A 56,538-nucleotide genomic window follows, 5' to 3' on the forward strand; every position below is an offset into this window, starting at 1 on the left:
ACCCCCTCATCCGCCAAGCCCGCCAGCCCATTCGGGCGGGCCACCATGGCCCGATAGGCCGCCACCGCCCCCGCCAAGGCCGCTGGCTTGCCCAGATCGTGATAAGAAACCGCCCCATCCGAACCAAGAGTTAGCGCCAGAATCCGCCCCCCGTTCTCCAGATAGCTGACATACACCGCATCCTCCGGCAAATGGCGGGCCGCCTCGGTGGAGGGCAGAATCGTCGGGGTGGTCAACTGGGCGTACTTCGGGTACTGCGTCAGCAACTTGCCATGCAAGGTACTCAACTCGCGCTCGACCTGATCGCGCAAACCGGACAGATTCAATCGTTCGACATCATTCCCCGCCTTGGCCACCTTGTCGTTCAGCACTGCCAACTGGCGCTGCAGGTTCTCCAGCGCAGCGGCCTCCTCGGCAGGCAGCGCCTGTTGACCAGCGCGGGCGGCGGTTTCTTCCAGCAGGGTGCGGGCTTTACTCAACTCAAACAGATGGAAGGCCTTCTCCGGCTGCTTCTGCTCGCCCAACAACTGGGCGTAATCCTTGTATCCCCCGACGTACTGGGCAAACAGGTTCTGTTTGGCTTCGACTCCCAAGCCGGATTGGGAGCGCAGTTTCTCGATGATGGTGATGTAGCGTTCGTATAGCGGCAGAGCCTGGGTAGGGTTGCCCATCTCCCTGTGGAGAAGGGCGAGGTTCTTGACTATGGTGGCAGTCACTGGATGCTTGAAGCCTTGGGCTTTTTCTGTAATCGCCAATGCGCGCTGGTAGAGCGGCAACGCTTTTTCGTAGTTGCCCATGGCTTGATAGAGCCTAGCGAGGTTGTTGAGGCGGGTGCCGGTGTCGGGATGCTCAGGGCCTTGGGTTTTTTCGGCGATGGCCAACGCACGCTGGTAGCGCGGCAGGGCTTTTCCGTATTCGCCCATGGCTTGATAGAGCTTGGCGAGATTATTGAGGCGGATTCCGGTATTGGGGTGTTCGGGGCCCTGAGCTTTTTCAGCAATCGCCAAGGCGCGCTGGTAAAGTGGCAGGGCTTCGGCGTAATTACCCATGGCTTCGTAGAGCGTGGCGAGGTTGTTGAGGCTGATGCCGGTACTGGGATGTTCGGGGCCTTGGGCTTTTTCAGAAATCGCCAGTGCGCGCTGGTAAAGCGGCAGGGCTTGGGCATAGTTGCCCATGGTTTGATAGAGTCCGGCGAGGTTGTTGAGGCTGATGCCGGTCTCGGGATGTTCGGGGCCTTGGGCCTTCTCGGCAATTGCCAAGGCGCGTTGGTAGAGCGGCAGGGCTTGGCTATAGTCGCCCATGGCGTAGTAGAGATTGGCGAGGTTGTTGAGACTGGTGCCGGTACTGGGATGTTCGGCGCCTTGGGCCTTCTCGGCAATCGCCAATGCGCGCTGGTAAAGCGGCAGGGCTTGGCCGTAGTTGCCCATGGCTTTGTAGAGCAAAGCGAGGTTATTGAGGCCGATTCCGGTATTGGGGTGTTCGGGGCCCTGAGCTTTTTCAGAAATCGCCAGTGTGCGCTGGAAGAACGGCAGGGCTTTGCCGTAATTGCCCATGTCTTGGTAGAGGCTGGCAAGGTTGTTCAGCGCAATGCCGGTTTGAATGTGATCGGCCCCGAGCCACGTTTCACGGATGACCAGAATTTCCCTGGCAAAGGGTAATGCCTTGGCATACTCGCCGGTTTTATCCAGTCTGTCACGTTCGCTGTTCAGGCCACTTATTCGTGCAAGCTGTTTATGGCCCTCAATCATCCAGCGCTGCGCTTTTTGGTTTTCTTCAATTTTCCAGCCTTTCTGGATAAAAAGATCAAAATCCGCCAGCGGGCCTTCCTTGAGTTCTTTCTCCGACTCAATCAATTCCAGTGTTTCCCGATACCACCGATAGGCAGTTTCGGTATCGCCACTGAGCAAGTAGGTGTGGCCGAGATTGACGGTGTTTTCATAGGTTTTTTCCAGGCTGACCGAGTGTTTGCAAGCTGGCCGGGCTTCAAGTGGTTGTTGGGACTGGATTTGCCGCCAGCACAGTCCGTTCCATGCCAAGTGATTATTCGGCTCAAGCTCGATGCTGCGGCGATAGGCTGTTATCGCTTCTTCCAAACGGCCTGATTCTCCGAGGAAAACACCTTTCCAGCGGATCAGCTTGGCATCTTCAGGATGAACCTTGAGCAATTGCTCGACATGCCGCAGTGCCTGCGGCCAGTCCTTGGAGTTTGCGGCCTTGGAGATGGCTTCGCGAAGCGTTTTTTCATCGGCAGGCAGGGGGGCCGTTTCGGCGCGAAGCAGCGGGGCGGCAAAGCACAGCGCAGCAGCCAGAGCCAGGCGGGCGAAACGGGGTTGCGGGGTCATGTTCGGGGTGTCCTTATGTGTGGCATGCCGGTTGGACGTTCAAGGCCAGGTTTGATCAGGAATTCAAGATGTCTTTTGCGTTGAAGTTATGGTCAATCCCGCTTCACACCCCATACAACACAAACGGAGCCCAGTAGGCGGGGTTATCGAGGCCATCCTGGCTGTTGATGAACTCCCGCTTCACCGCATTCAAGGCTTTGATCTGGTCTTCGCCGTTCTTCAGACGGGCAAAGAACCGGCGCATGAATTCGGAAGTAGCCTCATCATCCACCTGCCACAGCGTCAACACCGTATTCACATTGCCCGCCACATACAGCGCAAACGGCAAGCCCATCACGCCTTCTCCCTGAATGCTCTTGCCCACCCCGGTCTCGCAAGCCGAGAGCACCACCAGATCGGACTTCAGTGAATACCCCGGCCATTCGGCAGCGGTAACATAGCCATCGGCCTGCGGTGTTACCGCCTTCTGCCCGAGTACCACCGAACTCAAAGCCGGCACCTCGGTAGACAGATAACCATGGGTCGAGAACAGCAGATACCGGTAATCCGCCAGCTTGCCGGCACGGTTCAGGCTCTGTAGATTGAGTTCGGTGGCCTGATCCGCCAGATACAGATCGGTCTGGTTAGCACCAAAGGTTTTACGCACACCTTCCAACTCTGCCACCGTACCGGGCAAGGGAATCCAGCGGGTGCTTCGCAATGCCGCATACCCCTGACGAACCGCCTCGCTGTTACCTGAGCGCAATCCGCGGTGGATCTGCTCGGCCATTTTGCCCGCATCGGTGTTTGCTTGAAGGGCGGGGGTCGCCTGATTGACGGGGGCGGCCCCGAAATCTGGATTCCCCATCCCGAATACAGTCTTGGCGCGTGCCAGATGGCGGTATTCATCCGCCCGTTGTCGCAAGAGTGCATAGATCGACAAAGACTGCGCCAGGCTCACATCATGCTGTTTCAAGACCGGCTCACCGGCAAAGCGCAGCGTATCGAACGGCAACAAAGCCAAAGCCCCATCGGGCGAGATGATCCACTGCCGTTTACCGGCCAGCTTGTCTTGAATCGGCACCAGCAGTTGCTGGCCGAGCCAGTCTTGCAGCTCGGAGACATCCGAGATTTTCTTTGCCCCTTCCGGCAGGGCTTCAGCGGTTGAGACTAACGCATATTGGCCATTGGCCAACTTCACGGCACGCTGCCCCAATTTGGCCAAGCCAGCCAACCCCTCCGGTTGGGCAATGATGGCGCGATAGGTTGCTACGGCCTGATTCAAACCGGCTGGATTACCCAGATCGTGATATGTGACCACACCATCCGAGCTCATGGTCAACGCCAGAATCTTGCCGCCGTTCTCCAAAAAGCTCACAAACAGCGCATCGGATGGCAACAGCTTGGCTGCTTCCGTGGCTTCCAGAATCGTTGGGGTGGTGAGTTGGGCGTATTTGGGGAATTGTTGCAGTAGCTTGCTATGCAATATCCCCAGATCGCGTTCGACTTGATCGCGTTCACCCAACAACGCCATGCGTTGGCTATCGTTATCTGCCTTGGCGACTTTGTCGTTCAATATGGCTAACTGGCGTTGCAGGTTCTCTAACTGAACGGCATCGGCTTCGGGTAGTGCCAAGCGGCCAGCGCGGGCGGCGGTTTCTTCCAGCAGTGTGCGGGCCTTGCTCAACTCAAAGAGGTGAAATGCCTTCTCCGGTTGTTTCTGCTCACCTAGAATCTGGGCGTATTTCTTGTAACCGCTTACATACTGGGCAAACAGGTTCTGTTTGTTCTCCACGCCCAAGCCGGATTGGCTGCGGAGCTTTTCGATGATGGCGACGTAGCGTTCATAAAGTGGCAAGGCTAAATCCGGGTGGGCCATTTCCCAGTGCAGGAGGGCAAGGTTTTTGGTCAAGGTTGCTGTGGAGGGGTGGTCTGGGCCTTGGGCTTTCTCGGCGATGGTTAGAGCGCGCTGATACAGCGGCAGGGCTTTGTCATTATTGCCCATGTCTGAGTACAACCCAGCTAGGTTGTTGAGGCTGGTGCCGGTATCGGGGTGGTCTGGGCCGAGAGATTTTTCAGCGATGGCGAGGGCGCGCTGATACAGCGGCAGGGCTTGGGCGTACTGGCCCATGTGGGAGTACAGCTGGGCGAGGTTATTGAGGCTAGTGCCGGTTCTGGGGTGGTCGGGGCCGAGGGTTTTTTTAGCGATGGCGTGGGCGCGTTGGTAGAGCGGCAGGGCTTGGGCGTACTGGCCCATGTTGTCATACAGCAAGGCGAGGTCGTTGAGGCTGGTGGCGGTTCTGGGGTGGTCCAGGCCTTGGGACTTTTCAGCGATGACGAGGGCGCGTTGGTAGAGCGGCAGGGCTTGGGCGTATTGGCCCATGGCTCGGTACAGCGCGGCGAGGTTGTTGAGGTGGGTGCCAGTATTTGGGTGGTCCGGGCCTTGGGACTTTTCAGCGATGACGAGGGCGCGTTGGTAGAGCGGCAGGGCTTGGGCGTACTGGCCCATAGCTCGGTACAGCTCGGCGAGGTTGTTGAGGTAGGTGCCGGTATTGGAGTGGTCGGGGCCGAGGGTTTTTTCAGCGATGGCGAGTGCGCGTTGGTAGAGCGGCAGGGCTTGGGCGTACTGGCCCATGTTGTCATACAGCAAGGCGAGGTTGTTGAGGCTGGTGGCGGTTCTGGGGTGGTCCGGGCCTTGGGACTTTTCAGCGATGACGAGGGCGCGTTGGTAGAGCGGCAGGGCTTGGGCATATTGGCCCATGGCTCGGTACAGCGCGGCGAGGTTGTTGATGCTGGTGGCGGTGCTGGGGTGCTCGGGAGCAAGGAAACGCTCCCGGATTGCGAGCTGTTCCCGGAGTACTTCCGCCGCAGCGGCATATTTCCCAGCTTGTTCCAACTTTATGTATTGATCATACAGCTGTTGGGCCTTATCCCGAGCAGGATCGTAACTTTGCGCCATCCACAGCCTTGCCTTCCGGCTTTCTTCCACCTGCCAGCTCTTCTGGATAAATAAATCAAAATCTGCCAGCGGGCCTTCCTTGAGTTCTTTCTCCGACTCAATCAATCCCAGTGTTTCCCGATACCAGCGATAGGCATTTTCCGTATCGCCACTGAGCAGGTAGGTGTGGCCGAGATTGACGGTATTTGCATAGTCTTTTTTCAGGCTGACCGAGCGCTCGCAAGCCGGCCGGGCTTCCAGTGGTTGTTGGGACTGGATTTGCCGCCAGCACAGTCCGTTCCATGCCGCGTGATCATCTGGCGCAAGCTCGATGCTGCGGCGATAGGCCGAGATCGCTTCTTTCAGACGGCCCGATTCCCCCAGAAAATTCCCTTTCCAACGGATCAGCTTGGCATCTTCAGGATGAATCTTGAGCAATAGCTCGACATGCCGCAGCGCCTGCGGCCAGTCCTTGGCATCCCACGCCTTGGAGACCGCGTCGCGAAGCGTTTTTTCGTCAGCAGGCAGGGGCGCCGTTTCGGCTCGAAGCACTGGGGCGGCAAAGCACAGCGCAACAGTCAGCGCCAGGCGGGCGAGACGGGTTTGCGGAGTCATGTTCGGTGTGTCCTCTCGTGTGGCATACCCTTTGGACGGCCAAAGCCGGGGTTTGTCAGGGTGGTGTTGCGGGCGATGGTATTGCTGCCGTTCAAGCCGTTGATACAATGAGCTTCTTTCAGGTGCTGATGATAGCTGAAATGATGAAGAAATCGGATTGTCCGGATGGTTCGGGTTTGTTTTTGCCGGGATATTGCATCTCGCTGCTTTGTAGCGGCGCGGAATATTTCCCGGCGCTGATCGGGGCGATCAAGGCGGCGAAGCAGGAAATTTACTTGCAGACCTATATCTTTGCCGATGATGCCACCGGGCAGGCGGTTAGTGCGGCGCTTTGCGATGCTGCGCGCCGTGGGGTGAGTGTACGGGTGATGGTGGATGGTTTCGGGGGGGAGGACTTCCCGGAAAAAATCCGGCCGGCGCTGGTCGCTGAGGGTGTGGAGGTGCTGATCTTTCGGCCACGGCGGCGCTGGAGCTTGCCCGGCCGGTTCCATTTGCGACGCTTGCATCGCAAGCTGTGCGTGGTGGATCGGTCCGTTGCATTCGCAGGCGGTATCAATGTGATTGATGACCGAAATACGCCTCAGCCCATGGGCCCCCGGTTTGATTTTGCCGTTGAGGTCAAAGGGCCGGTTGTGGCGGGGATTCATGCTTCCATGATCAGGCTGTGGCGGGTGGTTTCTTTGACCCAGTTGCGGCGGCGAGGCGTATTCCCCTGCGGGGAGTTCCCCTCTGGCGGGATGGCGGGTTCGCAGCGCGTGGGTTTTCTGTTGCGAGACAATCTGCGGTATCGCCATGCCATTGAGCAGGCGTATCTGGCGGTCATTGCGAATGCGCGCGAGGAGATCATCCTCTCCAATGCGTATTTCCTTCCGGGCCGGCGGCTGATGAGGGCGATTCTGGATGCGGCACGGCGCGGGGTGCGCGTTTCGCTGTTGCTGCAAGGGCGTATCGAATACGGATTTCAGCATTATGCAACTCAGAGTTATTACGCGACGTTGCTTGAGGCAGGGGTGCGGATTTTTGAGTATCAGGAAAGTTTCTTGCATGCCAAAGTTGCGGTGATCGATGGCCAGTGGGCGACAGTGGGCTCCAGCAATGTCGACCCTTTCAGCCTGCTGTTGGCTAGAGAGGCCAATGTGGTTGTGGATGATGCGGCGTTTGCGGCCAGTTTGCGTGCGGAGCTGATGGAGGCCATTGAGCAGCGGTCCAGAGAAATCGCCCGTGAACACTGGCGCCACAGCAGTGCCGGGGCCGGTTTCTTGCAACGCATCAGCTATGCGTTGTTGCGCGCGTGTGTTGTGTTCGTTTGCCCGGCAGAGCCTTATTGAGTTCGGGCGACCTTATTCGAAAGAACCAGATGAAAATGGATGTTCCCCGTCTAAGTCATGAGGCGCCGGATCGGGAGGCGTTGCGGGCTTTGTCCGGTGCTCCCAAAGACCGGAATGCCGCCATGCGGCTGCTGTTTGACCGGCATGCCGTACGTTTGATGCGCCATCTGCGTTTCAGGTTTTCCTTGCCGGAGAGCATCGCCGAGGAGATTACGGCGCAAGCTTTTTTGCGAGCGTATGAGAAGGCTGACGATTTTCGCGGGGATTGCGAGGTGGCTTCGTGGCTGGTGCAGATTGCCCGGAATCTGGCTGTGGACCATTTGCGGCGGGAGGGGCGCATGGAATCGCTGGAGGATGAGGATTTCGCTGGCAATGCCGATATTTTTTGCGAGCTGGTTCCAGCCAGTCATGAGCCTCATGCCCTTCTGGAAAACAAGCAGGTGGCCCATTGTGTTCGCGAGCGGTTTACCGCTTTCCGTCTGCGCCATCCGGAGGCCGCGACGGCGCTTTGGGAACGTCACGTCAATGAGGTTTCGCCTCAGGAAATTGCGCCCATGCTGGGGCGTACCTACAGAGCCACTTGCCAGTTTCTGAGCGAGTGGGGCAAAAAACTGCGGCAGTTCGTTGCGCCGTGCTACGAGTTGCTGAAAGGGGAGTAGGCCATGACTTTGCCTTCGCGGGATGATGTGCCGCACAAAGACGAACCGCTTGATCCCTTGCTTTTGCAGACCCTGAAAGAGCATGGCGAATCCTTGACGCCGGATGGCATGTCTCGTGGCCGTATCTGGCAGCGCATCGATGCCAGGCTGAATACCCCTGCGCAAGGGTTTGACTGGCGCAACGGGTGGCATGCATTGATGGCGACCCCCAAGCGCTGGGGAACCGCCCTGGCTTTTATTCTGGTGGCGGCCATTGGCATGCCGCTTCTGATTTCGCGGCAACCGTCGCCGGATTGGGGTGCGGTGGAATTCAAGGGCGTCAGGGTTGTCGCCATGACGCAAAACATGCGTACGGATTTTGAGGAGGCGCTGCGCCAAATGAACGTTCCGTTCGAGATGATCCAGCAGGATGGGCGTTCTGCGCTTCTGATTCGTGCTGTCGATGTCCAGAGGCTGGATATGCCATTCAGGCAGAAGTGGGGGTTGCCCGAGGCCGAAACGGGTACGCTTCAGGTGGTTTTTGAATGAAGCGAAAAATTCTTGGTTTGCTGGGTGGGTGGCTCGTTTCGGCCTTTTGTCTGGCGGAAAACCATGCCTTGCTGATCGGGGTTCGGCAGGTTGCTTCTGCTTATCCTTCCCCGATACTGGAAAGTATTTCCAATGATCTTGTTTTGGCCAAACAGATGGCAAGCCGGCTGGGGGTTCCTGAGACCCATATCCGGGTCTTGTCCGATGCCGGTCAAGGGCGGTTGCCGACACGTTCAAACGTAACCGAATCAATGCGAACTTTGGCCGCGCAGGTAAGCCCCGGCGATTTTGTGTTGCTTTATCTGAGCGGGCATGGCGTGCAACAGCCCAGCTTGATCCCGCAGGGGGGGGATCCGCTTGATGAGATTTTTTTACTGGCCGATAGCCAGCGCTGGGCCGCCGGCAAAGGTATTGCCAATGCCCTGAGCGACAAGGAAATCCGCAACTGGCTGGCTGCGCTGGATAGCAAACAGGTCAAGGTTTGGTTGGTGGCCGATACTTGCCACGCCAGCGGCTTGATGCGGGGGGCGCAAGATTGGCTGGACGATGAAATTGCCATCAGCGGTTTCAAGGGCTTGCGCTCTAGCTGGCTGGGCATGAAAACCTGGCTGCAAAAAGGGAAACCCGGCACAGGGTCACAGAATGCATCCCGCCTGAAAACAGGTGCATTGCCGAATGTGGCTGCGTTTATGGCGGCCGATGAAAATAGTAGCGCGCTTGAGATCGAGTTAAAGCGGGATGGTCGCAAAGTGGGTCTGTTTACCTGGGCGCTGGCTCAGGCGCTCAAGCAGATGCATGGGCCAATTCCCCCCGAAAAATTGGCACAAGCCACATTGGCGCTGTATCGCCGCTACCCTCAGTGGGTGGCTCGGCCGGTATTCGAGGCGGGTGAACTCAGTGGTGCGCCCTGACAAAATGGGCGCTGGGTCGTCGAATGGGTAGATTTGTCCAAAAAGAGGGTGCCCATGAAAACAAAGTTACAAGTATTGAGTTTGGTTCTTGGCCTGCATCCGCTCGCCCCAGCTTTCGCAGCCCCCAACAACGCCCCGCATTACTTTGAGGGCGAGCTGCGGATTGAGCAATCGGTTGGCGGAAAAAATTGCCAGCAACTGAATGGCAAAATCACGGAAGCTCAGGTTTCCTGGCAAGACCCCGGGCACGGGCAAATTCAGGGCTGGATTGTTTTTGCGAGCGGCGCGCCGGGCAAGCTGGAAGGGGCAACCCCTGCCAAGCTCACAATTACCACCAACCACCACGATGCCCAGCTTAATACCCCCATGGTGCTCTCGCTGGATATTGCCGATGGCAAGGCGACTGGGGTGCTGCAAGAAACACCGGCCAAACCGGGTTTTAGCGAAACCATGTGTTACTGGCAGCAGGCCAAACTCACGCTCACCGAAAAAAACACCGATGCCGCCAAGCGGATGCGCGAACATGCAGCTTGGTACAAAGCCTATGCCCATAAAAGCCGTGGTGAAAACCATGCCCGCTACGCGCAATTTGCCGAAGCGGCGGCGGCATATGACCAAGCCTTTGCCGAGGTGGAGGGCGTACTGCCCGAAACGCGCACGGACCTCTATGACTTGCTCTTCAGCGCCGCCCGTTACCATGCCGAGGCCAAGAATTTTGCGCTGGCGGCGCAAAGCTTTCAGCAGTTGATGGATATTGGCCTGCGGCAATCAGAGAAAGGCGCAGAGAATCCAGACCTGTATCCTAGCTGGCTGCGCCTTGCCACCTATCTGCACCTTGCCGGCCGTACCACGGAAGCCATCCCTGTTATTGAGCGCACCGCCCGGCTGGAGAGCCAGGCGGAAGAAGTCAGTCTGGAAGAGCGCCTGCTGCGCCTGCGGTTGCAAGGCAACATCTATATCACTGCCAAAATGTTCGACAAGGCGCAAACCAGCCTGCGGGAAGAAATTACGCTCGCCAGCGCCAAAGCTGGCCCCGATAGCCTGCTCGCGTATGAAGCCCGTGTGCAGTGGGCGCGCGGATTAAAGGCGATGAATGACCACGCCCGTTTTGAAACCACCCTCGAACCGCTGACCAAGGAAATCACCACCCGCTTTGGCGAAGCCCACGAACTGGCACGCAACAGCAATGCCTTGCTGGGCTGGCATTACCTCAACACCGGACGCATGGAAAAATCCCGCCCCTGGCTGGAAAGCGCCTTCCGTGGTCACCGCGCACTGACGGGCAATGCCCTAACTACCATCAAAGCCAACGAATCCGCCCGAAACATCCTCGGTGCGCTGCTTGAAATCTACATCAAGCAAGGCATCGTACCGGCAGACTATCTGGACCGGTTCGCCGCCAATCAGGGCATTCTGGATGATCTACCCTATAACGAAGGACTAAAAGCTAACTTGAACTTGCCGGCGTTCAAGATTGGGTCGGGGGAGTAGAGCAAGCGTAGCCCGCGCACCCCTTGTAGGGTTTGCAAACCGTCCGGTTTGCGAACGCGGGCTGATCTTCAAGGTGCTTCGCTGTCTGCTTGAAACGATGATCGGGGCGCAAGTCTTGGGCTTTCACAACCTGCCGCCGAGAAGTGCAATTTTTAGAAAGAAACACTATGACTGATACCGTTACCCTGCAACTTTCCAACCCGGCATTCAGCTTGGAAAAAATTCCCGACGGCACCCGTTACACGCTGGTCTTTACCCGAGATGGCATCGCTGCCCGCATCACGTTGCCGGAAAGCGGCATGCAGGCTTTTCAGAGCCAGTTGCAGTTACTGGTGAAATCGCCGGAAATCCGCTTGACCAACGCCGAGGTGGAAGCCAGTTATCGCCAGACTGCCCAGCCCTTGCACTATCTGGATGACTACGAGTGGCAATGCCTGTTGCGCGAGTTGCAGTGCGATGAACTGCTGGCCGCGCTGTGGTATCTGAAAGACGAATCCATCGCCCAGGCGGTATTCCGCAATCTGTCGCAGCGCGCTGCAGAAATGTTGCTGGAAGACTTGCAGGGCTACAGCCGGCGCGGTGATCCGGACAAACAACCGGAAAACATCGTCCAAAAAGGCCGCGATGCCTTACAAGGTGTGTTGCAGACGCTGGCGCGTTTGCAGGGGGAAGATGATTGATCGTTGCCATTGACGCAAAGGATGTCCCGTGATTCCACAAGACCCGCAACAAAAACTGCTTGCCGCACTTTATCTGCTTGCCCGCTGCGTAAAGCGCGAAGGGCTGCTTTCCATTGAGGGCGATGTGTTCGATCCAGCAAGTTCGCCCTTGTTCAAATGGCTGGAAATTGCGATTTCTCCCGGTCTGGAGTTGGTGGCCGATGCGCTGCGGCTGATTGTGAGCTACGCGCCGAACGAGCCTGATCTGGCGTTCTATCTGGATACGGTGCGCCGACATAACGAACTGACCGCCGAAGACCAACGCCTGCTGGAATTGGCCAGTGTGTTCCTGAGGGCACAAGCCCGCGAGCTTCCCCCGCAAGCCTGTGCCGAATTTGCCCGCCAAACGCTCCCGCTCAAAGACCGGCCAGATGGCGAGGCATTGCAAAGTGATTTGCGTGCGCTGGAGCGGGAATTCACGAACAGTTGCGAGCAACACGAGGGCGATATGGGGAGCCGTATTACCGCCTTGTTTGCAAAACTCCAGTAAGTGGCGCCGATCATGAACGCAGAGAAAAACCAGTTTGATTGGGCACGCCTGATAAAGCGCCTGTTCGGTGCCGTGTGCGTGGCAATCGGCCTTGCCCTGTTGAGCAACCTGCTGCCGGCCATCGGCGATATTCTTGGCAACTCATCCACCGCCCGTGATTACCGCGCCATTTGGGCGTTTGGTCTGTGCGGATTGCTGTTGCTGGCCTTTGGCGGGGTGATGCTCTACAACCCGGATTTGCTCAAGGAATGACAATGGCCTGGATACGGCAGCAACAGGGATTGGGGGCGGTTTGCTTGTTGCTGGCTTCATGGGTAACGCTGGCCGCTGATCCACTCAAGCCTGAAGAGCGGGCGGCTTATGCCAAGTTTCAGGCAAGCCTGCCACCTGCTGGTCAGTACCGCATCGAATCAAACTGGAATATGGGTGGGGATAACTTCTTGCCCGGCCCGGTGAGCCTGCGCTGTTTGGCTCAGGAAAACCTGCGCGAGCTGGCTGACGAAACACTGGGGCTCGTTGGCAAAGCGCAAGAGCACCTTGTGTGCGATCTCCCTTTGCGGAAGATCACCGCGCAAAGCATCATCCATGAAAAGCACTGCAAAGCGCGCCCCGGGTATGGCATCCAGAATATCGCCATCCTGCGGGATCAACTGGAAATACATGCAATGCAGACACTGCGCTTGAGTACGGAGCAAACGCTCAAGGCGCGCAGTCTGGATGGCGCCCCTCAGCCTGATTTGTATCGCAAAGAAATTATCACGGCTACCCGGATGGGCAATTGCCCACCAGAGAACCCATATGCAGAGCGGTGACAGAACGGGGGCCACACATGACCACAAGTTTAAAGACAACCCCGCGCTGGCACCTTATGCGAACCGGATGAATACCCAAAAAGGACACCCCGGCATGAATTCACCAGAACCCCTGAGAATCAGTGCGATCGACGTCAAGGGAATCCAGCACGAAGGAACATCCGTGTTCCTGAAAATCGCCGGAAGATGTGATGGTGTCGATTGCGAAATGAATGTCGGAATGTTGACGCACGTTTTCGAAACGCTGATCAATCAGGGGCAGAGCCTGATGGCTGCCATGCATTCCAGCCCCACTTGCGCCGAAGAAAATGCAGCCTTGCGCAAAGCAGTCTGGCCGCTGCTGCGATTGACTGAGCCGGATTGGCGAATGCTTTTATGGGAGATGAATCTCGATTGTTTGGTCGACTTCCTCTGGTTTATGAATGATCCGGAATTGACCGTGAAGGCTACGCGCAATATCAGTTCAAGCGTCCTGACCTTAAACCCGGAAAAACGTGCCGCCATGATGAGAGAAATGATCGAGGAAAAATTCGGCGCCCACGATCCGGACAACGTCTCTGCCAACCTGATGCAGGCCGCTCGCCAGAGTGTGCATGAGATGATGAAAACGCTGATTCGCCTGGAAGACGAAGGGCGCATCCCGGCGGCGTATCCGCAGGTGGGCATATAAGATGCCCGGGGGGGGCTAGTCTCATCTCAAGCGACCAGGCCGTGGCTCGCGGCTGTTCGATAACAACCAGCCAGCAGTGCGGAACACCGTGGGGACGCCAGTTTTATATAAATCGGCGCACACCAGTACGCCGATTTTCATTTCCAATTTCCGTTTTGAATTTTTGCTCCGGTGTAACCGCGCGCCAGTCTTGTCACAGTTTTGCGCTTGTTTTGTCACGGGATTGGTTAAATGGAAAGGCCGCTTTTTGCGGCCTTTTTGTCATATTAACCAGCTCTGATTAGAACAACCCACCAGCAGTCCCTGCATCCCAGTTACAGATCACCAGTTCCCGGCTCGTTTGCGGTGCGGCGTGGGCGGTGCTGTATTTGATGTCCAAGCCTTCCATCCAGAAGTCAGCGAAACACTGCCTGATGTCGGGGTGGTCGTTGATCGAGACCATCACCTTGCCTTTGCTGGCACACCTCAGCACTGGATCGTCGAGCTCAGTTTCGCCTGACTGAAAAGAACAGGCGATTGTGGAAAAACTGCGAGCACAAGCTCAACACCAGCCTGCAGTTCATCCACTTGGCTTTTCTGGTTCTCCTGCTCAGGAGTCCATATACGTGAGCAGGTTCCAAGCCGGTCATTTGCTTCTGGAAAATTTCTGCGCCAACTGGTTCAGCTTTTCCTGGCGCTCGCGCACAGCGGTTTCGGCAGCTTCTGCCGCCTGTTTGGCCTTGCGTTCATCTGCCTGCTTCTTGAAATGTGCATGCAGTATCTGGGCAGCCAGTGTGCGCTGTTCTTCGCTCACGTCACCCGCCGTACTGCCATCCAGGTTGAAGCGCTCATTGGCTCCTTGCAGCGATTTCAGGTAACGCACCGACTTGGTATGGATACCCAGCGCGCCGCGCAGGAGTTTGCGGTTGATGTCTGGCTGGAGTGCGATCATCTGCTTGTCGATGCCGATGGCCAGTGGCTTGCAATCACGGATAACGGCAAAATCTTTCTGGAGTTTCTTCAGTACTTCGCGGGCCGTCTGGGCGGGGGGGGCTGTTTCAGTCATGGTCATGCGCGGCATAGATTCGAAAAAGCTCGATATTAGGCGCAGTCGGCACAAGTTTCAAACAGCACCGCCCGCCATCCCCTCGTGTTTCGTCAACAACACACAACTCTGTAATTTGCGCATAAGGCGGCTTGATGAAATTGCGACTGGCAGGAATTAATCTATAAAGAATCATCGGCCAGATTGCCGTGTTCGTCATTCTGACATCATCCTCTCGTTTTTCGGTGAACAAGACGTTTGAAACGGCTTTGTTTTATTGCCATCGAAATGCGAGTTTTGTCTTGACTTTTGAAAGTTAGTCGTCAACAATTCATTTTTGTCGCAACGCAACATAGAACGGAGAGATGTTATGAATACCCAGCAACAAAAGTTTGCCGAATTCAACCAAGCCAACCTGGAAAAAACCATCCGCCTGACCAACATCGCCATTTCCGGTGCGGAACGTCTTTTCAATCTGCAACTCGAACTTGCTCGCGATCTTCTGGCTGAAAATGCAGCCACGGCCAAGGCGCTCTCCAACGTCAAGAGCGTTCAGGAACTGGTAGAGCTCCAGAAATCCCTGGCTCAACCTTCCGTAGAAAAGACCATGGCCGTTGCCCGCAACGTTTATGAAACTGCCAGCGCAACCCAAACCGAACTCAACAAGCTGGTGGAAGAGCAGCTCGTCGAATTCAACAAGAATCTGCTGACCTCGCTTGACAAGGCAATTGCCCAAGCACCTGCAGCTTCCGCTGCTGTTAACGTGCTGAAGAGCGCTGTTGAATCGGCCAGCAACGCTTACGACACCGTGAGCAAGACCACGCATCGCATCGCCAATGAGATCGTGGAAGCTACTACTGCGGCTGTTGAAAGCTCTGCCAAGACTGCTACCCGCAGCAAGAAGTAATTCGGCTCCAGCTGCAAAAAAACGCCCCGGATTCCGGGGCGTTTTTTTATCAATGGCCAGATCAATGCAGATGTCTTGGTTGCTCTTTGGCCTCTTCCGGCATTTCGGTGTGCAGTAATTCACCTTCAATATTCGGGTAAAGCGGCGCGCCGCAATCGTCGCAGTAATCCAGCGGAAATGCGTGGTCGTGGGCGATGATTTCGGTTACGCCGCATTCACGCAACACGGTTTCGATCTCGCCCACGCAATCGGTCTGTTCGTCCTCGCCGTCCATCAGCGGCCATACCACACCATGAACAACCTGTTCGCCACCGCGCAGCATGAAACCGACGCGGTATTCTTCCAGGCGGTGTCCATGGCAGGGCGCGATGATTGCCGTGACTTGGCGCGGCTCGATGTTCAGCGAGAGCTGCAGAAACGAAACCGTGGCGCGGACCGAATAGGCACGAGAGGCGCGGTCGGCATCGCGCCAGGCGGCGAAATAGGAGAGCGGCATCAAGGGGTCGAATGCGCAGCCGGCAAACAGCGGCTGGATGGCATTGCCGCCCTGTTTTTTCCATTGCGACTCGGCCTCGCTGCGCTCACCGTCCTTTTCCTGCCAGCGGAAAAACGGGCTGCCATGCGGAACGGCGACAACACCCAGCACGTAGCGCGTATCGGAAAGGAATGCCTTGGTTTCCGGCAATTGCTTGGGGTCCAGATCCAGCGTGCTGTTCTTGGCGGCAAGTTCGCTCAACACGGAACAGAGTCTGGCCGTGTTGCTGTATCCCTGCGGTAACTGGTCGGGGCTGAACAGAAGGTTGGCCAGCGACAGTTTCGCGTCCTGGGCCAGTACATGGGCCGAGAGGTGGACTCGCAGGTTTTGCATCAACTCACGCCCCAGCTGGCCGGAGGGGATCGTGTAACGGGACCAGGAAAGGATCGGTACGGCAATCAGCAGCGCATCCCACTCCTTCCCATCAATTTGCAGTGAGCGCGATTCGCTGCAGGCTTCGACGATGTCGGCCAGTTCGTTCCACGCCAGCGTGTCGGTCTGCGCCAGCGTATCGAGCGCGGTGTTGAGGGTTTCTTCCTCGTCATCGGCCAGAATTCCGTTGACCTGCCGGATCAGCGCTTCCTGCCAGAAACGGTCTTCCAGCAAGGTGCAGGAACTCGATAAGCCGGATGCCAGCCGAATCAGTTCTTCAGCTTCTGCGGAAAGACGGCTGCGGCGAGTGGCGCGTGGGCGCTTGAGCATGAGAGAACTCCAGGAAGGTATGAAATATAGCGTGCAGATTTTACCAGCAATCGGACAGGGTTATTCCACTCATGGCTTCCGTCCGTAAACGTACCCCGGTTCGTCTCCGGAGGCTTTGAGCGCAATCCAGTCCAGCCAGCGGGTCGGCAAAAGTCGCTTCAGATACCAGAAGACGCGAGTGGGTATTGTCACGCGGTAACGTGCTGCGGGATACCGGGCGTTCAGGCAACGGGATGCGACATCGGCGACGGCGCTTGCCGGCAGGGTGAACGGTGCAGCCGGACCGGCCTTGGCCAGTCTCGCCGCCATGGCCTGGTAGGCCAGGCGATGCACGCTGGATTGCGCATCGATCCAGCGTGCAAACTGGGCTTGGGCATTGGCGCGAAAGCGGCTGGCAATCGGGCCAGGTTCGATCAGGGAAACATGAATGTCTGTGCCGATCAATTCCTGGCGCAGCGTGTCGGCAAAACCTTCCAGCGCATACTTGCTGGCATTGTAGGCGCCGCGGTAGGGCATGGCCGCGAAACCGAGAATCGAGCTGTTGATCAAAATGCGACCGTGCCCCTGTCGGCGTATGGCTGGCAGCAGGGCGTTGATGAGTTCGATCGTGCCAAAGACATTGGTTTCGAACTGAAAACGCATGGCATCCCGGCTGAGATCCTCAACCGCACCAGGCACCCCCAGCCCGGCATTGCAGAACACGGCATCGAGCTGTCCTTCGCAGCGGGCAAGGGCTTCCGCCGCACAGGCCTGAACGGCTGCGGAATCTGTCTGGTCCAGCAGCAGCGTCTCGATGCCCTCGCCCTGGATTGCATCTTCCAGGCGGCGCACCGTGGCCAGCACGCGCCAACCTTGCCGGGCCAGCGTTTGAGCCGTGGCAAGACCGATGCCGCTGGAGCAGCCGGTAACAAGAATGGTGCGTGAGGCTGTCATGTACGGGATTCCTTGGGGTCGAGCAGCATTTCCAGATAATCGGCGCCAGCGCCGTAGGCTGCAAGTTTTTTGCGCAGGGCGGGATTCTTGTCTTCTCTTGGGCTAAAACCATGGCTGGCCCAGAAAGCGTGAGCCCTTTCTACCGCAATCAGCTTGGCCTTTTTGAACTGCTGGTGGCGAGCCCAGTCCAGCGCATGATTCACCATGGCTTGCCCGAGTCCTTGTCGGCGGGCGATGGGGTGCAATGCCAGGTCATGGATAAACAAGGCCGTGCATGGCTGCGGGATTTCGGTCAGGGGGCGATTCAGGGCCGGCGGTAGCGTATCCGGCCAGGGATGGGCGAACAGGTAGGCCACGGGTTTGCCGGCTTGTTCGGCAAACCAGCAACTTGCCGGAGAAAGTTGCAGCTTGGCCTGCAGGGTTTCACGGCTTTCGATGAGTTCCGCAGGGTAGGCGGATTGCTGGATAGCCATGACACCGCGCATGTCGTCGGGTTGCATGGGCCGTATGTGCCAGTCGGGAGCGTTGTGCATGCGTTGGGCGGAGGATCGCGAGGGCGTTATTTTCCCTGTTGCGGGAGGAACACTCAAGGAAAGCGATCTTCATGAGACAATTTGCTTCTCTTTGGGAGAAACCATGAGTCCGCATCCCTGTTTTTCCTGTGGCGCATGCTGCGCCGCTTTTCGGGTCGATTTCCACTGCTCCGAACTGGAGAGCGAGGGCGGGCGGGTGCCCGATGGCTTGGCCGAGCCTTGCGGTCGGGACATGGCCCGCATGCGCGGGACCGATTACGCCCAGCCGCGCTGTGCCGCGCTGACGGGGCGGGTGGGGGAGGATGCACGCTGTGGCATCCATGCCGAACGGCCTTCGCCTTGCCGGGAATTCGCGCCGCTAGCCGAGATCGGCCAGTTCTCCGAAGCCTGCAACCGGGCGCGGGGACGATACGGTTTGCCTCCTCTGCCTGTCTGAGAACCGGTTCTGATTGGTTTCTATTTCTGTACCTCGTCCCACAATCCGAGTTTTCCGATCTTGTCGCGCAAGGTGTTTTTCGGAATCTGCAGCGACTGGCTGGCCAGCGTGAGATTGCCGTCGTTGCGTTGCAGCGCCTCCAGGATCATGGTCCGTTCGACAAGCTCCAGCGCTCTTGGCAGTGAAAGCGCCTCATTTGTCGGCTGGTCGCAGAACGGCGGCGCGTCGGCTTCGATACCCAGAATGCAGCGTTCGGCCACGTTGCGCAGTTCGCGCACGTTGCCGGGCCATTCGTGAGCCATGAGCCGGCGTAGTCGCGAAGGCGTGGTGTCCGGGGCTGGTACAGAATAGGCTGCGCTGGCTTGCAGCAGGAAATGCTCGAAGAGCAGGGGGATGTCTTCGCGCCGTTCGCGCAGAGGCAGCAGCGAGAGCTTGGCAACGCTGAGCCGGTAATACAGATCGGCGCGAAAACGGCCTGCTTCCGAAAGCGTTTTCAGGTCTTCCTTGGTCGCTGCGACCAGGCGGAAATCGACGGAAACGGGGTGATTGGAGCCCAGCCGCTCCAGCGTGCGTTCCTGCAAAACCCGCAGCAGCTTGATCTGCAGCGGCAGTGGCATATTCTCGATTTCATCCAGAAACAGCGTGCCGCCATGGGCATGCTCGATTTTACCGATGCGCCGCTTGGTTGCACCGGTAAACGCGCCGGCTTCATGGCCGAAGATTTCGCTTTCGAACAGCGATTCCGGCATGCCTCCGCAGTTGAGTGCGACAAAATTCCCGCTCCTGCGTGGGCTGGCCTCATGCAGGCACCGGGCAATAAGTTCTTTGCCAGAGCCTGTTTCGCCTTCGATCAGTACATTGGCCGGCGTGGGCGCAAGATCCGTGACCCGCTGCCGTATTCGCACAATGGCAGGCGAGCGGCCGATGATACGCCCCTCGATACTCTGCCGATCCTGTAGTTGCCGGCGCAGCGCTCGCACTTCCAGAATCAGTTTTCGCTTTTCCTGCGCCCGGCGGGTGATTTCAACCAGGGTTTCCGGGGTGAACGGTTTTTCGATGAAATCGTGCGCGCCTTCTTTCATGGCTTGCACGGCCAGCCCGACATCGCCATGCCCCGTGATCAGGATGACCGGCAGGTCAGGATCGATGCGATTGATTTCCTTCAGGAGATCCATGCCGCTCATGCCCGGTAGCCAGATGTCGCTGATGATGACACCGGGGTAATCCGAAGTGATGTACTGCAGGGCATTTTCTGCGCAATCGACACCAACCGAAGTCAGCCCGTCGATGCGAAAAGCCTGCTCGCAGGCAAAAAGCACGTTGGGATCATCCTCGACCAACAAGATTGCAGGTGCCTCAGTCATGCGATTCTCCATTGCTGGCCGGTATTTCCAGAGTGAATATGGCGCCGTCGTCCGGTGCGTTTTCTCCGGCGAGACTGCCGCCGAAATCGCGCACGATCCCCGCCGAGATGACCAGTCCCAGCCCCAAGCCGACTCCGGGAGCCTTGGTCGTGAAAAACGGTTCGAACAAGTGCTGCTGTGCCTGTTCGCTCAATCCCGGTCCGTGATCGCGCAAATGCACGCGAACGCGATCGGCCTGTTTCGATGCCTCGATTTCCAGTCGGGGATTGCCGGTGCTTTCCATGGCATCCAGCGCATTGCTGACGAGATTGAGCAGAACCTGCTCCAGCCTGACGGGATCGCACCATACCAGCAAATCGGCTTCCGGAAAGTGCAGGTCGACCGACACGCGCTTGCGTTTCAATCTTTGCTCAACGAGGAAGAGCGTGTTGTCGATCGCCTTTTGCAGCGAGACGGCGCTCGGTGATTCTGGCGATTTTCTGGCAAAGGTTTTCAGGTGACCGGTAATCTGCCCCATCTGGTCCACCATTTTCCCCATCCGCTCCAGATTGGATTCCACTTCGGCGTATTCGCCGCGCTGTTGCAAGCGCAGGGCGTTGCGCGACAGCACGCTCAACACCGCCAGGGGCTGGTTGATTTCATGGGCGATGCTGGTGGAAAGCTGGCCGATGATGGCGAGCTTCCCGGCCTGAACCAGTCCGTCCTGCGCTTCGCGCAGGGTCTGCTCGGCGCGGGTACGTTCCTCGACTTCCTGCTGCAGGCGGATGTTGGCCTCGGAAAGCTCCGCTGTGCGCTCGGCAACCTTGCGCTCGAGTTCGTCGTGGGCTTTTTGCAACGCTTCCCGTGCCGCAAGACGGTCGCGGATGCGGCGGCGGCGCTCATTGGCCATGAGCAGGCAGATGAGCAACAAGACCGTCCCCATCGCGGCCAGAGCACCCTGTGTGCGCGCAATCTGCTCGACCTGCGCGGTGGGGGAGAAAACGCTCAAACGCCAGGATGAGCCGGGCAAGGTCTGGCTTTGCGCCATGAACATGCCGGTTTCCGGAACCGGCTGAGGAGCGGTATTGGGCGGGCGGGGGATCGAAACGATACGGGTGTCGTTATCGAGCTTGCGCGTATCTTTGCCAGGAAAAGGCAGCAAGGCGCGACGGTTGTATTTGAAGGTCTGGTCGAACTCGCGGCGCGTTGCTTCGTCGAGTGCTCGCATGGCGCTGAATTTCCAATCCTGGACAGATGAGAGGATCACGATACCGTTTTCGTCTTCCAGCAAAACGGGCGCCTCGACGCCAGACCAGGATTTTTCGAGTTGCTCCAGGCCCACTTTCACGACGGCCACACCGATGATGCCGCCAGGTCCGGCCAGCGCCGACGAAAGATAATAACCAGGTTCGCCGATCGTGGTGCCGATGCCGAAAAATCGCCCGCTGCCGGAATCCATCGCATCCCGGTAATAGGGGCGATAGGCCAGATCCTCGCCGATAAAACTGTCTTTTTGTTGCCAGTTGCTGGAGGCGACGACCTTACCGTGGCGATTGAGGATGTAAATGGAGAGCGTGCCGGCGCGGCTGTTCAGCTTTTCCAGATGGAGGCTGACCTGCTGCGGCAGATGCTGGGCAGGTTTATCCGAGAGCAACTGGATAACGTCGCGCTCCAGCCCCAGCGTGGCAGGAAAGTAGGTGTATTTCTCGATTTCCCGTTCCAGGCTGGCGGCATAGACCTCAAGGCGGTGCTGGCTTGTGGTTCGCAACACGGTGAATTCGCGCGCCTCGCTGGCGCGATATGCCAGGTAGCCCACACTCAGAGCAAGGCAGGCGAGCAGGACTATCTTGCCCAGCAGCATGATTTTTCGGGGCGCGTAATAGGACATGGCTAGGTTCTGTTGACGTTAGTTACAAAGTTGCGCTGGCACGGAAAATGCCAGTCACAAGGCATGCGACGTAGACAATAACCGGTTATTTTCAAGGAGCATAACGCAGTGAATGGCGTTTTTCCGCGCCAGCCCTTCGGGTTTGGGGTGTTTCGAGCGGCTTTCCGTGTTGCAAACCGCTTGCAATACCCGTATTGCGGCGCGCTTTGCGCCTTGAAATCCATCTCGAACTACCCCAAACGCAGTTTTGTAACTAACGTCAACAGAACCTAGTGGTTTGCTTCGTAAATAGCGGACACGAAAAAGCGAGGGATTCGAGTTTCTGGCAAGGCGCGAACCACAGCAATAGCCGTAGCTATTGCGAGGATGAGCAACGCGGCCAGGGAGTCGAAGACAAGCTTTGTCGGTTCGTTCATTTGCGAAGCAGACCACTAATTCCGGTTACAAGCCTGCGATGGTACAGGAAGTCCAAAAAACCGTGCACTTCGCCAAGCAGCTGATCGTAAACAGGCTCACCGCTTCCGGCAAAACAGCGAATCTTCTCCACAATCCACATATTTCAACGCAAAACCATGTGCGCGGCTTGTGGGTAAGCGCATTAACTGTATGAATGCAATACGCATTTTTTCGCTGCTTATTTTGTGAGCGATACTGATACAATCCGCCTCCTCTGATGTTGACTGGATCGAACATGAAAAAGCCGGAACTGTTGCTTCCCGCCGGGACACTGGAAAAGATGCGCGCCGCCTACGATTTCGGGGCGGATGCCGTGTACGCCGGGCAGCCGCGCTACAGCCTGCGCGCGCGCAACAATGAATTCCGGCTGGAACAGCTTCAGACCGGGATTGCCGAGGCACATGCGCGCGGCAAGCTGTTCTATGTGGCATCCAATCTACTGCCGCACAATGCGAAGGTTAAGACCTATCTCGCGGACATGGAACCGGTAATTGCCATGCAGCCCGATGCGCTGATCATGGCTGACCCCGGCCTCATCATGATGGTGCGAGAAAAATGGCCTGAGGTGCCAGTGCATCTTTCGGTTCAGGCCAACACCGTCAACTACGCAGCGATCAAGTTCTGGCAGAAGCAGGGACTGACGCGCATCATTCTCTCGCGCGAGCTTTCGCTCGACGAGATCGAGGAAATCCGCAACGAGTGTCCAGACATTGAAATCGAGGTGTTCGTGCACGGCGCGCTGTGCATTGCCTATTCCGGGCGTTGCCTGTTGTCCGGCTATTTCAATCACCGTGATTCCAACCAAGGCACCTGCACCAACGCCTGCCGCTGGGATTACAAGGTGCATAGTGCTGATGAGGATACCGCTGGCCAGGTTCAGCGTATCGATTTCAATTTTGCCCAAGCTCAGGCCGAAGCCGAAGTCAATTTTGCTGCTTGTGGCGGCGCCCAGCGTCACCCGCTGGCCGAGCAGGTCTACCTGATCGAGGAAGCCAGTCGCCCGGGCGAGTTGATGCCGATCATCGAGGACGAGCACGGCACCTACATCATGAATTCCAAGGACCTGCGCGCAATCCAGCATGTGGAACGGCTGGTGAAAATCGGCGTGGATTCGCTAAAGATCGAGGGGCGCACCAAGTCGCTGTATTACGTGGCGCGCGCCGCGCAGGCTTACCGTCGCGCCATCGACGATGCCGTATCCGGCAAGCCCTTCAATCCGGAACTGCTGGCCGAGCTGGAGGGGCTCGCCAATCGCGGTTACACGGAAGGTTTCCTGTCGCGCCACGCCACCCACGAATACCAGAATTATCTGGAAGGCCATTCCATCGCCAAGCGCAGTCAGTTCGTGGGCGAGGTACGGAAAATCGAGAACGGCTGGGCCGAGGTCGAGGTGAAGAATCGCTTCGCCGTCGGCGACCGGCTGGAAATCATCCATCCGTCCGGCAATTGCATTGTCGAGCTTGCCGCCATGCGCGGCGGGGAGGGCGAGGCGATTGAGGTTGCGGCGGGCAATGGCGTGAAAGCTTCGATTCCGCTGGATGCACGGTTCGACAAGGCACTGATCGCACGTCTTTTCTGATCCAACGGGCTTTCCCGTTACTTGATCCTACCCGGTGAAGTTTGAATTTTGTAGTCATACCGGCGCAGGCCGGTATCCAGGTGACAAACCTGCTTCAAACCACTGGCCCCCGGCCTTCACCGGCGTAACGAGCCCCAAACTCGTTCACTCCGATCAATCCTGCAACCGGAAAGTGGATTCGCGCCCCAGTCGGCTGCCATTTTCCTTGAGCCATGCGCTAGCCCGTTCGCGGCCAGCTTGGTGCAGGTCTTCGATAAAACCCAGATGTGTATTGAGCTTGGAGAGCGTCGGCAACTGGCTGGTGAACGATTGGGCGTCGATCAGGTGCAGGTGCAGTTCGCGCAGGCGCCGTTCCAGTTGGCCGATGCCGAACAGGCTGCGGTGAGCCGTACGCTTGGCGAGCATCAGTCCCTGCAACTCGGTATGGAATGCGGCGCCGAAACTGATTTCGCTGAGACGCTGGCCGATCTCTGCGGCGGTTTGCGGGGTATCCGGCCAGCGGCAAGGATTCAGCATGACCACCATGATGTCATTGGCCTTGGCCAGATGAACCAAGGGAAAAATCGGCGGATTGGCCGTCAACCCCCCGTCCCAGTAGGGCTCGCCGTCGATCGTGACGGTGTGATGCAGCGTGGGCAGACAGGCAGAAGCCAGCAACACGTCGAGCGTGATTTGCTTATTGCGAAACAGACGCAGCGTGCCGGTATTGGCACGTGTGGTGGCGATGAACAGGCGGATGGCCGTATCGGCTTGAAGTCGGGCAACGTCGATCTGGTTCTTCAGGATCTCCCGCAACGGGTTCAGATCGAAAGGGTTGAACTCGCTCGGTGAGAAAAAACGCGACAGCATCAACAAGGATTGCATCGTCGCGCCGGGTTGTTCGGATGTACCGAATCCCAAATTGAGTGGCGGCTGGGGCAGGCTGGTGGCAACGGCTTCCCAGAAACTACGCAAAGCCTGGCGCGCCCCTTCATGCTTGCCGTGGGCATAGCCGCTCGCCAGAACGGCGGCATTGAGCGCACCAGCGCTGGCACCGCTGACGGCGTCTATCGCGATGTCTTCTTCGAGCAACCTGTCCAGTACGCCCCAAGTGAAGGCACCGTGCGAGCCACCGCCTTGCAATGCCAGGGAGAGTGTGTACGTAGTCATGCCGACTCCTTTTACAGAAACTCATTTCATTGTGGCGTATGGAGAGGCCATCGTTGGTGTGAATTATTTGAGATTCAATTCCATCTCACGGCGTTCTTGCCAGAACCCAGGCATCCACCCTTGAGGCACCAGCCTGCTTGAGCGCACGCGCGGCGGCGTCGAGGCTGGTTCCTGTTGTCATGACATCATCCACTATGGCGACGTGCTTGCCATCCAGATCTGCGATTGTGGAAAAAGCCCGGCGCATGTTGGCCTTGCGGGCTTTTTCCGAGAGACGTGCCTGGTGTTCGGTATTCCGGGTACGTATCAGGCAGGCATTTTCCAGCGGAACCTTGAGCTCGCGAGCCAAGGGGCTGGCAATTTCCTGCGCCTGATTGAAACCGCGCTCTTTCAGACGCAGTGGATGCAAGGGCAGGGGAACGATCAGGTCAGGGCGAGGATGTTTTTCCAGGGCAGGAAGCATCAATTGGGCCAGTGCCGGCAAGATCGACCAGCGTGCTCCGAATTTTGCGGCGGGAATCAGTTGTGCAAGTGTACCCGCATAGAGAAACGCTGCGCATGTGGCATCGAAGGCTGGGGGCGCTTTCAGGCAATCACCACACGGACCGCCATCCAGTGTGGGCATTGCGCAAAGCGGGCAGTGCAAACCGGGCAACCACGGTAAAGCCCCGGCACAGCCATCGCAGAAGGCTTGATGGCGGCTGCTTGCTCCGCAAAGCAAGCAGCTTGACGGTGGCATTAAGTTGTTCAAAAAAGCAAACGTTAAATTTGACAACATTAAGGGGCTCCCACAAAATAGGGACGGAATGAGTTTCATAACAGCAAGGATAGCCAAGTGAATCAGCCTCTGCCCATCACCTTCAAGCGCAAGACCCCGCACCCGCAATCCGGCCAATGGAGCCGGGAAGAAATCGCCGCGTTGTACGAAATGTCCTTTTTCGATCTGCTTTTTGCCGCACAGGAAGTGCATCGTGCCAATTTCGACCCAAACAAGGTGCAGCTTTCCGCGCTGCTTTCGATCAAGACCGGCGATTGCTCGGAAGATTGCGGTTACTGTTCGCAATCGGTTCATCACAAACATGATCACGATGGCCCGGAAGCTCGGGTCAAGGGACTGGAACTGCTGAGCGTTGAGGAAGTGCTGACGGCAGCCAAAGTGGCAAAAGAAAACGGCGCATCGCGTTTCTGCATGGGCGCTGCCTGGCGTGGCCCGAAAAAGCGTCACATCGAGGAATTGAAACTGATGGTGGGCGGGATAAAGGAGCTGGGCATGGAAACCTGCGCCACGCTCGGCATCCTGCTCGATGGCCAAGCGGAGGAGCTCAAGGCCGCTGGCCTTGATTATTACAACCACAACCTTGATACCGCACCGGAAAAGTACGAAGAAATCGTATCGACCCACAGCTACGAAGACCGCCTGGATACACTGGGCAAGGTGCGCAAAGCGGGTCTGTCGATCTGCTGCGGCGGCATCATCGGCATGGGCGAAACACGCGAACACCGCGCTGGCTTGTTGCAACAACTGGCCAACCTCAATCCGCAACCTGAATCCGTACCGATCAACAATCTGGTGCCGATCGAAGGCACGCCGCTGGAAAATGTCGCTCCGGTAGACTGGACCGAATTCGTCCGCACCGTGGCAGTTGCTCGCATCATTCTGCCCAAATCCTTCATTCGCCTTTCTGCAGGGCGCGGCGAGATGCCGGAATCCCAGCAAGCATTGTGTTTCCTGGCTGGAGCGAACTCGATTTTCTACGGCGACAAGCTGCTGACCACGGGCAATCCGGATGTGGAAAACGACAAGGCGCTGTTTGCCAAACTGGATATCAAACCGCTCTGAAATAATAGGGTGCGGCGTTATTGAAAAAGGGGCGGCCCGGTAGCCGCCCCTTTTGTTTTCAAGCGCTTTCGCGCCGATTTGTAACCAGCGGCAACAGGGCCTAGAATAGCCGGCTGGGAGGATTTATGCGCTTTCTGCTGAGCAACGACGACGGTTACTTTTCGCCCGGTATTGCCACTTTGGCCATGGCGCTGGGCGATGAAGGCGAGGTCATGGTCTGCGCCCCGGAACGGGATCGCAGCGGGGCAAGTAATTCTTTGACGCTGGATCGCCCCTTGACTGTACGCACTGCGCCCAATGGTTTTCTGTATGTCAACGGTACGCCCACCGATTGCGTGCATTTGGCCGCAACCGGTTTGATGACGGAAAAGCCGGACATGGTCATATCCGGAATCAATCATGGCTCCAACATGGGTGACGATACCGTTTACTCCGGTACGGTAGCCGCAGCAACGGAAGGCTTTTTGCTCGGCATTCCCGCAATCGCCGTTTCACTTGCCTCCCGTACACCCAACCATTTTGAAACAGCAGCCCGCGTTGCCCGCGAAATGGTAAGGCACGTAAAGCAAGCGCCTTTGTCCCACCCTGTACTGCTCAACATCAACGTCCCCGACTTGCCGTACGACCAGATCAAGGGCATGCGCGTTACCCGTTTGGGCCGCCGGCACAAGTCAGCACCCGTGGTGCGCAGCGAGAATCCGCGCGGCGAGCCCATCTGGTGGGTGGGGGCGCCGGGAGCTGCTGCCGATGCGGGCGAAGGCACCGATTTTCATGCCGTAGCCAATGGCTATGTATCCATTACTCCCTTGTCGATCGACCTGACGGCGTATCAGCAACTGGATTGGGTGTCTTCATGGCTATCCGACTGAATCCGGCTGAAATCGACGGAATCGGCATGACCTCTGCGCGTACCCGTGCGCGGCTGGTTGAACGTTTGCGGACACAAGGCATCAGAGACGAAACCGTGCTGGCTGTGATGGGGCAAATTCCGCGCCATGTGTTCGTGGACCAAGCCTTGGCGCACCGTGCCTATGACGATACATCCTTGCCGATCGGCTCCGGTCAGACAATTTCCCAGCCATACATTGTTGCGCGCATGAGCGAGTTGGCATTTGGCGCAGCCGGCCAAGGGCGCGCACTGGAAATCGGCACAGGGTGCGGCTATCAGACGGCGGTGCTGGCGCAACTTTTCAAGACAGTCTGGTCGGTGGAAAGACTGGCCGCGCTGTACCGAAGCACACGCGAACGTCTTTCGCACTTGGGGGTCAGCAACGCGCGCCTCCGTCATATGGATGGCAGTCGTGGCCTGCCCGAAGGCGCTCCCTACGATGCAATCGTCATCACGGCTGCTGCACCTGTCACGCCGCAAGACATGCTGAGTCAGTTGGCACCCGGCGGGCGTCTGGTATTTCCGGTCGGACAGGTCGAGCAGGAATTGCGAATGATCGAGCACACTCCGGACGGGTTTGTTGAAACCCGCCTGGAAAAGGTAAAGTTTGTACCCCTGCTGCCAGGATTATCCTGAGCCGCAACCATCAGGAGAAAACCTTTGCGCAGGATCCCTAGTTTGTTGTCCCTTCTGCTACTGGCTGGCTGTGCTGCGCAACATGCGCCGGCTCCAATTCTTGAACGTCCGATCCCCTCCCGGGGCAGTCAAAACACGATCAAGCCTGTCCCTTCGGCCTCTTCCGTTGCTGTTAGCAGGTCGGACGATGGCCGCCCAGGAACCTATACCGTCAAAAAGGGCGATACGCTTTACCGGATTGCGTTCGAACATGGATTTTCCTACCGCGATCTTGCCGCGTGGAATAATCTGGCCAACCCCGATGACATCAAAGTCGACCAGGTCTTGCGCCTGACATCTCCCGGCGAATCGGCCGATGGCGTCGAGGTGCGGCCATTGCAGGATACGGCTCGCAGCGCACCCGCCGTTACCTCTGCCAAGCCGATGGAAACCCTGGCCTACCCCAAGGCCATCAAACAACCCTACAGTCAGAAAAACGCTGAATCCATTGGTAAACTGGCCGAGGGCGGCTCGGCACGCACAGCCGTTGCAAGTCGCGCTGCCGCAACACACGCATCTTCGCCAAGTACCGTGAAGATCGTACCAGCGGAGAAAAAATCTGCGGCCAGCGAAACGACCCCTGCCATGCAAAATGGCAATTCCGGACACGACTGGATTTCTCCGACTCCGGGAAAACTTCTCAAATCGTTCTCTGATGAAACAAAAGGTGTTGATATTGGCGGCAAAATGGGGCAATCTATTGTTGCGTCAGGGGCTGGTAAGGTGGTGTATGCAGGAAGTGGGCTGCGCGGCTACGGAAAGATGGTAATTCTGAAGCATAATAACGAGTATCTGTCAGCTTACGCACATAACAGCAAGTTACTGGTCAAAGAGGGAGATGTAGTAAAAAGAGGGGAAAAGATCGCGGAGATGGGCAATACCGACACCGATCGGGTCAAACTGCACTTTGAAATCCGCAGATTTGGCAAGCCGGTGGATCCTACAAAATTCATTACGGTAGATAGACCATGAATGATCAGATTGATGTACTGGACGACGATGAGCTCCTGAGCGAGGGGGCTGAAGCAGAGGTTGGCGAGGGAGACGCAGAGACCGATGCAGAGCTGGAACAGGAACAAAATCAGGCAGAAGAGACCACGGCGTTTACCGGCGACAGCACCGGTGACGTCACCCAGATTTATCTGAACGAAATCGGCCATAGCCCCTTGCTGACGCCTGACGAAGAGCGATCACTGGCTCGCAGGGTGGTGCAGGGCGATTTTGAAGCGCGGCAAAAAATGATCGAGCACAATCTGCGGCTCGTCGTGAACATTGCCAAGCACTACATCAATCGTGGCATGACGCTGCTCGACCTTATCGAAGAGGGCAACATCGGCTTGATGCATGCCCTGGAAAAATTCGATCCGGAGCGCGGATTCCGTTTCTCGACCTATGCCACCTGGTGGATACGCCAAAGCATCGAGCGCTCGATCATGAACCAGTCCCGTACCATCCGCTTGCCGGTTCATGTCATCAAGGAACTCAACGTCTACCTGCGGGCGCAACGGCACCTGGAGGCTCGCATGGGCCAGGAACCCACAGTGGAAGATATCGCCAGTCTGCTGGGCAAGGACGTGGAGGAAGTCCGCCGCGTCATGAACCTTAACGAACGTGTTGCATCGCTGGATGCGCCGCTGGATATCGATCCGATGCTGACCATCGGTGAATCCATTCCGGACGATCAGCATGAAGGCCCGGAAACCCTGTTACAGAACGCCGAAATCGAACGCTATGTGCGAGAGTGGCTGAAACAGCTTTCCGACAAACAACGCATGGTTGTTGAGCGTCGTTATGGCTTGAACGGTTATGAAATCTGTACCCTGGAAGATTTAGCTGCCAGCCTGAGCCTGACCCGTGAGCGCGTAAGGCAGATCCAGATTGAGGCGCTGGAGCAATTGCGTCGCATACTCCGGCGCTACGGCGTTTCAAGGGACGTGGTTTTTTGATTGAGCCAGCATGAGACCCCGGTGTTGTCCGGGGTTTTTCGTTGATGGGATCGGAGAATCTTGTGGTCGCGAAAGACTGGGCTTTGCTCTAGTCTTGAAATGCAGGGATCTGCTCGGGACGCATCTCGCGACAGAAAGCGAACAAGTTTTCAAAGACGGGCAGATTATGAATGATCCGGATGTACCGAAAGGATAAGCGATGTCTGATACCAACAAGTTTCGCCTTGTAACCCGCAGTGATTTTGATGGCTTGGTTTGCGCAGTGCTTTTGCGTGAATTGAATCTTATCGACGACATTCTTTTTGTTCATCCCAAAGACATGCAGGATGGCAAAATCGCCATCACCAAGCGCGACATCACGACCAACCTGCCGTATGTTGCCGATGCGCGACTGGTCTTTGATCACCATTACTCGGAGACCCTGCGCAACGATGGTGAACATGCCAATCACATCATAAATCCCGACGCACCTTCGGCTGCTCGTGTTGTATACGAGTATTACGGCGGTAAAGAAGCTTTCCCGACGATCAGCGACGACATGATGATCGCAGTCGACAAGGCTGATTCAGCGGCTTATACCATCGACGACATCCTGGAACCCAAGGACTGGGTACTGCTCAATTACCTGATGGATGCCAGAACCGGCTTGGGGCGTTTCAAGGACTTCCGTATTTCGAACTACCAGCTGATGATGGATCTGATTGCCTACTGCCGCAATCACACGATTGAGGACATTCTGAAACTGCCGGATGTTCAGGAGCGTATTGCGGTGTACAGGGAGCATGAGCCGCAGGCGCGCGAACAGATTTTGCGCTGCAGCCGCGTATACGACAATCTGGTTGTTCTGGATTTGCGCAACGAGGAAACGATCTATGCCACGAACCGTTTCATGATTTACGCGCTATTCCCGGACTGCAACATTTCGATCCATGCAATGTGGGGAATGCGTCAGCTCAATACTGTTTTTGCGACCGGAAAGTCCATTGTCAATCGCACCTCGCATACCAACATTGGCGAACTGATGCTGGAATACGGGGGGGGCGGACACGAAAATGCGGGCACCTGCCAAGTCCCGAACGAAGATGCTGAAAGCATATTGCGCGAGCTGATCCTGAAGATCACAGCCGAAGGATGAGATTGTTTTCAGAACCAGTTTACGCATCTGCAATGCGAGCCCCTCATCAGGGGCTCGCGGTTTTTGAAAGAAGGGGGAATTGGTCTTTACCGATGAGGCAAGACTAACTGACCGCTTTCCAGCAATTCATCCAGCAAGTACGAAAAATCATCGCTGGCGGCGGCGTTGGGGTCGAAAGAAAAGATATCAGCTCCCCAGCCAATGGCTTCGACGAGTGACTCGTGTTCCCTGATGCGAGCTTTGAGCACCTGTCCCGGGAAATGGTTTTCCAGTTCTTCCGTGACATTTTCAACCGTGCCGCGCCCTGGAATGTAACGGTTAATCAGATAACGACGTTCCTTTGGCCCCGAGAGCTTTTCCAGACCGGCCAGTGTCCGGCTCAGGATCTGGGCGCCATTCAGCGCCAGATATTCGGCGGCAACGGGAATCAACACCAGATCGGCAGCAAAAAGTGCAGAGAAGGACAAGATACCGAGCGCGGGGCTGCAGTCGATGATGATCGGTATCCCGCTTTGCTCCAGCATTTCTGCTTCAATGGCCTGTTTCAGACGTCTGAGATTTGCCTGTTGACGAGACGGAATGACGTCGACTCGCGCCAATTCGAGATGAGCAGGTATGAAGCGTATGCCGTCGTTCAGAGAAACGGCCAAGTCAAGCAGGGATGATTGTCCTTTGTAGAAGGACGAAATACTGGCCGGGGATTTGGGGCGTTGTTGCCACAAAGCAGTCAGGTGGGCTTGTGGATCGAGATCGATGACCAGCGGCTCGACACCGTTCTTGGCAATAGCTGCTGCAAGGTTGGCGGCGATAGTGGTTTTGCCGACCCCGCCTTTCTGGTTGAAGACTGCAATGACCGTCATGCTGGTTCCCGATGAAGCGTGGAGTCTGCGGTTATAGCGTATCCCGCGCAGGAAGCAAAGTATCAGCCGACAAAACCGAAAAAAGCAAACCGGCGGGGCTATGCCCGCCGGCTTCTTGGTTACAGAACCTCGGCCGCGTAATCGGCCAGGCGCGAGCGCTCGCCACGAGTCAGCGTGATGTGCCCGGAATGATCCCAACCTTTGAAACGATCCACGACATAGGTCAGCCCGGAAGAGCCCTCGGTCAGGTATGGTGTATCGATCTGGGCGATGTTGCCCAAGCATACCACCTTGGTGCCGGGGCCGGCCCGCGTGATAAGGGTTTTCATCTGTTTGGGCGTGAGGTTCTGCGCCTCGTCGATGATCAGGAACTTGTTGAGGAAGGTGCGCCCGCGCATGAAGTTGAGCGACTTGACCTTGATGCGACTGCGGATCAGGTCGCGCGTAGCGGCGCGCCCCCAGTCACCCCCGTCGTTGTCGGTCTTGTTGAGAACGTCGAGGTTGTCTTCCAGTGCGCCCATCCAGGGCTGCATTTTTTCCTCTTCAGTGCCCGGCAGGAAGCCGATGTCTTCCCCGACCGGAACCGTCACGCGGGTCATGATGATTTCGCTGTAGAGCTTCGATTCCAGTGTTTGCGTCAGCCCGGCAGCCAGGGTGAGCAAAGTCTTGCCTGTACCAGCCTGACCCAGCAGCGAGACGAAATCGATCTCCGGGTTCATCAACAGATTCAGGGCGAAATTCTGCTCGCGGTTGCGCGCCGTTATACCCCAGATGGCGTTCTTGTGGTGCGAATAGTCTTTCAGGCTTTCAAGTTGTGCGGTCTTGCCTTCAATGGAAAGCACGCGAGCCAGGAATGACGGCTCCCCGCTCTGGAACAGCAACTGGTTGGGGTGCAGGTCGGTGCTGTCCGGGCCGGTCAGGCGCCAATAGCTACGCCCGCCTTCCTGCCACGACTTCATGTCCTTGCCGTTGCGCTCCCAGAAATCCTGGTCGATTTCCTGCATGCCGGTGTAGAGCAGGTCGGTGTCTTCCAGCACCTTGTCGTTGAAATAGTCTTCGGCCGACATTCCAAGCGCCCGGGCCTTGATGCGCATGTTGATGTCTTTGGAGACCAGGATGACATGGCGCTTGGGCTGCAACTGCTGCAGGTGATGCAGCACCCCCAGGATCTGGTTGTCCGCCTTGCCCATGGGCAACTGGGAGGGCAGGGTGCTGGTGGTAGCTTCAGTCTGCAGAAAAAGCCTCCCGGTAGCTTGCCCTTTGCTCGCTGCTTCCAGTGGAACGCCTTCCTGCAGGACATGCTCCTGTCCGCTGATCAATTCTTCCATGAAACGGCTGGCCTGACGCGCATTACGGGCAACTTCCGACATGCCCTTCTTGTTGCTGTCCAGTTCTTCCAGCGTCACCATCGGCAGGAAAATGTCATGTTCCTCGAAGCGGTAAAGCGATGTGGGATCGTGCATCAGCACGTTGGTGTCGAGCACGAAAAGCTTGGTAGTTCCGTTTGCCTTGCGCTTGCGGGCGGCCATGGTATGTTCTCCCTGTGTGACGACAATTATTCGAGTGTTTGTACAAAAGCCAGCACTTCTGCAACGTGGTCCGGCACCTTTACACCACGCCACTCGCGCAGGATCTCTCCGTTGCGGCCGATGACGAAAGTGCTGCGTTCCACGCCTTGCACCTCTTTACCATAGAGTTTTTTGGTTTTGATGACATTGAACGCCTGGCAGGCAATTTCATCCGGATCGGAAACCAGATCGAACGGATAGGCTTGCTTGGCTTTGAAGTTCTCGTGCGATTTGAGGCTGTCGCGCGACAGCCCGAACACCTTGCACCCAGCGGCCAAAAAGGCTTCGTGTGCATCGCGAAAATTGCCGCCTTCCGTGGTGCAGCCCGGCGTGTTGTCCTTGGGGTAGAAATAGAGCACGAATTTTTGCCCTTTCAGGCTTTCGGTATCGAACATGCCGTTGCTGGTCATCGGCAGGCGCAGGGCAGGGCAAGTTGTGTTGGTCATCGGTGTTCTCCTGTTTTGATTTTGGTCGATGGGAAGTGCTTGGGCAAGCAGTGTTATCGATTGTCCGCATCCTTTGTTGGCTGGTGTATCCAGCCGCACGACGGCGGTCTAGAATGCTCGGATTCAATGGATATGGTGTCAGGATCATGAGCATCAAGAGCGACAAGTGGATTCGCCGCATGGCGCAGCTGCACAGCATGATCGATCCGTTCGTGCCGGGGCAGGTCAAGATGGTTGATGGCCAGCGCATTGTTTCCTATGGCACATCCAGTTACGGCTACGATATTCGCTGTGCAGACGAATTCAAGGTGTTCACCAACCTCAACAGCACGATCGTCGATCCGAAGAATTTCGATGAAAACAGCTTTGTCGACGTATCCGGCAAAGGCTACTGCATCATCCCGCCCAACTCCTTCGCACTGGCCCGCACCGTCGAATACTTCCGCATCCCGCGCAACGTCCTGACGGTCTGCCTCGGCAAATCCACCTACGCGCGGTGCGGAATCATCGTGAACGTCACGCCATTCGAGCCGGAATGGGAAGGCTACGTGACGCTGGAGTTTTCCAATACCACCCCGCTGCCGGCCAAGATCTATGCTAACGAAGGCGTGGCGCAGGTGCTGTTCTTCGAGGCGGATGCCGACGATGTCTGCGAGACCTCGTACCGGGATCGTGGCGGCAAGTATCAGGGGCAGGTGGGCGTGACTTTGCCCAAGACTTGACTGAACTCACAAGGCCGGTTCGCCGGCCTATTTTGATGATTTACAGTATACAAATAAATATAATAATATCCGGCAATATCCACCAGTCGCAGGAAAAGCAAAATGACCGCAAGCTACAAGGAACTGGCCTCCCAGATCGGCGGCAAGCTCAAGGAATTCAACAAGGACATTCCGGAGACGATGCAGGGCTTCATGCAGATGTCGAAGGCCACACATGCGGATGGCGCGCTGAGCGCCAAACACAAGGAACTGATCGCCATGGCCATCGGCATTGCCGCGCGCTGCCAGGGATGTCTGGCGTTCCACGCCCAAACCTGCGTCAAGATGGGCGTGACCCGTGCAGAGTTTGAAGAGATGATTCAGGTCGCGGTATACATGGGCGGCGGCCCGTCGCTGATGACGGCAGCAGAGGCGTTGATTGCTTATGAAGAATGCGGCGGCGAAAAAGCCTCTGCTTGATGCGGTAAGCCTGTGCCTCCAAAAACGACGCGGCGCAGTTATGAAACTGCGCCGTTTTCATTGTGGCTTCTTTGGTAGAATGCCGCTTTTAACGTGATTCGAACCGCCATGCTGACCGTCTACAACACCCTTGCCCGCGAAAAACAGGAATTCCGCCCCATCGAACCCGGCAAGGTGCGCATGTATGTCTGCGGCATGACGGTGTATGACCTCTGTCATGTCGGGCATGCGCGCATGCTCTCGTCATTCGACGTGATCTATCGCTGGCTCAAGGCATCGGGTTTTGATGTAACTTATGTGCGCAATATCACGGACATCGACGACAAGATCATCAAGCGCGCCGCGGAAAACGGCGAACCGATCGAGGCGCTGACCGAACGGACCATCCGCCTCATGCAGGAGGACTGCGCTGCACTCAGCTTGCTGCCGCCCACCGTTGAGCCGCGCGCAACCCTGCATATCGACGACATGCTGGCGCTGATTGGCAAGCTGATTGCCAAGGGGCGCGCGTATCCGGCCAGTAATGGCGATGTGTACTACGCGGTGCGCGAATTTCCAGGCTACGGCAAGTTGTCCGGCAAGTCCCTGGAAGACCTGCGTGCCGGCGAGCGCGTGGCGGTGGATGAATTCAAGCGCGATCCGCTCGACTTCGTGCTGTGGAAAGCCGCCAAGCCGGGCGAGCCCTACTGGGATTCGCCGTGGGGCAAGGGTCGTCCGGGCTGGCATATCGAATGCTCGGCCATGAGCTGCCGCCATCTGGGCGAGCAATTCGACATCCACGGGGGCGGGGCCGATTTGCAGTTCCCGCACCATGAAAACGAGATTGCCCAATCCGAAGGTGCGCATGACCACGGTTATGTGAACTACTGGCTGCACAACGGTTTTGTGCAGGTCGACGGCGAGAAGATGTCCAAATCGCTGGGCAATTTCTTCACAATCCGCGATGTGTTGCAGCATTTCGACGGTGAAGTGATCCGCTATTTGATCGTCCGCGCACACTACCGTAGCCCGATCAATTTTGCCGATACCCTGCTGGAAGATGCACGCCAGGGGCTGACCCGTCTTTACACGGCCTTGAAGGGGATTGAGCTGCCTGCGGCAGGGGAAATCGATTGGGCCAACCCGTTTGCCGCCCGCTTCAAGCGCGCGATGGACGACGACTTCAATACGCCCGAAGCAGTGGCGGTGCTGTTCGATCTGGCGGGCGAAGTCAACAAGACCAAAGACGCGGCGATTGCACTGCTGCTCAAGCAACTGGGCGGCATTCTGGGCTTGCTGGATCGTGATCCGGTCGCCTTCCTGCAAAGCGGCGTTCCGGTTGCCGAGGGGGCTTTGACATCGGAAGAGGTCGAAGCGCTGATCGCCGCGCGCAAGACTGCCCGTGCAGCCAAAGATTTTGCCGAATCGGACCGTATCCGCAAGGAACTGGACGATAAAGGTATTCTGCTGGAAGATGGGCCGCAGGGAACGACCTGGCGCCGGAAGTAGGCAGCTACGCCTTCGCATCTGGCAGTCGGGCGGTGCTCGGAATCCTCATGTACCCCCTGTACATTCAGGTTCCTGCGCTCCGTCCTTCTGCCACCTGCTTTGGCTTGCTCGCCTACTGTAAAGAGTCTCAAAACCGGCTTGGCAGACATCCAACGGCCGCTTCGGCGGCCGTTTTTTTGCCTTCTGGTTTTCGGTAATCGCTATACTTCAAAACATCCATTGGGAGACGACAGGCAACATGGCTGAACTGGGTGGTGGGCGTTTTCGCATTGAGCGCAACCTTGGGCAGGGTGCCCAGGGATCTGTTTTTCTGGCTCACGATACCCGGCTTGACCGCAAGGTGGCCATCAAGTTGCTGCGCCCGGACCAAGCACCGAAGAGCCTGGATGAAGCCCGTTTGGTCAGCAAACTGCAACATCCCAATGTGGTAGCGTTGCATGACGTGTTTATCGAAAGCGGCCGAACGGGATTGGTGTTTGAGTACGTAGAGGGTGAAACCCTCTCTGAATATCTACGGCGCGAAGGTGCGCAGACCCCAGTCCGTGCTGTCGAACTGATGCTGGGAATCCTGGATGGTTTGGCCAGCGCCCATGCGCAGGGAATCATCCACCGCGACATCAAGCCGCAGAACATCATGATCGATAGCAGCGGCCGTCCCCGTATCATGGATTTCGGCGTGGCGACCCGCAATGCCGGCGAATCCGGCATGACAGGAACCGTCGGCTACATGGCGCCGGAAATGCTCAAGAACATGCCGGTAGAAGCGCAGGCGGACATTTTCGCTGCCGGGATGACGCTCTACCAGATGCTGACCGGCCGGTTGCCGGTAGAGGGGGGATCGCTCTTTGCCACGCTCAATCGCATTGCCAACGAAAAGATCGCACCGCCTTCGTCTATTCGTCCCGGGATTGACGAACAACTCGATCATCTGGTGATGGTGGCCCTGTTCAAGGAACCGCAGGAACGATACGCCAACGTTTCCGCCATGCGCGAGGCATTAACGGACTGGCTGGAGGCCGGCAAAAACGAGCCGGCAAAAGAGGGCGCGGGCGGCAGTCGCAACAGCACGCTGGATTTCCTGCTGCGCCGCATGAGCCACACGGCGGATTTTCCCGCGCTCTCCCAGACAATCAGCGCCATCAACCGCATCAACAATTCCGATTCCGAGCGTCTGCAGAGCCTGTCCGCAGCAATCCTCAAGGATTTCTCGCTGACCAACAAATTGCTGCGTATCGTCAATTCGGCGACTTATGGCCAGTTCGGCGGCGCGATCAGCACGGTTTCGCGTGCCATCGTAATCCTTGGTTTCGACCACATCCGCAATCTGGCGGTGACGCTGCTGCTGTTCGAGCACATGCGCAACAAGACCCAAGCCGAGCAATTGCGCGAAGCTTCGCTGAAGAGCTTTTTCGGCGGTCTGTTGGCAAGCACGCTGGGCAAGAAAAGCGGTTGGCGTGAAGTCGAAGAGCTGCAGATTTGCGGTATGTTCCATCACTTGGGCAAGCTGCTGACGCTTTACTATTTCCACGAGGAAAGCCAGCAGATCGCCAAGCGAGTGGAGCAAACCGGGGAGGACGAGCAGGTCGCGGCCGAGGCCGTTCTGGGAATCAGTTATCAGGATTTGGCTGTGGGCGTGTCGGGGAGCTGGAATTTCCCCGAACGCATCGTCGGCAGCATGCGCCCCATGCCGGAGGGGCCGATCAGGCAGCCCCAGTCCCAAATCGAAAAATTACGCTTCTTTGCCAACCTGTCGGGCGACCTGTTGCCCCTGATCGAGCAATCGCCGGCCAATGCGGACAAGTTCCTGGCCAAGGTCATGGGCAAGTATGCCAAAGTGGTCAACTGGCCGGCCAGAGATTACCAGGGCATGATTCAGGAGGCGGCAGACCATTACCTGCATTACCTGTCCATCCTCGGTGTCGAGCAGCGCGGCAGCAGTTTCTGCAAGCGTCTGCGCCAAACCGCTGGACACGCGCCCGCGGCCGATGAAGCAGGCTTCGCGACCGGGGATGTCGGGATCGAAGAAGCACTGCAGGCTGCTGAAGTACAGGCCGAGGATTCGGCTCCGCTCGACCCCGCGGCCATTCTTTCCGCTGGCGTTCAGGACATCACCAACACCTTGGTGAGCAACTTCAATCTCAACGATCTGCTACGCATGACCCTTGAAACCATGTACCGCGGCATCGGCTTCGAGCGCGTGATCTTCTGTACGCGCGACACCAAGCGCCCGATGATGCTGGCGCGCTTCGGCTTCGGCTTGGACATTCAGCAAATAACAGCGAAATTCAGCTTCGACATCAGCCAGACCAATGACGTTTTCCAGCTTGCGCTGGCGCGCAACGCCGACGTGCTGATCGAAGACATCGACGCCGAATCGATCAAGGCGCGTATCCCGTCCTGGTACAGGGCAGCGGTTCCCGCCAAAACCTTCATTGTTTTTCCTGTCGTACTCGACAAGAAACCCATCGGTCTTTTCTACGGCGACCGCACGCAAGCCCACTCGCTCAAGATCCCCCCGGAGCAATTGAACCTGCTCAAGACCTTGCGCAATCAGGCTATCTTGGCGATCCGCCAGAAACAGTTCGGCGGCTGATTTATCTTGAATTTCTCACCACAGAGACACAGAGACACAGAGGCAAAGCAAGCAGGGCGGAAAAGCGGAGCGCCTTCCGACAGTTGCATGTCGGATGGCGCCTGCGGCTTATCCAACCTACGCTTGTTCATCCATCAAGTGAGGTAATCTCAAGGCATAAGAGCCCATTTTTCTCTGCGCATCTGTGGTTCAACTGAAGTTTTCGGATCAACGGCTTTTGTCGTTGCAGTCCAACACCACTCTGCCATACAACTCGCCCAGCTCACGCAAACTCACCGCGCTTTGCCGGTGCAGGTTTTCCAGTTGCCCGGCGCTGTAGCGCCATTGCCAGTTGCCTTGGGCCACGCCGGGCGTATTGAAGCGTGCGTTTGAATCCAGCGCGAGCAAATCCTGCAGCGGAATGATTGCGAGCTTGCAGACCGACTCGTACGCGGTGCGGATGAAATCCCAGGCAATGTCTTCCCCGCTGACGCGCAGGTAGCGGCGCACATGGTCGCGTACCTTTTCGTCGGCGTGCGCGTACCAACCGCGCGTGGTGTCGTTGTCGTGGGTACCGGGGTAGACAACACAATTGGCGGTCAGGTTGTGCGGCAGGTAATCGTTGTCGGCATCACCGCCGAAAGCGAATTGCAGGATCGCCATGCCGGGCAGCCCGGTCGCATGGCGCAAATCGTGCACGGAAGGTAGAAGGTCGCCGAGGTCTTCGGCAATCAGCCGCGCGAGCGGAAATTCGCGCGCTACAGCAGCAAAGAAGGCCAGCCCCGGCCCGTTTTCCCAACACCCGGTCTTGGCACTTAGGGCATCGGCGGGAATGGCCCAGTAGGTATCGAAGGCGCGGAAGTGGTCGATGCGCAGCACGTCGCACAGCTCAAAGTTGGCGCGCAGGCGCTTGCGCCACCAACTGAAGCCATCCCGCGCATGCGCCTCCCAGTCGTAAAGCGGATTGCCCCAAAGCTGGCCGTTAGCGGAAAAATAATCGGGCGGCACGCCGGCCACGCACTGCGGCTGGCCGGTCTGCGGGTCGATCCGGAACAACTCCGGACGCGACCAGACATCCGCGCTGTCCGGTGCGACGAAGATCGGAGCATCACCGATGATCTCGATACCGCGCGCCTTGGCCTGCGCCCGGACTTGTTGCCATTGCCCGAAAAACAGGTACTGGAAAAACGCATGCGCCTCGGCACATTCCGTCACGCTGGCCGGCAACTGCGCTAAATCGACACGATGCAGGAAACGCTGTTCCTCCGGCCATTGCCACCACGGCAGGCCGCCATGATGTGCCTTGAGTGCGAGGAACAAGCAGTACGGCATCAGCCAGTCGCGGTGCGCTTCCTTGAATGCCGGATAATTGCCGTAAGGCAGCCCGCCATAACCCGCCTGGGCAAAGGCATGGAAAGCCTTGAACAGCACTGGCCACTTGCGCAGGTACAACTCGCCGAAATCGACGTGCTCCTGCGGCAACTCGGCAAGTGGCAAGAGATCGGCGGCATCGAGCAAACCGTGTTCCTGCAACGCTACCAAATTGATGAGATAGGGATTGCCGGCGAACGCGGAAAAGCACTGGTAAGGCGAATCACCAAAGCCTGTCGGCCCAAGCGGGCAGACCTGCCAGTAACGGATACCGGAATCGGCCAGAAAATCCAGCCAGCGCGTAACGGCGTCATCCAGCACCCCGCTGCCCTGTGCGCCGGGGAAACTCGTCGGATGCAGCAGGACGCCTGCAGCGCGGTGCTGGAGCCAGTTGAACAGGGGAGTGGAGTTTGCGGGCATGTTTGGGTTGTGAGTCAGGGTCGATTCGCAATGTATGGATTCGCGAAGCAATCCGCCAAGAGGTACTCCAAGCAACGGAGCAGGCCGAGTCACTATTGCTTCAATTCTGCCTTACGGGTTAAGCCAATCCTTTATAACCTTTGTTTTCTATCTCCAAATGTTGCGCAATCTGCTCGCAGCAGGATTCGGCAACAGATATGTTTTTTCCAGTCTTGTAAGCAAGTTTGAGCAACTCTGTTGTTTCATAGCCATGTGTACCTACCTCGACGATCAGGTATGTTTGCCAGCCCCCCGCTACTCTGGCCCGAACCCAAGCAACGCCCGACAACTCTTTGTGCTTTTCTCTCACTAGCCATCCAAGAAAGGTGGTGTAGGTGGCCACAAATTTCGGGGATGCAGCAAGCGCATTTTTTTGTCTAAACCCCGCTAACACTACAAGTACCAAATAAATGGTGCAAATTACGATTAAAGCAGTTAGTCGATACCTGGAGTGGGCAAACAATATCCACAGTTGCGCAGACGGAGCAAGTAGTCCTCCGGTAACCAGACACCAGCGCGTTCTTTCTATCAAAGGGTAGGATGTGAGTTCGACAACCATATTGGCTTTTTAGAATAGTGGTTTCGTAGGGCGGGTCATTGACCCGCGCTGCGCAATGTTTGTTTAGCCTTCGGCAATCTTGATTCGGCGGGTTACGCCTGCGGCTAACCCGCCCTACCATCGGACTTTCTTCGTGGTGCCGCTCAATACGCACAAAGCGGGCCGCCCAAGCAAGCCCGCTTTGTTTGGAGCCAAACAGTTTACTGATCGACCGTATCGCGCAGCAGCTTGGCAGCGGCAAACGCAGGGACTTTGCGCGCCGGGATCTTGATGGTGGCGCCGGTGGCAGGGTTGCGACCCTCGCGGGCGGGTTTTTGCTTCACGGTGAACTTGCCCACGCCGGGCAGGACGAATTCGCCTTCTTCGACAAGACTGGCGCGCAGGATGTCGCCAAGGGCTTCGACGAAGGCTTCCGTCGTTGCGCGGGATTGGTTGGTGTGGTCGATCAGGGCATCAATCAGTTCTTTTTTGGTACGCATCGGGTTTCTCGCAAACTGGGGTTGTCGGAGGGCGGTCGGCTGTGCCTTTGCATCTGGCGGTCGGCGGAGCCCGGAATTCTCATGTACGCCATGTACATTCCGGTTCCTGCGCCACCTGCTATGGCCCGCTCGTCTGCTGAAGAAGCTCGGAGCACAGCACCCACCAGCATAGCAGGTGTTTTTAGCGTCGCGTAATTTCTTCCCATATTTTTGCCAACCGTTTGCCGGATACCGGGTAAGGTGTGCGCAACTCCTGTGCAAACAGCCCCACGCGCAGTTCCTCGATCATCCAGCGGAAGGGCAGAAGCGGGGCGGTGTCGCGGCCTTCAGCCTGCCATTTCCTGATCTCGGCCTCCCATTTGCTCCAGAGCGCGGCAACGTCGGCGGCGCGTTGTGCATCGCGCGCCGGGTTGGCGGTGCGTTTTTCGCTGCGCAGGCGCATGGCTTTCAGATAGACCGGCAGGCGCGGCAGTTGTTCCCACGGCGTGGAGCACAGGAAGCCCTTGTAGACCAGTTGCCCCAATTGGGCCTTGAGTTCATGGGTAATGGCACCGGGTTTGGCCAGCAGTTGATTGAGCGCCACATATTCGGCGGTGACTTCGCCGAGGCTGCGCCACGCGGCATCGCGCACCGAGGGCAGGCGCACCTTGGCGCGGTTTTTCTGGTCGTCGAAGTCTTTTTTCTTGCGCGGCAGTTCGTCTTCACCGAGGAAGGCGCGGTCGCAGATGCAGCCGACCAGATCGTCCATGAGATCGTCGCTGTTGGAGAGCGCGCGCAGCTGGATCGCGAACTGGTTGAAGTTGGCAAAGCATTTGGGCAGTTGCTTGATCTGCTCCTTGAGCTCGAACGACAGCAGCTTGAGCACGCCCTGGCGGTGCGCTTCGGCGGCGGCGTGCTCTGTGTCGAACAGACGGATCGCCACCGTATCGTCTTCCGGCACCAGCGCCGGGTAGCCGTTGATGGTCTGCCCGTGGCGCTTGAAGGCGATTTTTTCCGGCAAATCGCCAAAATCCCATTTGGTGATGCCGTGTTTTTCGATGGCCGGACGCTCTTCAGCCGTATCGCGGAAGGTGATCTGCGCGGCTTCGCCGAGTTGCGCGCGCAGCGCGACCAGATCGCGTCCGCTGGCGAGCTCCTGTCCGGCATCATCGACGATGCGGAAGTTCATTTTCAGGTGCGGCGGTAGATCGCTGCCGTCGAACTCTTCCACGCTCACAGGCTGGCCGATGCCGCGCGTAACGGCTTGGGCAAGCTGAGGCTGCAGCGGCGCGCTGCGCTCGGCACGGTCGAGTTCGAGCAGCATCCGGGTGGCAAATTCCGGCACCGGCACGCATTGGCGACGGATGGCTTTGGGCAGCGATTTGACCAGCGCCGTGACCTTCTCGCGCAACAGACCCGGCACCAGCCAGTCGAAGATCGCATGGTTGACGCGGTTCAACAGATGCAGCGGCAGCGTGGCGGTCACGCCGTCGAGCGCATGGCCGGGGTCGAAGCGGTAGGCGAGCGCGATTTCGGCATCGTGCAGGCGGAAGGTGGCCGGGTATTGTTCTTCCGTGACGCTGGAGGCGCTGTGCTGCATCAGGTCGTCGCGCGAGAGGAACAAGAGCTTGGGGTTGGTCTTTTCAGCCTCGCGCCGCCAGGCTTCAAAACCTGAACCATTGATGATTTCTGCGGGAATGCGTGCATCGAAGAAGGCGAACAAAGCTTCTTCATCGACCAGCACGTCCTGGCGGCGCGCCTTGTGTTCAAGTTCCTCGACTTCGAGCAACAGTTCCAGATTGTGGTCGTTGAACTTGCCCTTGGTATTGAAGTTGAACTTCACCAGCCCTTCGCGGATGAAGATTTCGCGGGACTCCTTCGGGTTGATGCGGCCGTAATGCACGCGTCGGCGGTTGACGATGGGCAGGCCGTAGAGCGTCACGCGCTCGGTGGCCATGACCTGTGCGCCGTCTTTTTCCCAGTGCGGATCGAAATACTGGCGGCTGACAAGGTGCGGGGCAAGTTTTTCCACCCACTCCGGTTCGATGGCCGCCACGCAACGTCCGAAGAGCTTGCTGGTTTCCACGAGTTCGGAGGCGACAATCCACTTCGGGCGGTTCTTTTTCAGGCACGAGCCGGGAAAGACCGAATACTTGATGCCGCGCGCGCCAAGATATTCGTCCGAATCGGTGCTTTTCATGCCGAGGTTGCCAAGCAGACCGGTCAGCAGGGCCTTGTGAACTTGCTCGTAGGTGCCGGGCTTGTCGTTGAGGTGTAATTCCAGCTCCTCGCAGATGTCGAGCAATTGCCGGTGCAGATCGCGCCATTCGCGCAGGCGCAGGAAGGAGAGGAAATGCTCGTGGCAGAGGTTCACGAGCTGGCGGTTGCTGGTCTTGCTGGTCTCTGCTTCGGCAAAGAAATCCCAGAGCAGCAGCCATGACAGGAAGTCGGACTTGTCATCGCGGAACTTGGCCTGCATGCGGTCGGCGGCATCGCGCGCATCGAACGGGCGTTCGCGCGGGTCTTGCACCGACAGCCCGGAGGCGATGATGAGGATTTCCTTGAGGCAGTTCTCGTCACGACCGGCCAGCAGCATGCGGCCGAGCTTGGGATCAACCGGCAAGCGCGCGAGCTGTTTGCCCAAGGGGGTGAGTTCGTTGGTTTCAGTGACTGCGCCGAGTTCATGCAGTTGGGCATAACCATCGGCAATCAGGCGGCCGGAAGGCGCTTCGATGAACGGGAATTCGTCGACGCGACCGAGCTTGAGTGCTGCCATTCGCAAAATGACTGCAGCGAGTGACGAGCGCACGATTTCTGGATCGGTAAATTCGGGGCGGCCGGTGAAATCCAGTTCAGAATACAGGCGCACGCACACACCGGCGCTAACCCGGCCGCAACGACCGGCACGCTGGCGCGCGGAGGCTTGCGAAATCTTTTCCACCAGCAACTGCTCGACCTTGGCGCGCGGGCTGTAGCGGTTGACGCGCGCCAGGCCCGAGTCGATCACGTAGCGGATACCGGGTACGGTGAGCGAGGTTTCGGCGACGTTGGTCGCCAGCACGATGCGCCGGCCATTGCCGGGGCGGAAGATGCGCTGCTGGTCTTCGTTCGACAGGCGAGCGAACAGCGGCAGAATTTCCGCGCCCATGAGCTTGGCGCGGCGCAACTCTTCGGCGGTTTCGCGAATCTCGCGCTCGCCGGGCAGGAAGACGAGCACGTCGCCCGCGCCATCCTTGCGCCAGAGTTCTTCGACCGCGGCGACCACGGCCTCTTCCATCTCCAGTTCCTGGTCGTCTTCGTCCTCACTGCCGAGCGGTTTGAAGCGCACTTCGACCGGATAGGTGCGCCCGGATACTTCCAGGACGGGGGCGTTGTTGAAATGACTGGAAAAGCGTTCGGCGTCAATGGTTGCCGAGGTGACGATGACTTTCAGATCGGGGCGCTTGGGCAGCAACTGCTTGAGGTAGCCGAGCAGGAAGTCGATGTTCAGGCTGCGCTCGTGCGCCTCGTCGATGATGATGGTGTCGTAGGCGTTGAGGTATTGGTCCGACAGCGTTTCGGCGAGCAGGATACCGTCGGTCATGAGCTTGATGTAGCTGCTGGCGGAAGACCTGTCGGTAAAGCGCACCTTGAAGCCGACCGCGCTGCCGAGCTCGGTTTGCAATTCCTGCGCAATGCGGCTCGCCACCGAGCGCGCGGCGAGGCGACGCGGCTGCGTGTGGCCGATGAGGCCGTGCACGCCGCGCCCGAGTTCGAGGCAGATTTTCGGTAGTTGCGTGGTCTTGCCCGAACCGGTCTCGCCGCAGACGATCACGACCTGATGTTGCGCGATGGCGGTCTTGATCTCGTCGAGTTTCTGGCAGACTGGCAGCGCGTCGTCGAAGGTCGGGCGGGGCAGGGCGGTGCGGCGTGCCGTGACGATGGCGCTTGATTTGGCAATGCCGTCTTCGAGACCAGTCAACAACTTGTCGATGGGCTGCTTGCTTCTCATGCGCTCCCGGATTTGTTTCAGGGAGCGAATCAGGCGCTGGCGGTCAACGGCAAGGCAATTGTCGATCTGGCGGTAGAGTTCTGCGAGAGAGTCGGACATGGACGGGTAAGCTTGATCTGCAAGGGCGAGATTCTACCATCCCGTACCCGGCGTGCCGCGCTAGTAGTCAGTCACGCAGGTTCGCGTGGATACCGAGGCGCGCATCTGCGCCCCATGCGCACGAAGTGAACCGCAGCCATAGCATGGCTATGGCGAGGATGAGCAACGCAGCCAAGGGGGCGAAGACAAGCTTTATCGGTTCGTTCATTTGCGAAGCAGACCACTAACTATTTTCGTACCAATGTCAGAGTGCAAGGGCGCGAACCGAATGCGCCTTTGCCCTCGTAATAATCGCCCGAGAATTTTCCGGTGAAAGTGCCCGTAACCGGTCGGCCCAGAAATTGAGGATGAACGGATAGCGTGTGCCCGGTCAGAGTCAGTGTGCCGTTATCCTGAATCTTGCCGTCGAGCTTTATGTAGCCGGCTCTGTCGGATTTTCCGCGCTCGATCTTGACGATGTTTTGCGAGATTTTGGTTGGAAAAGTTCTGAGGATGCCCTCGGTTTCTTTCCATTTGTCGCAGTTGACAAGTACATTCCAGCTGCCGTCAAAGTTTTGTGCGGCCTTGGGCTGCACCGGGATGCGCGATGCTTCCGGCGCCGGTTTTGCAAGATGCTGCTCGACGGGCCTGCTGGCAACCACGGGAGCGACAACAGGGGCCGGTTTTACCGGCTCGGCGGTGGCCGGACGTTTTGCCGGCGCGACTTCGACCGCTTTGACAGGCGACAGGGCGGCCTTGCGCAGGCTCTCTATCCGGGCCCTGGCAACATCGCTGAACATGCCGGCCGGATATTGCTTGAGATAGGCCTCAAGCTCGGCGGGATTATTGCTGGAGCGCACCGTATCCCAGAGCAGCTTTTCGCGTTCTTCATGGTGTTGCACCCCGCTGGCTTGTTCGTTGCCGGCAGACGGTACGGGAGGCTGCGGTTTGATTTTGGGCAAGAGGATGCCCCCCCCAGCCAGCAGTGCGCCGATGGCGGCGGTAATGCCCAGCCAGCGCCCGAGCGAACTGCTCCGGGGAGTGCTCGCGGGCCGCGCATTCATACCTTTTCCGGGCGCCAGGCCGAATACGTGCACAGGGCGGGAGATGTTTTTGAGTTCCTTTTCGCCCAGATCGACAAAGCCCAGACTCAGCTTGCCGATGACCTGATCGTAAACCGCAGAGGAAATGCAGACACACCCCGGCTCGGCAATGCTTTCCAGCCGTGCCGCGATGTTGACGCCGTCGCCCAGCAGGTCTTCGTCCTTGACGACGACATCGCCGAGATTGACACCGATGCGGAACAGCAGGCGCTGTTCTTCCGGAAGGCTGTCGTTGCGGGTCTTGAGCGCATCCTGGATTTCCAGCGCGCAGCGCACGGCATCGACCGAACTGGCAAACTCCGCCAGCACGCTGTCGCCTGCGGTCTTGAAGATACGCCCGGAGTGAAATTCAATGATGCCGTCGATCACGGAACGGTGCGCGGCCAACACGCGCAGCGTGCCTTCCTCGTTTTCGCTCATCAGTTTGCTGTAACTGACGGCATCGGCGGCCAGTACTGCGACCAAACGGCGATTGACAGGGGTAGGGGCCATGACGTTCATCTTCCATGTGCAGATGCTTGAATTCTAGTCGCGATGCATGATCGCTGCCTCGAAGCAAGATTGTAAGCAGGTCCTGATTCAAGCTCCTGTTTTTGCCAGCATGCAGTAGAGCTTGACCAAGGCCGCTTCCGGCGTCATGTCTTCGGCCGGCAATGCGCCAATGCGCGCGAGTGCCGAGCTGCTGGCATAACGCCCTTGCCGCACCATGCCCCTCAGGCATTGCGTGCAATTGACAATGATTGCGCCTGCTGCGGCCTGTTTTTCGAGTGCGGCGATGAGTCCGGCATGGTCCGGCAGGTTGCCGCTGCCGTAGGTTTCCAGAACGATTCCTTGCAGCGGCTCGACCAGTGATTGTGCGAGCCAGTCGTAACTGGTGCCGGGGTAAAGTTTGATGCCGACCACCCGGCTTGTCGGGTCGATGGCGGTGAAACGCAGGTCGCCCGAATTGCGGGGGGCGGGCCATTCTCCGTTCCAGTTGGGCGCATCGAAAGCAGTGTCTCCATCGGCATCGACCTTGCGCACACCGTTTCCGGGCAGCAGTTTGCCGCCGAAGGCTACACGCACTCCTGCGATGCCTGATGCTGCCGCAGTCAGGGCCAAGGCCACGTTGGCCGGGGCATCGCTGGCATCCTGCAGCCACGGGCGCTGCGAGCCGGTGACGATGACCGGCTTGCCCAGATTTTCCAGTTGAAACGAGAGTGCCGCAGCGGTATAGGCGAGCGTGTCGGTGCCGTGCAGTACGACAAAGCCATCAAAAGCATCGTATTGGATGGCGATGTCCTGACCGATGCGGTTCCAGTCGGCCGGACCCATGCTCGACGAATCGAGCAGTTGCGGATATTCCTGCAGCGTGACTTCAAGCGCATGTCCTGCAGCCAGTGCTTGCAGGGGGGTGGAGAGTATGCCCGGCGCCGGAGCCAAACCGTTTTCGGTAGGCAGGCAGCCGATGGTTCCTCCGGTGTACAGGCAAAGGATGCGTTTCATGATGTTAGAATGTCGCGTTTACACGAAATAACGAATTCTAAGCCATGACGGTCATTGCCGATAACCGCAAAGCCTTTCACGATTACTTTATCGAAGAACGCCTCGAAACCGGGCTGGTACTGGAGGGGTGGGAGGTCAAGTCGATTCGCGCCGGTCGCGTGCAGCTCAAGGAATCCTACGTCGTTTACATCAGCGGTGCGTTCTGGCTGGTGGGTGCGCATATCTCGCCGCTTTCCACTGCTTCGACCCACATCACGCCCGACCCGACCCGCTCGCGAAAGCTCCTGATGCACCAGCGCGAGATCGAAAAATGGTCCGGCCGCGTGGATCGCGCCGGCTTTACCGTGATGGCGCTCAACCTGCATTACCAGAAAGGGCGTATCAAGCTGGAAATCGGCCTGGCCAAGGGCAAGAAACAGCACGACAAACGCGAAAGCGAAAAAGACCGCGAATGGCAACGCGAGAAGGCGCGGCTGGTGCGCAGCGAGAACAAACGCGGGTAAACAGACAAAGGCCGGAAACCCCGGCCTTTGTCACAGGTGCTTGATTTTCAGGACGGTTCTTTGTCTGCCTTCTGACCGATCTTGTCCTCCTTGCCGGAAAGCAACCCGATGATGTTCTGCTTGTGGCGCACGATCAGCAGCAACGCAATTGCGCAGACCGCGATGAAATAATCCCGGCCCGGCAGCAGGAACCAGGCGAAGGCCGGGGCGCAGACCGCAGCGGTGAGCGCAGAAAGCGAGGAAATTTTTACCACCTTGGCCATGAACAGCCAGACGGCGAAAAGCCCCAGCCCCATCCAGGCATTGAGAGCAAGCAGAATGCCCAGCGCCGTTGCAACGCCTTTCCCTCCCTTGAATCCGAAAAATACCGGCCACATGTGTCCAATGGTGGCGGCAACAGCGCTGAGCGCGATGGCCTGATCGCCCAATCCCAAGCGTGGAGCAGCCAACTGTGCCAGAAATACTGCGATCCAGCCCTTGAGTGCATCGCCCAGCAACGTCAGTGCGGCGGCTTTCTTGTTACCACTGCGCAGGACATTGGTGGCGCCGGGGTTGTTGGAGCCGTAAGTGCGCGGGTCGGCGAGCCCCATGAGCTTCGAGACAATCACGGCAAAAGAGAGCGAGCCGATCAGGTAGGCGGCAACAACAAGCAATAACAGGTTCATTGTAAATTCCACTACAATCGCAAGCCCCGGATTCTAAGGCATGGCGGACGACTCTGCCCATGTTGCAAGGCAAGTTTGATGGATATCATTTTTCTGCACACGGTACGCGCCAAGACACTCATCGGCTGGTACGAATGGGAGCGCGCAGCACCTCAGGTCGTCGAATTGGACCTGGAAATCGGGCTACCCTCATCGCGCGCCGGAGATTCTGACAATCTGACCGATACCATCGATTATGACAAGGTGGTCAATGAACTACGGGCTTCGCTGGCCACACAGCATTTCCTGCTGCTGGAGGCACTGGCCGAACACATCGCCAAGGTCATACGTCAGGATTTCGGCGCACCCTGGGTTCGCGTTTCGGTGACCAAGCTCGGCATCCTGCATGAAGTAGGGCAGGTCGGAGTGACGATTGAACGCGGCCAACGGGCGTCTTGATCCCGAATTGCGCATAGGGCGACCCTTTGGGCACTACGCGAGTGCCGGCGGCCCAACAAACAATCCCGGTTGAACTTTTACCGGGAATCCCCATACTAAGCAGTGCGCAATATCGCGCTATTGAAGAGAGTTAGAAACTCATGAGCAAGTCTGGACGTTCCTTGATGATCGCCCTGCTTTCTGTTTCCATTTTTGCCGCTGGCCCGGTCGAGGCAGCTCGCTTGGGTGGCGGCAAGTCTACCGGCATGAAACGCAGCGTTACGACCCAGAGCGCTCCGCAGCGCCAGGCCCAGCAAACTCCGCCGCAACAGCAAACAGCTCCGCAAACCGCTCAGCCGCAGCAAAGCGGTCCGGGGTGGGGCGGCGTGGCAGCAGGCGTGGCAGCAGGTGCCGCGACCGGCTATCTGGTAAGCAAGGCCATGGAGCCCAACGGCGTAGCGGCTTCACAGCCTGCCGTAGCCCCGCAGCAACGCAGCAGTGGCATCCCTTGGGGCACAATTCTGCTTTTGGGTGGTATTGGCCTGTTGGGCGCAATGTGGCTCTCCCGCCGCAATGCAGCCCGTTCTGCCCCGGTTCCGGCTGGCATGGCTTCCTCTCCCGCTGGGCTGCAGCAACAGGACTCACAAAAGGTCTACCGCGTCGGCGAAGGCATGACTACTGCAGCCCCGGCAGCCATGCAGTCCGGGCGCCTGCCTGACGGCACCGAAACCGCTGCGTTCCTGCGCCAGGCGCGCGCGACTTTCCAGCATGTCCAGTCGCTGAATTCGCCGGACCAACTGGAAGAAGTACGCAAATACCTGACCCCCGGCCTTTTCGATGATCTGAAGTCTGAAATTGCAGCCAACCGCGAAGTGGCCGAATTCCACAATCTGCAGGCAGATTTGCTTGATGCCTCGAATGAGGACGGTCGCTTGGTGGCAAGCGTTCGCTTCAGCGGACAGGTGAGCGAGTCGCTGAATTCACCCGCCGTACCGTTTGCCGAAGTCTGGCATTTCGTGCGCCCGAGCGATAACGATCCGCGCTGGCTGCTGGCTGGTATCGAACAGTTGTAAGAGGTTGCGTCCAAGCAAGGGCGGCCTTGTTGAAGGCCGCCTTTTTTGTTGTATAAAACGTAAATAGGCCCCGTTTATCGGGAACGATTCTTGGAAACGGTGTTACAATTTACAGTGATTTCAGCCCATTGAGATGACCTTGAACGTGATTCGGTTGCGCATAATCGGTTTCGCTCTTTTGCTGGCGACACAACTGGCCGGATGTGACCAGATCAACGACGTCGTCAACAAGCAAAAGTCCAACGGCAAGGCCGTCGGTGCCGCATGCCGCCACAGCGGAAGAGCGCTGGAAGACTGCTATCAGCGAAACCCCAAGGTCTCCAAGTCCGATATCTATGCGGGCTGGAAAGAAATGAACGAATACATGCAGGCGAAGAAACTTGACGTCGTGCGTCCTTCTCCAGACGCGTCAGGCGATGCCGAAAGCGGCGGAATCCCCGCCGAAAAGAAAAAGTCTTCGACTGCTTCCGCCCCTGCCTCTGCCGCCAGTTCCGTCAAGAGTTCGGGCAAAACGGCGTCCAAGGCTTCGGCCGCGCACTGAATTACAGAAGACGAGGAAATGTCATGAAAAAGATGTTGGCTGAAATCCCTCTTTTCGAAGGGTTTTCAGAAGAACAGCTCGATCAGTTGATCCGGGTGGGAATCCGCAGAAAACTGCCCAAGGGCACGTATCTTTTCCGCGAGGGCGAGGTAGCCGATGCCATGTACGTTCTGCTTGATGGCCGCACCCGTTCGCTGACGAGCGACAACCTGGGCAAGGAGTTCGTTTTCAAAATCGGCGAGCCTGGCGATATCTTTGGCGAGATATCCCTGATCGACGGCGAACCGCGCGGCTGGACCACGCAGGTCGATGAAGATGCCGAAGTACTCATGATTTCCCGCCAGGATTTCTTGCGGCTATTGATGGAAACACCCGAGATGAAGGACTTGGTGATCAAGAATCTGGCGCGCATCGTGCGCCGCCTGCAACACACGATGAAGTCGCTTGCGCTGCTGGACGTTTACGGCCGCGTACGCGCGCTGTTCGAATCGATGGCCACCGTGATCGACGGTCAGGAAATGATCGAGCAACCGCTGACCCAACAAGCCATTGCCGACCGCGTCGGCTCCTCGCGTGAAATGATTGCCCGCATCCTCAAGGAACTGGTTTTCGGCGGATACATCAAGCTCGAAAACAAGAAAATCATCATCCTGCAAAAACTGCCGATTCGTTATTGATCCGGCAAAGTCACAGACAAAGGACGGCACCGAGCCGTCCTTTTTTGCGAGCAGAACGACCATGCCCCATCTGACTGAAATCAAGATTCGCGGCTACCATCTCGACCTGTACGGCCACGTCAACAATGCACGTTACCTCGAATTTCTGGAGGAAGCGCGCTGGGCGATGATGGAATGCAGCGATCTCGACTGGTTCATGCAGCAAGGCTATGCGCTGGTGGTGAGCCGGATCGACATCCGCTACCTGCGACCTGCGGGCATGGGCGATCTGTTGCGTATAGAAACCCGACTAGACCGCCTGTTACCGCGCGCCGGCATTATCAACCAGCAAGTGAAAAACGTGCAAACGGGCAAGGCCATTGCCACGGCGGAAGTAACCTTTGCCGTACTGCATCCGGAGCGAGCAAGTGCCTTGCCGATTACCGGTGAAATTGCCACCCGCCTTGAATCTTTACTCGAATCCGAACCCGTTCTCGAATCTTGAAGGAAGCAATCATGCGACGCTTGTTTCTGATCATGGCCAGCCTGCTGTTGTCCGCCTGCGCAGGTGTCGGCAGCATCGTGGAAAAACCCAGCGTATCGCTGGCGGGAATCGAGATCGAAGGGCTGGGGCTGTTCGAACAGCGCTTTCTGGTTTCCCTGCGCATCACCAACCCCAACGACGTTTCCGTAACCATGGATGGCGTGGATTTCAATCTCGACCTCAACGGCGAGCACTTTGCCAGCGGCATGAGCCGGGAAACAGTCACACTGCCGCGTCTGGGCGAAACTGAAGTCAAGCTCAAAGTTACGACGCGGCTGGACATGCTCTGGAAACAGCTCAAATCGCTGCAAAACGGGGAGAGGCCGCTGGGTTATCACCTGACCGGCAGGTTGTATGCGCCCTGGATTCCCGGCGGGATGCCGTTCGAGCGCAAGGATGAACTGCCCGCACTGAAACGGTTTATCCCGAAACAGAAGGAAAACAATGGCCAATCCGAAAGGATTTGATCCTGCTTATTGGGTTGGCAAATAGCCGTCAAAGCGCGTGCTTTCTCCTTCAAATACGAAGTTTGGCTTTTCTCCTGCCAGCCACGGGGCATGGCGCGGGCGCTTGACGATCACACGTTTGCCGGCCAGCTTGCGGGCCAGCGCCAGCAGCGCATCGGCATCCAGATCCCCACCGATCAGCGTCTGAAAGGCGGACATTTCCTTTTTCGATTTTGCGCGCTTGTCCGGTTCCGGAAACATCGGATCGAGATAGACCACATCGAAAGACGCTCCCTCGTTGGGGGAGGGCAGGTGTGGGGGTGAAACCGCAACAGAGGAGGGTTGCGCTTGAACTGCCGCATCCAGCCATTCCCGCGCATCAGCCCGAATCAGCGACATCCGCGTCGCAATAGTCGCCGTTTCCGCATCCTCCTGCGCCCGGCGCAAGCCGTCCTGCAACAGAAGGAAAGCCACCGGGCTGCGCTCCAGCATGACCACTTCGCAGCCCAGGCTGGCGAGCACAAAGGCATCGCGCCCCTGGCCAGCGGTGCAATCAAGCACGCGCGGCAAATAATCGCCCTTGATGCCTACCGCTTTGGCTACCGGCTGACCCCGTCCGCCGCCGAACTTGCGCCGATGCGCCAGCGCGCCGCCCACGAAATCCACCCAGATCGAGCCTTTTTCATACAAGGGCATGAGCTCCAGATGGCCTTCATGCCAGCGTAATGCGTAGGTCGCATCAGACGGCGGCACATCCCATAACGGGAACCTCAGCGCCTCAACCTGCCCGCACAGTATTGCAGGCGCTTGCGCGCGAATCAGACCGATCATGCGTGCGCCCGGTATTCGGAGGGCAAATCTTCCGCCCACACCGGACGGTATTTCATGCGCGGCAGGCGGCGGGCCGGATCCTGGCGGTAAAACGCGCAAAGCTGCCGGTAGACCGCCGGGTACTGGTCGCTCAACAGGTGCGGCAACTCAAAGAAATACTCACTGAACACTGCAAAACACTCGCCTGGATTTTCTGCAGCATACGGATCAATGGGGCAGGGCTCCCAAGAATCTGCCCGGCGAGCCAGATCATCGAATGCATGAGTAAAGACCGCTTTCCACTCGGCGTAGTCCATGCCGTTGTGCAGAGGAGGGCAACCGTTGGCTTCGCCGCTGCGCATATCGAGCTTGTGGGCAATCTCATGGATCGGCACGTTCCAGCCCTCCAGCCACGGCGATTCCCGACAATCCAGCAGGGAGAGCAATATCGGCCCGTCCGGCCGTGCCTGCCCGGCCAGGATGTCCTCCGATTCATGGACCAGCCCGAGATAATCGCCCACCGATTCATACGTCCGGCTGCGACTGAGAAACTGGCCCGGATACACGATAACCTCGTGCCAGTCGTCCAGCGCATCACGCCCGAGATGAATAAGCGGCAGGCAACACTGCGCCGCAATCACCAGCCGGGCCTCATCGTCCAGCTCCAGCCCATGCGCGCCAGTGATGGCCTTGCCACCCAAAAATACGCTGGCCTGCTCACGCAACAAGCGGGTTTCCTCTGCATCCAGTCCGCGCAACAAGGGCCAGCCGGCCACGGAGCACCAGAGCGAATCGGAAATCGGCGAATTGGCCAGAATTTGTTTGGGACGGGGATTCAAAAAGGAAAACATGGCAGAGCTGCATCGAAGAAAGCGCCAAGGGTACACCAGCGCACAGGTTGACGGAAATACGCCGGCGCGGCACAGTGCCGGCATGCCCCCTTTGCCACTGCGCCCCGCCTCGCCCTGTATCGCCCGCTGCTCCACCGCACTGGGCGACGAAATTTGCCGTGGCTGCGGCCGCAGCTTCGCCGAAGTAGCCAACTGGGTAGCCATGACAGAGGCCCAACAGGAAGCTGTATGGCAAAGATTAGAGCAAGAAAAAAGCAAGGGCAGTGACGAGCGGCGGTGCGACTGCTAGAATTCGCCCCTCACGGGCCTCTAGCTCATGCTTGGTTAGAGCAGCGGACTCATAATCCGTTGGTGCTGGGTTCGACTCCCAGGGGGCCCACCAAGATTCACAAACAAAAAGCCCAGCCGGCATGGTTGGGCTTTTTGTTGTCCGGTAAACCGGGCGGCTTTCATCAACAGGCTTCGCCCGCCAGCCGCTGGATTACGGAGATAGTGTATTCGATCTGCCCTGCAGAAACGTCGTGGTGGGTGACCATGCGCACCTTGTTGCGACCATAGGCATTGCCGGCGAGGATGCCGTGTTCACGCAACCGGACGATAAATTCGGCGGCGCTGACGCCAAGTGGAGCAGTATCAAACAGCACGATATTGGTCTGTACTCGTTCGAGATCGATGCGCAGCCGGGTTGTAGCGATGGCTTGGGCCAGTTGACCGGCATTGCGGTGATCATCAGCAAGGCGCGGCAACATGGTTTCCAAGGCGACGATGCCCGCAGCGGCCAGGATGCCAGCCTGGCGCATGCCACCACCAAGCAATCGACGATAGCGGCGCGCCTGGCGAATGAATTCGGCCGAACCGACCAGCACCGAGCCAACCGGAGCGCACAGTCCTTTGGACAGGCACATCTGCATCGAATCGGCGTGACGGGCCAATTCTGCCAATGGCAGTCCTTGTGCCACGG

Annotated in this window: 55 protein-coding genes, 1 tRNA gene and 1 pseudogene (1 of these 57 only partly in view); 33 read left to right on the plus strand and 24 right to left on the minus strand. The window is 57.8% G+C overall.

What is annotated here, in order from left to right:
- Positions 1-2,342 (minus strand): tetratricopeptide repeat protein (locus BMZ36_RS10635; RefSeq protein ID WP_143086035.1); only part of this gene is annotated, 2,342 nt, incomplete at its 3' end.
- A 103-nt stretch (positions 2,343-2,445) separates the two neighbouring features.
- The gene (locus BMZ36_RS10640; RefSeq protein ID WP_091195939.1) at positions 2,446-5,874 is read right to left on the minus strand and encodes a CHAT domain-containing protein; all 3,429 of its coding nucleotides are present in this window, start codon (positions 5,872-5,874) and stop codon (positions 2,446-2,448) included.
- Between the two features lie 17 nt (positions 5,875-5,891).
- Here BMZ36_RS10640 and clsB point away from each other — a divergent pair, with 17 nt between their 5' ends.
- From clsB to BMZ36_RS10690, 10 genes are all read left to right on the plus strand, one after another.
- Positions 5,892-7,202 carry a cardiolipin synthase ClsB gene (gene clsB / locus BMZ36_RS10645; RefSeq protein ID WP_218142704.1) on the plus strand — a complete coding sequence of 437 codons (1,311 nt, stop codon included), beginning with the start codon at positions 5,892-5,894 and terminating at the stop codon, positions 7,200-7,202.
- A gap of 35 nt (positions 7,203-7,237) precedes the next feature.
- A complete protein-coding gene (locus BMZ36_RS10650; protein ID WP_177187860.1) occupies positions 7,238-7,861 on the plus strand; it encodes an RNA polymerase sigma factor in 624 nt (207 codons plus the stop codon).
- Positions 7,862-7,864: 3 nt separating this feature from the next.
- Positions 7,865-8,389 (plus strand): hypothetical protein, encoded by a 525-nt coding sequence (locus BMZ36_RS10655; RefSeq protein WP_091195945.1) that lies wholly within the window; start codon positions 7,865-7,867, stop codon positions 8,387-8,389.
- The gene (locus tag BMZ36_RS10660; RefSeq protein ID WP_091195947.1) at positions 8,386-9,300 is read left to right on the plus strand and encodes a caspase family protein; all 915 of its coding nucleotides are present in this window, start codon (positions 8,386-8,388) and stop codon (positions 9,298-9,300) included. Before BMZ36_RS10655 ends, BMZ36_RS10660 begins: the two co-directional genes overlap by 4 nt.
- Before the next feature lie 54 nt (positions 9,301-9,354).
- Positions 9,355-10,791, plus strand: coding sequence for a tetratricopeptide repeat protein (locus tag BMZ36_RS10665; protein ID WP_091195954.1), 1,437 nt, complete (start codon positions 9,355-9,357; stop codon positions 10,789-10,791).
- A 167-nt stretch (positions 10,792-10,958) separates the two neighbouring features.
- On the plus strand, positions 10,959-11,471 hold the full coding sequence (locus BMZ36_RS10670; protein WP_091195958.1) for a FliG C-terminal domain-containing protein: 513 nt from the start codon (positions 10,959-10,961) through the stop codon (positions 11,469-11,471).
- 28 nt (positions 11,472-11,499) lie between these two features.
- Positions 11,500-12,000, plus strand: a complete 501-nt coding sequence (locus BMZ36_RS10675) for a hypothetical protein (RefSeq protein ID WP_091195963.1) — start codon at positions 11,500-11,502, stop codon at positions 11,998-12,000.
- Positions 12,001-12,012: 12 nt separating this feature from the next.
- On the plus strand, positions 12,013-12,252 hold the full coding sequence (locus tag BMZ36_RS10680; protein ID WP_143086036.1) for a hypothetical protein: 240 nt from the start codon (positions 12,013-12,015) through the stop codon (positions 12,250-12,252).
- A 2-nt stretch (positions 12,253-12,254) separates the two neighbouring features.
- Positions 12,255-12,812 carry a hypothetical protein gene (locus BMZ36_RS10685; RefSeq protein WP_091195970.1) on the plus strand — a complete coding sequence of 186 codons (558 nt, stop codon included), beginning with the start codon at positions 12,255-12,257 and terminating at the stop codon, positions 12,810-12,812.
- Positions 12,799-13,482, plus strand: a complete 684-nt coding sequence (locus BMZ36_RS10690) for a hypothetical protein (protein WP_143086037.1) — start codon at positions 12,799-12,801, stop codon at positions 13,480-13,482. Before BMZ36_RS10685 ends, BMZ36_RS10690 begins: the two co-directional genes overlap by 14 nt.
- Before the next feature lie 280 nt (positions 13,483-13,762).
- On the opposite strand, the gene BMZ36_RS10695 is transcribed toward BMZ36_RS10690, so the two are convergent.
- Positions 13,763-13,924 carry a hypothetical protein gene (locus tag BMZ36_RS10695; protein WP_218142709.1) on the minus strand — a complete coding sequence of 54 codons (162 nt, stop codon included), beginning with the start codon at positions 13,922-13,924 and terminating at the stop codon, positions 13,763-13,765.
- Between the two features lie 27 nt (positions 13,925-13,951).
- On the opposite strand from BMZ36_RS10695, the pseudogene BMZ36_RS10700 reads away from it, so the two are divergent.
- A pseudogene (locus BMZ36_RS10700) lies at positions 13,952-14,091 on the plus strand (IS5/IS1182 family transposase); the annotation flags it as partial.
- Positions 14,092-14,107: 16 nt separating this feature from the next.
- On the opposite strand, the gene BMZ36_RS10705 reads toward BMZ36_RS10700, so the two are convergent.
- Positions 14,108-14,527, minus strand: a complete 420-nt coding sequence (locus tag BMZ36_RS10705) for a ProQ/FINO family protein (RefSeq protein WP_218142705.1) — start codon at positions 14,525-14,527, stop codon at positions 14,108-14,110.
- A 349-nt stretch (positions 14,528-14,876) separates the two neighbouring features.
- Between BMZ36_RS10705 and BMZ36_RS10710 the strand changes: the two genes are divergently transcribed.
- Entirely contained in the window at positions 14,877-15,413 is a 537-nt protein-coding gene (locus BMZ36_RS10710; protein WP_091195981.1) for a phasin family protein, read from the plus strand.
- Positions 15,414-15,474: 61 nt separating this feature from the next.
- On the opposite strand, the gene BMZ36_RS10715 is transcribed toward BMZ36_RS10710, so the two are convergent.
- From BMZ36_RS10715 to BMZ36_RS10725, 3 genes are all read right to left on the minus strand, one after another.
- Positions 15,475-16,650, minus strand: coding sequence for a DUF2863 family protein (locus BMZ36_RS10715; RefSeq protein ID WP_091195985.1), 1,176 nt, complete (start codon positions 16,648-16,650; stop codon positions 15,475-15,477).
- Between the two features lie 69 nt (positions 16,651-16,719).
- Positions 16,720-17,583 carry an SDR family NAD(P)-dependent oxidoreductase gene (locus BMZ36_RS10720; RefSeq protein WP_091195990.1) on the minus strand — a complete coding sequence of 288 codons (864 nt, stop codon included), beginning with the start codon at positions 17,581-17,583 and terminating at the stop codon, positions 16,720-16,722.
- Complete coding sequence (locus BMZ36_RS10725; RefSeq protein WP_177187861.1) at positions 17,580-18,083, minus strand: GNAT family N-acetyltransferase; 504 nt, start codon at positions 18,081-18,083, stop codon at positions 17,580-17,582. Before BMZ36_RS10725 ends, BMZ36_RS10720 begins: the two co-directional genes overlap by 4 nt.
- 136 nt (positions 18,084-18,219) lie before the next feature.
- On the opposite strand from BMZ36_RS10725, the gene BMZ36_RS10730 reads away from it, so the two are divergent.
- Positions 18,220-18,552: a YkgJ family cysteine cluster protein gene (locus BMZ36_RS10730; protein WP_091196226.1), complete on the plus strand. Its 333-nt coding sequence runs from the start codon at positions 18,220-18,222 to the stop codon at positions 18,550-18,552.
- Positions 18,553-18,572: 20 nt separating this feature from the next.
- On the opposite strand, the gene BMZ36_RS10735 is transcribed toward BMZ36_RS10730, so the two are convergent.
- Positions 18,573-19,916, minus strand: coding sequence for a sigma-54-dependent transcriptional regulator (locus tag BMZ36_RS10735; protein WP_091196231.1), 1,344 nt, complete (start codon positions 19,914-19,916; stop codon positions 18,573-18,575).
- Complete coding sequence (locus BMZ36_RS10740) at positions 19,909-21,783, minus strand: sensor histidine kinase (RefSeq protein ID WP_218142706.1); 1,875 nt, start codon at positions 21,781-21,783, stop codon at positions 19,909-19,911. Before BMZ36_RS10740 ends, BMZ36_RS10735 begins: the two co-directional genes overlap by 8 nt.
- Positions 21,784-22,474: 691 nt before the next feature.
- Here BMZ36_RS10740 and trhP point away from each other — a divergent pair.
- Positions 22,475-23,818: a prephenate-dependent tRNA uridine(34) hydroxylase TrhP gene (trhP, locus tag BMZ36_RS10745; protein WP_091196238.1), complete on the plus strand. Its 1,344-nt coding sequence runs from the start codon at positions 22,475-22,477 to the stop codon at positions 23,816-23,818.
- Positions 23,819-23,971: 153 nt separating this feature from the next.
- Here trhP and BMZ36_RS10750 read toward each other — a convergent pair whose 3' ends face one another.
- Both BMZ36_RS10750 and BMZ36_RS10755 read right to left on the minus strand, forming a co-directional pair.
- Positions 23,972-24,967 (minus strand): patatin-like phospholipase family protein, encoded by a 996-nt coding sequence (locus tag BMZ36_RS10750; protein ID WP_091195998.1) that lies wholly within the window; start codon positions 24,965-24,967, stop codon positions 23,972-23,974.
- An 85-nt stretch (positions 24,968-25,052) separates the two neighbouring features.
- Positions 25,053-25,784, minus strand: a complete 732-nt coding sequence (locus BMZ36_RS10755) for a ComFC family protein (protein ID WP_308417373.1) — start codon at positions 25,782-25,784, stop codon at positions 25,053-25,055.
- Between the two features lie 18 nt (positions 25,785-25,802).
- Between BMZ36_RS10755 and bioB the strand changes: the two genes are divergently transcribed.
- From bioB to BMZ36_RS10785, 6 genes are all read left to right on the plus strand, one after another.
- Positions 25,803-26,807, plus strand: coding sequence for a biotin synthase BioB (gene bioB / locus BMZ36_RS10760; RefSeq protein WP_245747900.1), 1,005 nt, complete (start codon positions 25,803-25,805; stop codon positions 26,805-26,807).
- A 125-nt stretch (positions 26,808-26,932) separates the two neighbouring features.
- Positions 26,933-27,676: a 5'/3'-nucleotidase SurE gene (gene surE, locus BMZ36_RS10765; protein ID WP_091196006.1), complete on the plus strand. Its 744-nt coding sequence runs from the start codon at positions 26,933-26,935 to the stop codon at positions 27,674-27,676.
- Complete coding sequence (locus BMZ36_RS10770; protein ID WP_091196009.1) at positions 27,661-28,332, plus strand: protein-L-isoaspartate(D-aspartate) O-methyltransferase; 672 nt, start codon at positions 27,661-27,663, stop codon at positions 28,330-28,332. The genes surE and BMZ36_RS10770 overlap by 16 nt, the downstream gene beginning before the upstream one ends.
- 45 nt (positions 28,333-28,377) lie before the next feature.
- A complete protein-coding gene (locus BMZ36_RS10775) occupies positions 28,378-29,343 on the plus strand; it encodes a peptidoglycan DD-metalloendopeptidase family protein (RefSeq protein ID WP_245747902.1) in 966 nt (321 codons plus the stop codon).
- Positions 29,340-30,317: an RNA polymerase sigma factor RpoS gene (gene rpoS / locus BMZ36_RS10780; RefSeq protein WP_091196012.1), complete on the plus strand. Its 978-nt coding sequence runs from the start codon at positions 29,340-29,342 to the stop codon at positions 30,315-30,317. Before BMZ36_RS10775 ends, rpoS begins: the two co-directional genes overlap by 4 nt.
- A 199-nt stretch (positions 30,318-30,516) precedes the next feature.
- Complete coding sequence (locus BMZ36_RS10785) at positions 30,517-31,452, plus strand: DHH family phosphoesterase (protein WP_091196017.1); 936 nt, start codon at positions 30,517-30,519, stop codon at positions 31,450-31,452.
- A gap of 86 nt (positions 31,453-31,538) precedes the next feature.
- On the opposite strand, the gene BMZ36_RS10790 is transcribed toward BMZ36_RS10785, so the two are convergent.
- The 3 genes from BMZ36_RS10790 to BMZ36_RS10800 form a co-directional block, all read right to left on the minus strand.
- Positions 31,539-32,312 (minus strand): ParA family protein, encoded by a 774-nt coding sequence (locus BMZ36_RS10790; RefSeq protein WP_091196020.1) that lies wholly within the window; start codon positions 32,310-32,312, stop codon positions 31,539-31,541.
- Between the two features lie 119 nt (positions 32,313-32,431).
- The gene (locus BMZ36_RS10795) at positions 32,432-33,841 is read right to left on the minus strand and encodes a PhoH family protein (RefSeq protein ID WP_091196025.1); all 1,410 of its coding nucleotides are present in this window, start codon (positions 33,839-33,841) and stop codon (positions 32,432-32,434) included.
- A 26-nt stretch (positions 33,842-33,867) separates the two neighbouring features.
- On the minus strand, positions 33,868-34,326 hold the full coding sequence (locus tag BMZ36_RS10800) for a peroxiredoxin (protein ID WP_091196028.1): 459 nt from the start codon (positions 34,324-34,326) through the stop codon (positions 33,868-33,870).
- Between the two features lie 146 nt (positions 34,327-34,472).
- Between BMZ36_RS10800 and dcd the strand changes: the two genes are divergently transcribed.
- The 4 genes from dcd to BMZ36_RS10820 all read left to right on the plus strand — a co-directional run bounded on the left by dcd (position 34,473) and on the right by BMZ36_RS10820 (position 39,588).
- On the plus strand, positions 34,473-35,048 hold the full coding sequence (gene dcd / locus BMZ36_RS10805; RefSeq protein WP_091196031.1) for a dCTP deaminase: 576 nt from the start codon (positions 34,473-34,475) through the stop codon (positions 35,046-35,048).
- Between the two features lie 102 nt (positions 35,049-35,150).
- Positions 35,151-35,507: a carboxymuconolactone decarboxylase family protein gene (locus tag BMZ36_RS10810; protein ID WP_091196034.1), complete on the plus strand. Its 357-nt coding sequence runs from the start codon at positions 35,151-35,153 to the stop codon at positions 35,505-35,507.
- A 108-nt stretch (positions 35,508-35,615) separates the two neighbouring features.
- A complete protein-coding gene (gene cysS / locus BMZ36_RS10815) occupies positions 35,616-36,995 on the plus strand; it encodes a cysteine--tRNA ligase (protein WP_091196038.1) in 1,380 nt (459 codons plus the stop codon).
- A 238-nt stretch (positions 36,996-37,233) separates the two neighbouring features.
- On the plus strand, positions 37,234-39,588 hold the full coding sequence (locus BMZ36_RS10820) for a serine/threonine protein kinase (RefSeq protein ID WP_091196043.1): 2,355 nt from the start codon (positions 37,234-37,236) through the stop codon (positions 39,586-39,588).
- 207 nt (positions 39,589-39,795) lie between these two features.
- On the opposite strand, the gene malQ is transcribed toward BMZ36_RS10820, so the two are convergent.
- The 6 genes from malQ to BMZ36_RS10850 all read right to left on the minus strand — a co-directional run bounded on the left by malQ (position 39,796) and on the right by BMZ36_RS10850 (position 49,071).
- Positions 39,796-41,358: a 4-alpha-glucanotransferase gene (gene malQ, locus BMZ36_RS10825; RefSeq protein ID WP_091196047.1), complete on the minus strand. Its 1,563-nt coding sequence runs from the start codon at positions 41,356-41,358 to the stop codon at positions 39,796-39,798.
- 118 nt (positions 41,359-41,476) lie between these two features.
- The gene (locus BMZ36_RS10830) at positions 41,477-41,956 is read right to left on the minus strand and encodes a hypothetical protein (RefSeq protein ID WP_091196054.1); all 480 of its coding nucleotides are present in this window, start codon (positions 41,954-41,956) and stop codon (positions 41,477-41,479) included.
- A gap of 200 nt (positions 41,957-42,156) precedes the next feature.
- Positions 42,157-42,435 carry an HU family DNA-binding protein gene (locus tag BMZ36_RS10835; protein WP_091196057.1) on the minus strand — a complete coding sequence of 93 codons (279 nt, stop codon included), beginning with the start codon at positions 42,433-42,435 and terminating at the stop codon, positions 42,157-42,159.
- Positions 42,436-42,616: 181 nt separating this feature from the next.
- Positions 42,617-46,504, minus strand: coding sequence for an ATP-dependent RNA helicase HrpA (gene hrpA, locus BMZ36_RS10840; RefSeq protein ID WP_091196060.1), 3,888 nt, complete (start codon positions 46,502-46,504; stop codon positions 42,617-42,619).
- Positions 46,505-46,731: 227 nt separating this feature from the next.
- Positions 46,732-48,078 carry an adenylate/guanylate cyclase domain-containing protein gene (locus tag BMZ36_RS10845; RefSeq protein WP_177187863.1) on the minus strand — a complete coding sequence of 449 codons (1,347 nt, stop codon included), beginning with the start codon at positions 48,076-48,078 and terminating at the stop codon, positions 46,732-46,734.
- 87 nt (positions 48,079-48,165) lie between these two features.
- Positions 48,166-49,071 (minus strand): asparaginase, encoded by a 906-nt coding sequence (locus BMZ36_RS10850; protein WP_091196069.1) that lies wholly within the window; start codon positions 49,069-49,071, stop codon positions 48,166-48,168.
- A 44-nt stretch (positions 49,072-49,115) separates the two neighbouring features.
- Between BMZ36_RS10850 and smpB the strand changes: the two genes are divergently transcribed.
- Positions 49,116-49,574, plus strand: coding sequence for an SsrA-binding protein SmpB (smpB, locus tag BMZ36_RS10855; protein ID WP_091196074.1), 459 nt, complete (start codon positions 49,116-49,118; stop codon positions 49,572-49,574).
- Between the two features lie 47 nt (positions 49,575-49,621).
- Here the strand turns inward: smpB and plsY are convergent, their stop codons facing one another.
- Positions 49,622-50,239, minus strand: a complete 618-nt coding sequence (gene plsY, locus BMZ36_RS10860) for a glycerol-3-phosphate 1-O-acyltransferase PlsY (protein ID WP_091196077.1) — start codon at positions 50,237-50,239, stop codon at positions 49,622-49,624.
- 78 nt (positions 50,240-50,317) lie between these two features.
- On the opposite strand from plsY, the gene BMZ36_RS10865 reads away from it, so the two are divergent.
- The 6 genes from BMZ36_RS10865 (at position 50,318) to BMZ36_RS10890 (ending at position 53,937) form a co-directional block, all read left to right on the plus strand.
- Entirely contained in the window at positions 50,318-50,677 is a 360-nt protein-coding gene (locus BMZ36_RS10865) for a dihydroneopterin aldolase (RefSeq protein WP_091196081.1), read from the plus strand.
- 140 nt (positions 50,678-50,817) lie between these two features.
- Complete coding sequence (locus BMZ36_RS10870; RefSeq protein ID WP_091196085.1) at positions 50,818-51,729, plus strand: Tim44 domain-containing protein; 912 nt, start codon at positions 50,818-50,820, stop codon at positions 51,727-51,729.
- 139 nt (positions 51,730-51,868) lie between these two features.
- Positions 51,869-52,270 (plus strand): hypothetical protein, encoded by a 402-nt coding sequence (locus BMZ36_RS10875; protein WP_143086039.1) that lies wholly within the window; start codon positions 51,869-51,871, stop codon positions 52,268-52,270.
- A gap of 23 nt (positions 52,271-52,293) precedes the next feature.
- On the plus strand, positions 52,294-52,947 hold the full coding sequence (locus tag BMZ36_RS10880) for a Crp/Fnr family transcriptional regulator (protein WP_091196092.1): 654 nt from the start codon (positions 52,294-52,296) through the stop codon (positions 52,945-52,947).
- 61 nt (positions 52,948-53,008) lie between these two features.
- Complete coding sequence (locus BMZ36_RS10885; protein ID WP_245747904.1) at positions 53,009-53,431, plus strand: acyl-CoA thioesterase; 423 nt, start codon at positions 53,009-53,011, stop codon at positions 53,429-53,431.
- Between the two features lie 11 nt (positions 53,432-53,442).
- The gene (locus tag BMZ36_RS10890) at positions 53,443-53,937 is read left to right on the plus strand and encodes an LEA/WHy family protein (RefSeq protein WP_143086040.1); all 495 of its coding nucleotides are present in this window, start codon (positions 53,443-53,445) and stop codon (positions 53,935-53,937) included.
- A 6-nt stretch (positions 53,938-53,943) separates the two neighbouring features.
- Here the strand turns inward: BMZ36_RS10890 and BMZ36_RS10895 are convergent, their stop codons facing one another.
- Positions 53,944-54,747, minus strand: a complete 804-nt coding sequence (locus BMZ36_RS10895) for a class I SAM-dependent methyltransferase (protein WP_091196100.1) — start codon at positions 54,745-54,747, stop codon at positions 53,944-53,946.
- Positions 54,744-55,577, minus strand: a complete 834-nt coding sequence (locus tag BMZ36_RS10900; protein WP_177187864.1) for a M90 family metallopeptidase — start codon at positions 55,575-55,577, stop codon at positions 54,744-54,746. Before BMZ36_RS10900 ends, BMZ36_RS10895 begins: the two co-directional genes overlap by 4 nt.
- A gap of 82 nt (positions 55,578-55,659) precedes the next feature.
- Here BMZ36_RS10900 and BMZ36_RS14875 point away from each other — a divergent pair, with 82 nt between their 5' ends.
- Complete coding sequence (locus BMZ36_RS14875; protein WP_091196109.1) at positions 55,660-55,866, plus strand: DUF1289 domain-containing protein; 207 nt, start codon at positions 55,660-55,662, stop codon at positions 55,864-55,866.
- 14 nt (positions 55,867-55,880) lie between these two features.
- Positions 55,881-55,959, plus strand: a tRNA-Ile gene (locus BMZ36_RS10910).
- Between the two features lie 70 nt (positions 55,960-56,029).
- On the opposite strand, the gene BMZ36_RS10915 is transcribed toward BMZ36_RS10910, so the two are convergent.
- A protein-coding gene (locus tag BMZ36_RS10915; protein WP_091196112.1) for a GntG family PLP-dependent aldolase crosses the window boundary here: on the minus strand, positions 56,030-56,538 show its 3' end. 532 nt of this gene lie beyond the right edge of the window; the window shows 509 of its 1,041 coding nt (coding positions 533-1,041); its start codon lies off the right edge, out of view — the gene reads right to left on this strand; its stop codon occupies positions 56,030-56,032.

The organism is Formivibrio citricus, from assembly GCF_900115065.1.
Classification (GTDB): Bacteria; Pseudomonadota; Gammaproteobacteria; order Burkholderiales; family Chitinibacteraceae; genus Formivibrio; species Formivibrio citricus.

Coding starts and splice junctions, on each gene's coding strand:
- BMZ36_RS10865 (WP_091196081.1), top strand. CDS start 50,318: ATGGATATCATTTTTCTGCACACGGTACGCGCCAAGACACTCATCGGC.
- trhP (WP_091196238.1), top strand. CDS start 22,475: ATGAAAAAGCCGGAACTGTTGCTTCCCGCCGGGACACTGGAAAAGATG.
- BMZ36_RS10670 (WP_091195958.1), top strand. CDS start 10,959: ATGACTGATACCGTTACCCTGCAACTTTCCAACCCGGCATTCAGCTTG.
- rpoS (WP_091196012.1), top strand. CDS start 29,340: ATGAATGATCAGATTGATGTACTGGACGACGATGAGCTCCTGAGCGAG.
- BMZ36_RS10810 (WP_091196034.1), top strand. CDS start 35,151: ATGACCGCAAGCTACAAGGAACTGGCCTCCCAGATCGGCGGCAAGCTC.
- BMZ36_RS10705 (WP_218142705.1), bottom strand. CDS start 14,527: ATGACTGAAACAGCCCCCCCCGCCCAGACGGCCCGCGAAGTACTGAAG.
- BMZ36_RS10695 (WP_218142709.1), bottom strand. CDS start 13,924: ATGGTCTCGATCAACGACCACCCCGACATCAGGCAGTGTTTCGCTGAC.
- BMZ36_RS10715 (WP_091195985.1), bottom strand. CDS start 16,650: ATGCTCAAGCGCCCACGCGCCACTCGCCGCAGCCGTCTTTCCGCAGAA.
- BMZ36_RS10890 (WP_143086040.1), top strand. CDS start 53,443: ATGCGACGCTTGTTTCTGATCATGGCCAGCCTGCTGTTGTCCGCCTGC.
- BMZ36_RS10800 (WP_091196028.1), bottom strand. CDS start 34,326: ATGACCAACACAACTTGCCCTGCCCTGCGCCTGCCGATGACCAGCAAC.
- BMZ36_RS10725 (WP_177187861.1), bottom strand. CDS start 18,083: ATGCAACCCGACGACATGCGCGGTGTCATGGCTATCCAGCAATCCGCC.
- BMZ36_RS10710 (WP_091195981.1), top strand. CDS start 14,877: ATGAATACCCAGCAACAAAAGTTTGCCGAATTCAACCAAGCCAACCTG.
- BMZ36_RS10790 (WP_091196020.1), bottom strand. CDS start 32,312: ATGACGGTCATTGCAGTCTTCAACCAGAAAGGCGGGGTCGGCAAAACC.
- surE (WP_091196006.1), top strand. CDS start 26,933: ATGCGCTTTCTGCTGAGCAACGACGACGGTTACTTTTCGCCCGGTATT.
- BMZ36_RS10880 (WP_091196092.1), top strand. CDS start 52,294: ATGAAAAAGATGTTGGCTGAAATCCCTCTTTTCGAAGGGTTTTCAGAA.
- BMZ36_RS10665 (WP_091195954.1), top strand. CDS start 9,355: ATGAAAACAAAGTTACAAGTATTGAGTTTGGTTCTTGGCCTGCATCCG.
- BMZ36_RS14875 (WP_091196109.1), top strand. CDS start 55,660: ATGCCCCCTTTGCCACTGCGCCCCGCCTCGCCCTGTATCGCCCGCTGC.
- dcd (WP_091196031.1), top strand. CDS start 34,473: ATGAGCATCAAGAGCGACAAGTGGATTCGCCGCATGGCGCAGCTGCAC.
- plsY (WP_091196077.1), bottom strand. CDS start 50,239: ATGAACCTGTTATTGCTTGTTGTTGCCGCCTACCTGATCGGCTCGCTC.
- BMZ36_RS10730 (WP_091196226.1), top strand. CDS start 18,220: ATGAGTCCGCATCCCTGTTTTTCCTGTGGCGCATGCTGCGCCGCTTTT.
- BMZ36_RS10835 (WP_091196057.1), bottom strand. CDS start 42,435: ATGCGTACCAAAAAAGAACTGATTGATGCCCTGATCGACCACACCAAC.
- BMZ36_RS10755 (WP_308417373.1), bottom strand. CDS start 25,784: ATGAAACTCATTCCGTCCCTATTTTGTGGGAGCCCCTTAATGTTGTCA.
- BMZ36_RS10845 (WP_177187863.1), bottom strand. CDS start 48,078: ATGGCCCCTACCCCTGTCAATCGCCGTTTGGTCGCAGTACTGGCCGCC.
- BMZ36_RS10770 (WP_091196009.1), top strand. CDS start 27,661: ATGGCTATCCGACTGAATCCGGCTGAAATCGACGGAATCGGCATGACC.
- BMZ36_RS10680 (WP_143086036.1), top strand. CDS start 12,013: ATGAACGCAGAGAAAAACCAGTTTGATTGGGCACGCCTGATAAAGCGC.
- BMZ36_RS10830 (WP_091196054.1), bottom strand. CDS start 41,956: ATGGTTGTCGAACTCACATCCTACCCTTTGATAGAAAGAACGCGCTGG.
- malQ (WP_091196047.1), bottom strand. CDS start 41,358: ATGCCCGCAAACTCCACTCCCCTGTTCAACTGGCTCCAGCACCGCGCT.
- BMZ36_RS10795 (WP_091196025.1), bottom strand. CDS start 33,841: ATGGCCGCCCGCAAGCGCAAGGCAAACGGAACTACCAAGCTTTTCGTG.
- BMZ36_RS10820 (WP_091196043.1), top strand. CDS start 37,234: ATGGCTGAACTGGGTGGTGGGCGTTTTCGCATTGAGCGCAACCTTGGG.
- BMZ36_RS10740 (WP_218142706.1), bottom strand. CDS start 21,783: ATGTCCTATTACGCGCCCCGAAAAATCATGCTGCTGGGCAAGATAGTC.
- BMZ36_RS10750 (WP_091195998.1), bottom strand. CDS start 24,967: ATGACTACGTACACACTCTCCCTGGCATTGCAAGGCGGTGGCTCGCAC.
- BMZ36_RS10685 (WP_091195970.1), top strand. CDS start 12,255: ATGGCCTGGATACGGCAGCAACAGGGATTGGGGGCGGTTTGCTTGTTG.
- BMZ36_RS10850 (WP_091196069.1), bottom strand. CDS start 49,071: ATGAAACGCATCCTTTGCCTGTACACCGGAGGAACCATCGGCTGCCTG.
- BMZ36_RS10900 (WP_177187864.1), bottom strand. CDS start 55,577: ATGTTTTCCTTTTTGAATCCCCGTCCCAAACAAATTCTGGCCAATTCG.
- BMZ36_RS10785 (WP_091196017.1), top strand. CDS start 30,517: ATGTCTGATACCAACAAGTTTCGCCTTGTAACCCGCAGTGATTTTGAT.
- BMZ36_RS10870 (WP_091196085.1), top strand. CDS start 50,818: ATGAGCAAGTCTGGACGTTCCTTGATGATCGCCCTGCTTTCTGTTTCC.
- BMZ36_RS10720 (WP_091195990.1), bottom strand. CDS start 17,583: ATGACAGCCTCACGCACCATTCTTGTTACCGGCTGCTCCAGCGGCATC.
- cysS (WP_091196038.1), top strand. CDS start 35,616: ATGCTGACCGTCTACAACACCCTTGCCCGCGAAAAACAGGAATTCCGC.
- BMZ36_RS10640 (WP_091195939.1), bottom strand. CDS start 5,874: ATGACTCCGCAAACCCGTCTCGCCCGCCTGGCGCTGACTGTTGCGCTG.
- BMZ36_RS10895 (WP_091196100.1), bottom strand. CDS start 54,747: ATGATCGGTCTGATTCGCGCGCAAGCGCCTGCAATACTGTGCGGGCAG.
- BMZ36_RS10885 (WP_245747904.1), top strand. CDS start 53,009: ATGCCCCATCTGACTGAAATCAAGATTCGCGGCTACCATCTCGACCTG.
- BMZ36_RS10735 (WP_091196231.1), bottom strand. CDS start 19,916: ATGACTGAGGCACCTGCAATCTTGTTGGTCGAGGATGATCCCAACGTG.
- BMZ36_RS10655 (WP_091195945.1), top strand. CDS start 7,865: ATGACTTTGCCTTCGCGGGATGATGTGCCGCACAAAGACGAACCGCTT.
- hrpA (WP_091196060.1), bottom strand. CDS start 46,504: ATGTCCGACTCTCTCGCAGAACTCTACCGCCAGATCGACAATTGCCTT.
- smpB (WP_091196074.1), top strand. CDS start 49,116: ATGACGGTCATTGCCGATAACCGCAAAGCCTTTCACGATTACTTTATC.
- BMZ36_RS10690 (WP_143086037.1), top strand. CDS start 12,799: ATGCAGAGCGGTGACAGAACGGGGGCCACACATGACCACAAGTTTAAA.
- BMZ36_RS10660 (WP_091195947.1), top strand. CDS start 8,386: ATGAAGCGAAAAATTCTTGGTTTGCTGGGTGGGTGGCTCGTTTCGGCC.
- BMZ36_RS10650 (WP_177187860.1), top strand. CDS start 7,238: ATGGATGTTCCCCGTCTAAGTCATGAGGCGCCGGATCGGGAGGCGTTG.